Annotated in this window: 51 protein-coding genes (1 of these 51 cut by a window edge); 30 read left to right on the top strand and 21 right to left on the bottom strand. The window is 64.7% G+C overall.

All coding sequences use genetic code 11. The features are described 5' to 3' along the window. Window positions 1-328, bottom strand: partial view of an LLM class flavin-dependent oxidoreductase gene (locus tag EDE08_RS19020; protein WP_131870308.1) — the 5' portion only. The gene continues 908 nt to the left of window position 1, outside the view; 328 of the gene's 1,236 nt are visible here — the first part of the coding sequence; its start codon is at window positions 326-328; its stop codon lies beyond the left edge, outside the window. Window positions 329-468: 140 nt separating this feature from the next. Here EDE08_RS19020 and EDE08_RS19015 point away from each other — a divergent pair, with 140 nt between their 5' ends. Together EDE08_RS19015 and EDE08_RS19010 are read left to right on the top strand one after the other, a co-directional pair. Beyond that, complete coding sequence (locus EDE08_RS19015) at window positions 469-702, top strand: hypothetical protein (protein WP_131870307.1); 234 nt, start codon at window positions 469-471, stop codon at window positions 700-702. Window positions 703-892: 190 nt separating this feature from the next. Then, window positions 893-2,080, top strand: a complete 1,188-nt coding sequence (locus EDE08_RS19010) for an extracellular catalytic domain type 1 short-chain-length polyhydroxyalkanoate depolymerase (protein WP_131870305.1) — start codon at window positions 893-895, stop codon at window positions 2,078-2,080. A gap of 183 nt (window positions 2,081-2,263) precedes the next feature. On the opposite strand, the gene EDE08_RS19005 is transcribed toward EDE08_RS19010, so the two are convergent. Continuing rightward, complete coding sequence (locus EDE08_RS19005; RefSeq protein ID WP_131870304.1) at window positions 2,264-2,944, bottom strand: MBL fold metallo-hydrolase; 681 nt, start codon at window positions 2,942-2,944, stop codon at window positions 2,264-2,266. Between the two features lie 182 nt (window positions 2,945-3,126). On the opposite strand from EDE08_RS19005, the gene EDE08_RS19000 reads away from it, so the two are divergent. Both EDE08_RS19000 and EDE08_RS18995 read left to right on the top strand, forming a co-directional pair. After that, window positions 3,127-4,725 carry an alpha-amylase family glycosyl hydrolase gene (locus EDE08_RS19000; protein ID WP_131870303.1) on the top strand — a complete coding sequence of 533 codons (1,599 nt, stop codon included), beginning with the start codon at window positions 3,127-3,129 and terminating at the stop codon, window positions 4,723-4,725. Window positions 4,726-4,905: 180 nt separating this feature from the next. Then, window positions 4,906-5,397 carry an MmcB family DNA repair protein gene (locus EDE08_RS18995; RefSeq protein WP_131870302.1) on the top strand — a complete coding sequence of 164 codons (492 nt, stop codon included), beginning with the start codon at window positions 4,906-4,908 and terminating at the stop codon, window positions 5,395-5,397. Between the two features lie 72 nt (window positions 5,398-5,469). On the opposite strand, the gene EDE08_RS18990 is transcribed toward EDE08_RS18995, so the two are convergent. The 3 genes from EDE08_RS18990 to EDE08_RS18980 all read right to left on the bottom strand — a co-directional run bounded on the left by EDE08_RS18990 (window position 5,470) and on the right by EDE08_RS18980 (window position 8,735). Then, the gene (locus EDE08_RS18990) at window positions 5,470-6,459 is read right to left on the bottom strand and encodes a c-type cytochrome (RefSeq protein ID WP_131870300.1); all 990 of its coding nucleotides are present in this window, start codon (window positions 6,457-6,459) and stop codon (window positions 5,470-5,472) included. Between the two features lie 299 nt (window positions 6,460-6,758). Beyond that, complete coding sequence (locus EDE08_RS18985; protein ID WP_028176842.1) at window positions 6,759-7,313, bottom strand: ActR/PrrA/RegA family redox response regulator transcription factor; 555 nt, start codon at window positions 7,311-7,313, stop codon at window positions 6,759-6,761. Window positions 7,314-7,415: 102 nt separating this feature from the next. Further along, window positions 7,416-8,735: an ActS/PrrB/RegB family redox-sensitive histidine kinase gene (locus EDE08_RS18980; RefSeq protein WP_131870299.1), complete on the bottom strand. Its 1,320-nt coding sequence runs from the start codon at window positions 8,733-8,735 to the stop codon at window positions 7,416-7,418. Window positions 8,736-8,843: 108 nt separating this feature from the next. On the opposite strand from EDE08_RS18980, the gene EDE08_RS18975 reads away from it, so the two are divergent. From EDE08_RS18975 to EDE08_RS18960, 4 genes are all read left to right on the top strand, one after another. After that, window positions 8,844-9,647 (top strand): ABC transporter ATP-binding protein, encoded by an 804-nt coding sequence (locus EDE08_RS18975; RefSeq protein ID WP_131870298.1) that lies wholly within the window; start codon window positions 8,844-8,846, stop codon window positions 9,645-9,647. Window positions 9,648-9,885: 238 nt separating this feature from the next. Next, window positions 9,886-10,686: an ABC transporter permease gene (locus EDE08_RS18970; protein ID WP_131870297.1), complete on the top strand. Its 801-nt coding sequence runs from the start codon at window positions 9,886-9,888 to the stop codon at window positions 10,684-10,686. Between the two features lie 121 nt (window positions 10,687-10,807). After that, window positions 10,808-12,136 carry a polyhydroxyalkanoate depolymerase gene (locus EDE08_RS18965; RefSeq protein ID WP_131870296.1) on the top strand — a complete coding sequence of 443 codons (1,329 nt, stop codon included), beginning with the start codon at window positions 10,808-10,810 and terminating at the stop codon, window positions 12,134-12,136. A gap of 312 nt (window positions 12,137-12,448) precedes the next feature. Further along, window positions 12,449-13,288 carry a M48 family metallopeptidase gene (locus tag EDE08_RS18960; protein ID WP_131870295.1) on the top strand — a complete coding sequence of 280 codons (840 nt, stop codon included), beginning with the start codon at window positions 12,449-12,451 and terminating at the stop codon, window positions 13,286-13,288. 318 nt (window positions 13,289-13,606) lie between these two features. On the opposite strand, the gene EDE08_RS18955 is transcribed toward EDE08_RS18960, so the two are convergent. Continuing rightward, window positions 13,607-15,817, bottom strand: a complete 2,211-nt coding sequence (locus tag EDE08_RS18955) for a transglycosylase domain-containing protein (protein WP_131870294.1) — start codon at window positions 15,815-15,817, stop codon at window positions 13,607-13,609. Window positions 15,818-15,985: 168 nt separating this feature from the next. Between EDE08_RS18955 and EDE08_RS18950 the strand changes: the two genes are divergently transcribed. Beyond that, entirely contained in the window at window positions 15,986-16,411 is a 426-nt protein-coding gene (locus EDE08_RS18950) for a DUF1330 domain-containing protein (protein ID WP_057198131.1), read from the top strand. Between the two features lie 132 nt (window positions 16,412-16,543). Here EDE08_RS18950 and EDE08_RS18945 read toward each other — a convergent pair whose 3' ends face one another. Continuing rightward, window positions 16,544-17,770, bottom strand: a complete 1,227-nt coding sequence (locus EDE08_RS18945; protein WP_131870293.1) for an ABC transporter substrate-binding protein — start codon at window positions 17,768-17,770, stop codon at window positions 16,544-16,546. A gap of 146 nt (window positions 17,771-17,916) precedes the next feature. Beyond that, a complete protein-coding gene (locus EDE08_RS18940) occupies window positions 17,917-18,273 on the bottom strand; it encodes a DUF1304 domain-containing protein (RefSeq protein WP_028176833.1) in 357 nt (118 codons plus the stop codon). A 99-nt stretch (window positions 18,274-18,372) separates the two neighbouring features. Between EDE08_RS18940 and EDE08_RS18935 the strand changes: the two genes are divergently transcribed. Next, complete coding sequence (locus tag EDE08_RS18935) at window positions 18,373-18,903, top strand: methylated-DNA--[protein]-cysteine S-methyltransferase (RefSeq protein WP_131870292.1); 531 nt, start codon at window positions 18,373-18,375, stop codon at window positions 18,901-18,903. A gap of 165 nt (window positions 18,904-19,068) precedes the next feature. On the opposite strand, the gene EDE08_RS18930 is transcribed toward EDE08_RS18935, so the two are convergent. Next, on the bottom strand, window positions 19,069-21,858 hold the full coding sequence (locus EDE08_RS18930) for a [protein-PII] uridylyltransferase (RefSeq protein ID WP_131870291.1): 2,790 nt from the start codon (window positions 21,856-21,858) through the stop codon (window positions 19,069-19,071). Window positions 21,859-22,105: 247 nt separating this feature from the next. Between EDE08_RS18930 and EDE08_RS18925 the strand changes: the two genes are divergently transcribed. The 3 genes from EDE08_RS18925 (at window position 22,106) to EDE08_RS18915 (ending at window position 25,636) form a co-directional block, all read left to right on the top strand. Further along, entirely contained in the window at window positions 22,106-22,615 is a 510-nt protein-coding gene (locus tag EDE08_RS18925; protein WP_131870290.1) for an OsmC family protein, read from the top strand. A gap of 169 nt (window positions 22,616-22,784) precedes the next feature. After that, window positions 22,785-23,588 (top strand): hypothetical protein, encoded by an 804-nt coding sequence (locus EDE08_RS18920; RefSeq protein ID WP_131870289.1) that lies wholly within the window; start codon window positions 22,785-22,787, stop codon window positions 23,586-23,588. 371 nt (window positions 23,589-23,959) lie between these two features. Next, window positions 23,960-25,636 (top strand): methyl-accepting chemotaxis protein, encoded by a 1,677-nt coding sequence (locus EDE08_RS18915; protein ID WP_131870288.1) that lies wholly within the window; start codon window positions 23,960-23,962, stop codon window positions 25,634-25,636. A 2-nt stretch (window positions 25,637-25,638) separates the two neighbouring features. Here the strand turns inward: EDE08_RS18915 and EDE08_RS18910 are convergent, their stop codons facing one another. The 3 genes from EDE08_RS18910 to mutS all read right to left on the bottom strand — a co-directional run bounded on the left by EDE08_RS18910 (window position 25,639) and on the right by mutS (window position 29,525). Next, window positions 25,639-26,298 (bottom strand): hypothetical protein, encoded by a 660-nt coding sequence (locus EDE08_RS18910; protein ID WP_131870287.1) that lies wholly within the window; start codon window positions 26,296-26,298, stop codon window positions 25,639-25,641. Between the two features lie 69 nt (window positions 26,299-26,367). After that, window positions 26,368-26,733, bottom strand: coding sequence for a hypothetical protein (locus EDE08_RS18905; protein ID WP_131870286.1), 366 nt, complete (start codon window positions 26,731-26,733; stop codon window positions 26,368-26,370). Window positions 26,734-26,786: 53 nt separating this feature from the next. Then, window positions 26,787-29,525 carry a DNA mismatch repair protein MutS gene (gene mutS / locus EDE08_RS18900; protein WP_131870285.1) on the bottom strand — a complete coding sequence of 913 codons (2,739 nt, stop codon included), beginning with the start codon at window positions 29,523-29,525 and terminating at the stop codon, window positions 26,787-26,789. 318 nt (window positions 29,526-29,843) lie between these two features. On the opposite strand from mutS, the gene pcaF reads away from it, so the two are divergent. The 6 genes from pcaF to EDE08_RS18870 all read left to right on the top strand — a co-directional run bounded on the left by pcaF (window position 29,844) and on the right by EDE08_RS18870 (window position 36,613). Beyond that, entirely contained in the window at window positions 29,844-31,052 is a 1,209-nt protein-coding gene (gene pcaF, locus EDE08_RS18895) for a 3-oxoadipyl-CoA thiolase (protein WP_131870284.1), read from the top strand. A 151-nt stretch (window positions 31,053-31,203) separates the two neighbouring features. Beyond that, window positions 31,204-32,097 carry a dioxygenase family protein gene (locus EDE08_RS18890; protein WP_131870283.1) on the top strand — a complete coding sequence of 298 codons (894 nt, stop codon included), beginning with the start codon at window positions 31,204-31,206 and terminating at the stop codon, window positions 32,095-32,097. A gap of 119 nt (window positions 32,098-32,216) precedes the next feature. Continuing rightward, on the top strand, window positions 32,217-32,918 hold the full coding sequence (pcaH, locus tag EDE08_RS18885; RefSeq protein ID WP_131870282.1) for a protocatechuate 3,4-dioxygenase subunit beta: 702 nt from the start codon (window positions 32,217-32,219) through the stop codon (window positions 32,916-32,918). Between the two features lies 1 nt (window position 32,919). Beyond that, window positions 32,920-33,522 (top strand): protocatechuate 3,4-dioxygenase subunit alpha, encoded by a 603-nt coding sequence (pcaG, locus tag EDE08_RS18880; protein ID WP_131870281.1) that lies wholly within the window; start codon window positions 32,920-32,922, stop codon window positions 33,520-33,522. A gap of 261 nt (window positions 33,523-33,783) precedes the next feature. Then, entirely contained in the window at window positions 33,784-35,472 is a 1,689-nt protein-coding gene (locus EDE08_RS18875; protein WP_131870280.1) for a methyl-accepting chemotaxis protein, read from the top strand. 76 nt (window positions 35,473-35,548) lie between these two features. Further along, window positions 35,549-36,613, top strand: a complete 1,065-nt coding sequence (locus EDE08_RS18870) for a phosphotransferase (RefSeq protein WP_131870279.1) — start codon at window positions 35,549-35,551, stop codon at window positions 36,611-36,613. 191 nt (window positions 36,614-36,804) lie between these two features. Here EDE08_RS18870 and EDE08_RS18865 read toward each other — a convergent pair whose 3' ends face one another. From EDE08_RS18865 to EDE08_RS18855, 3 genes are read right to left on the bottom strand one after another with little or no spacing between them, the layout of a single operon-like run. Further along, a complete protein-coding gene (locus tag EDE08_RS18865; RefSeq protein ID WP_131870278.1) occupies window positions 36,805-38,361 on the bottom strand; it encodes an MDR family MFS transporter in 1,557 nt (518 codons plus the stop codon). Window positions 38,362-38,400: 39 nt separating this feature from the next. Continuing rightward, window positions 38,401-39,570, bottom strand: coding sequence for an HlyD family secretion protein (locus EDE08_RS18860; protein WP_131870277.1), 1,170 nt, complete (start codon window positions 39,568-39,570; stop codon window positions 38,401-38,403). Next, a complete protein-coding gene (locus EDE08_RS18855; protein WP_131870276.1) occupies window positions 39,563-40,045 on the bottom strand; it encodes a MarR family winged helix-turn-helix transcriptional regulator in 483 nt (160 codons plus the stop codon). Before EDE08_RS18855 ends, EDE08_RS18860 begins: the two co-directional genes overlap by 8 nt. Before the next feature lie 157 nt (window positions 40,046-40,202). Between EDE08_RS18855 and EDE08_RS18850 the strand changes: the two genes are divergently transcribed. The 5 genes from EDE08_RS18850 (at window position 40,203) to EDE08_RS18830 (ending at window position 45,277) form a co-directional block, all read left to right on the top strand. Then, window positions 40,203-40,697 carry a Fur family transcriptional regulator gene (locus tag EDE08_RS18850; protein ID WP_131870275.1) on the top strand — a complete coding sequence of 165 codons (495 nt, stop codon included), beginning with the start codon at window positions 40,203-40,205 and terminating at the stop codon, window positions 40,695-40,697. 35 nt (window positions 40,698-40,732) lie between these two features. Continuing rightward, window positions 40,733-41,686 (top strand): DMT family transporter, encoded by a 954-nt coding sequence (locus EDE08_RS18845; RefSeq protein ID WP_131870673.1) that lies wholly within the window; start codon window positions 40,733-40,735, stop codon window positions 41,684-41,686. Between the two features lie 12 nt (window positions 41,687-41,698). Next, window positions 41,699-42,982 carry a flavodoxin-dependent (E)-4-hydroxy-3-methylbut-2-enyl-diphosphate synthase gene (gene ispG / locus EDE08_RS18840; protein ID WP_131870274.1) on the top strand — a complete coding sequence of 428 codons (1,284 nt, stop codon included), beginning with the start codon at window positions 41,699-41,701 and terminating at the stop codon, window positions 42,980-42,982. Window positions 42,983-43,246: 264 nt separating this feature from the next. Further along, a complete protein-coding gene (locus EDE08_RS18835) occupies window positions 43,247-44,143 on the top strand; it encodes a TauD/TfdA dioxygenase family protein (protein WP_131870273.1) in 897 nt (298 codons plus the stop codon). Window positions 44,144-44,461: 318 nt separating this feature from the next. Further along, the gene (locus EDE08_RS18830; protein ID WP_165936032.1) at window positions 44,462-45,277 is read left to right on the top strand and encodes an N-acetylmuramoyl-L-alanine amidase; all 816 of its coding nucleotides are present in this window, start codon (window positions 44,462-44,464) and stop codon (window positions 45,275-45,277) included. Between the two features lie 100 nt (window positions 45,278-45,377). On the opposite strand, the gene EDE08_RS18825 is transcribed toward EDE08_RS18830, so the two are convergent. From EDE08_RS18825 to EDE08_RS18815, 3 genes are all read right to left on the bottom strand, one after another. Next, window positions 45,378-46,985, bottom strand: a complete 1,608-nt coding sequence (locus tag EDE08_RS18825) for a Na+/H+ antiporter (RefSeq protein WP_165936031.1) — start codon at window positions 46,983-46,985, stop codon at window positions 45,378-45,380. A gap of 49 nt (window positions 46,986-47,034) precedes the next feature. Next, the gene (bla, locus tag EDE08_RS18820; protein WP_131870272.1) at window positions 47,035-47,892 is read right to left on the bottom strand and encodes a class A beta-lactamase; all 858 of its coding nucleotides are present in this window, start codon (window positions 47,890-47,892) and stop codon (window positions 47,035-47,037) included. A gap of 186 nt (window positions 47,893-48,078) precedes the next feature. Continuing rightward, window positions 48,079-48,453 carry a nuclear transport factor 2 family protein gene (locus tag EDE08_RS18815; RefSeq protein WP_061879813.1) on the bottom strand — a complete coding sequence of 125 codons (375 nt, stop codon included), beginning with the start codon at window positions 48,451-48,453 and terminating at the stop codon, window positions 48,079-48,081. A gap of 95 nt (window positions 48,454-48,548) precedes the next feature. On the opposite strand from EDE08_RS18815, the gene EDE08_RS18810 reads away from it, so the two are divergent. Then, complete coding sequence (locus EDE08_RS18810; protein WP_131870271.1) at window positions 48,549-48,977, top strand: GFA family protein; 429 nt, start codon at window positions 48,549-48,551, stop codon at window positions 48,975-48,977. Between the two features lie 178 nt (window positions 48,978-49,155). Further along, window positions 49,156-50,949 carry a caspase family protein gene (locus tag EDE08_RS18805; RefSeq protein ID WP_131870270.1) on the top strand — a complete coding sequence of 598 codons (1,794 nt, stop codon included), beginning with the start codon at window positions 49,156-49,158 and terminating at the stop codon, window positions 50,947-50,949. A gap of 42 nt (window positions 50,950-50,991) precedes the next feature. On the opposite strand, the gene EDE08_RS18800 is transcribed toward EDE08_RS18805, so the two are convergent. Continuing rightward, entirely contained in the window at window positions 50,992-51,684 is a 693-nt protein-coding gene (locus EDE08_RS18800) for a DUF1345 domain-containing protein (RefSeq protein WP_131870269.1), read from the bottom strand. Window positions 51,685-51,693: 9 nt separating this feature from the next. Continuing rightward, on the bottom strand, window positions 51,694-52,617 hold the full coding sequence (locus tag EDE08_RS18795) for a polyprenyl synthetase family protein (RefSeq protein WP_131870670.1): 924 nt from the start codon (window positions 52,615-52,617) through the stop codon (window positions 51,694-51,696). Window positions 52,618-52,778: 161 nt separating this feature from the next. On the opposite strand from EDE08_RS18795, the gene mtgA reads away from it, so the two are divergent. The 3 genes from mtgA to EDE08_RS18780 all read left to right on the top strand — a co-directional run bounded on the left by mtgA (window position 52,779) and on the right by EDE08_RS18780 (window position 54,597). Then, entirely contained in the window at window positions 52,779-53,453 is a 675-nt protein-coding gene (mtgA, locus tag EDE08_RS18790; protein ID WP_131870268.1) for a monofunctional biosynthetic peptidoglycan transglycosylase, read from the top strand. Between the two features lie 168 nt (window positions 53,454-53,621). Continuing rightward, complete coding sequence (gene rpmF, locus EDE08_RS18785; protein ID WP_007598106.1) at window positions 53,622-53,804, top strand: 50S ribosomal protein L32; 183 nt, start codon at window positions 53,622-53,624, stop codon at window positions 53,802-53,804. A gap of 142 nt (window positions 53,805-53,946) precedes the next feature. Beyond that, complete coding sequence (locus EDE08_RS18780) at window positions 53,947-54,597, top strand: hypothetical protein (RefSeq protein WP_165936030.1); 651 nt, start codon at window positions 53,947-53,949, stop codon at window positions 54,595-54,597. 195 nt (window positions 54,598-54,792) lie between these two features. Here the strand turns inward: EDE08_RS18780 and EDE08_RS18775 are convergent, their stop codons facing one another. After that, entirely contained in the window at window positions 54,793-55,053 is a 261-nt protein-coding gene (locus EDE08_RS18775) for a hypothetical protein (RefSeq protein ID WP_165936029.1), read from the bottom strand. Between the two features lie 221 nt (window positions 55,054-55,274). On the opposite strand from EDE08_RS18775, the gene EDE08_RS18770 reads away from it, so the two are divergent. Further along, entirely contained in the window at window positions 55,275-56,966 is a 1,692-nt protein-coding gene (locus tag EDE08_RS18770; protein ID WP_131870265.1) for a bifunctional diguanylate cyclase/phosphodiesterase, read from the top strand. Window positions 56,967-57,106: the final 140 nt, after the last annotated feature.

The raw sequence follows: 57,106 nt of genomic DNA, 5'->3' as shown, positions 1-57,106 counted from the left end.
GGCCGGAGCCGAAGATGGCGCGGCCGCCGGTCATGTGGTCGAGCTGCACCATGCGCTGGGCGACGTTGTAGGGATGGTGATAGGGCAGCGATACCACGCCGGTGCCGAGCTTGATCCGCTTGGTGCGCTCGCCGGCCGCGGCCAGGAACATCTCGGGCGAGGCGATCATCTCCCAGCCGGACGAATGATGCTCGCCGCACCAGAACTCGTCATAGCCGAGTGCGTCCAGCTGTTCGACGAGGTCGAGATCGCGCCGGAACTGCAGCATCGGATGCTCCCCGATCGGGTGATGCGGGGCAAGGAAGGCTCCGAACTTCAGGCGCGCCATGGCGGTCTCTCCGGCTTTGATTTTCTGCTTGTTGAGATGGCAAGGCTACGTGCCTGATGGCGCGAACGCAATCGCGCGATGTCCCGCGCAGCGGAATGCAGGCATGCGAGGTGAGGCGAGGTGGACATCGCGACACCAGATTGCTGATCGAGGGCTGCGTGCTGCAGATCGCGGGCCTTGCTGCGCTCGCGCTCGTCACGTTTCAAGTCGATGTGCCGACGTCGCTCGCGTCTGCACTCATCATGATCATCTTCGCTGATGGTCGGGGACTTCTGATGGCCGCTCGCGGTGCGGTGTTGTCCACCGTCCAAGCCGTGCAATCAGCGCGCGCAGGATCTGTCGTCTCGCGCAGGCCGCTTGTGACATCATCATGATTTGCGCCGCATTTCCGGCATGCATGCCCGCGCATCTGCACGATGTTGAGGCATTGCGGTTAATACGTGGGGATTTCTGCAGGAATCCGTGGCCTTTCCGCGAGATTGACAGCGCACGGTCTTTTTATTTTGCAATGCAGCAACTATCTGGTTGGACTGGACGTTGAACGTCGCCCACCAGGAAGTTGCCGTGTCGCTAGCCAAAAATATCGATCTGTTAAGACGTCTGCCGAGGCTGGACGGACTGCGCTTTGCCGAGCTCGATCGCAGCGCCGATTCATCCTGCCCCTTGGAGGAGGTCCTTGGCTTCGGCGACAATCCCGGAGCCTTGCGCATGTTCGCGTTCGTGCCGGCGCAATTGCAGAAGCCGCGCGCGCTCGTCGTCGTGCTGCATGGCTGCGGGCAGACGGCAGCCGCTTACGATCTCGGCGCGGGTTGGTCGACACTCGCAAGGCACTATGGCTTCGCGCTGTTGATGCCCGAGCAGCAGCGCGTCAACAACGGTAACACCTGTTTCAATTGGTTCAATCCGGAAGACACCGCGCGCGACAGCGGCGAGGCGCAGTCGATCCGCGAGATGATCGCGCATATGGTCGAGACGCACCGCATCGATTCCAGGCGCGTCTTCATCACCGGCCTGTCGGCCGGCGGCGGCATGACGTCGGTGATGCTCGCGACCTATCCGGAAGTCTTCGCGGCCGGCGCGGTCATTGCCGGACTGCCCTATGGCATCGCCTCGAATCTGCGCGAGGCGCTCGAGGGCATGTTTCACTCCCCGGCGCGTCCTGCGCGCGAGCTCGGCGATCTCGTGCGCAGCGCCTCGGATCATCGCGGGCCCTGGCCGAAGGTCTCGGTGTGGCATGGCAGCGCCGACCGCACCGTCAATCCCGGCAATGCCAACGAGATCGTCAAGCAATGGCTCGACCTGCACGACCTTCCTGATGCGCCGATGGCGGAGACGGTCGTCGACGGCCATCCGCGCCAGGCCTGGTGGAACAAGGACGGCGAGACGCTGGTCGAATCCTACGCCATCACCGACATGGCGCATGGCACGCCGCTCGGGATCGCCGACAACGATCAGCGCTACGGCGTCGAAGGCGCATTCCTGATCGAGGCCGGCATTTCCTCGTCCTACCACATCGCAAAGTTCTTCGGCCTCACCGGCTGGATTCCGGACGCCGCGACGAAAAAGGCGGAGGCCAAGCCTGCCATGAAGCCTGCAACGAAGCCGGCGCTGTCGCCCGCGCCGCATCTCGCCCGCTCGATCCGTGCAGCCATTGCCGAAGAGCAGGCCGAGCCGCAGCGCGAGCAGGCTCGCGGCTTCGATCTCGGCCAGATCATCACGCGCGCGCTCACGGCCGCGGGGTTGATGAAGTAGCTCCATCCCCGCTGTCGTCCCGGACAAGCGTGCTCCAAGCGCGCGCCGATCCGGAACCCATACTCCCAGGATTGAGTGAGGCGCGAAAGCGTAACTCCGAGTCCCCGTAACTCTGCGCTTGCGCTTGTCCGGGACGCGGCGGAGTTTGTGGCGGACTGTCGGTGACGATAGCGGAGTTCGTTGCTACATCTCGCCGGTGATGAACGGATTGGTCATCCGCTCCTGGCCGATGCTCGAGCCGGCGCCATGGCCGCAGATGAAGCCGACATCGTCGCCAAGCGGCAGCAATTTCGTCTTGATCGAGTCGATCAGCGTGGCGTGACTGCCGCCGGGCAGGTCGGTACGTCCGACCGAGCCCGCGAACAGGACGTCGCCGACATGGGCAAAGCGCAGCTCCTTGTTGAAGAACACCACGCTGCCCGGCGAGTGGCCGGGGCAGTGGAAGATGTCGAACTTGAGATCGCCGATCGACACGGTGTCGTCCTCGTTGAGCCAGCGGTCGGGCGCGAAGTTGCGTACGCCGGTCATGCCGAAGCGCGCGCCGCTTTCGACCACATTGTCGAGCAGGAACTTGTCCGCTTCATGCGGTCCCTCGATCGGCACCTTCAGCGCGTCGCGCAAATCAGCCGCGCCGCCGACATGATCGATATGGCCGTGGGTCAGCCAGATCTTTTCCACGGTGACGCCGGTCTGCTTGATCGCGTCCAGGATCTTCGGCACGTCCCCGCCGGGATCGATCACCACCGCTTTTTTGGTGGGCTCGTCCCAGATGATGGTGCAGTTCTGCTCGAACAGCGTCACGGGAACGATGATCGCGCCCGCCTTGGGTGGCGAGGAGTCCTGGGTGTCGGTTTGCTCGGTCATGGCGCCACAATGCCGATTTTTGTCAGTCCGCCAAGCAAAAGATTCGCAAAAGATTCGGACAGGAGCTTCGGGAACAGCCGCGGCCCTCGTCACACGGCTGTCCCAATTGGCCTGCCAGTTTGAACCGTGGCGATGCTGTCGCGTTCTCCCGCGCGAGGCGCAGATTTTGGGTGGTCTTCGGCATGGCTCGTGGCAACGAGAATTGGTGGCGCGACGGCATCTTCTATCAGATCTATCCGCGCTCGTTTCAGGACTCCGATGGCGACGGCGTCGGCGATCTCGCCGGCATCCTCACGCGGCTGCCCTACGTGAAATCGCTCGGCGTCGACGCGATCTGGCTGTCGCCGATCTTTCCTTCGCCAATGGCGGATTTCGGCTACGACATCTCGGATTATGTCGGCATCGAGCCGCTGTTCGGCACGATGGCCGATTTCGATGCGTTGCTCGCCGCCGCCCATGACAACGGCCTGAAGCTGATCCTCGATCTCGTGCCGAACCACACCTCGGACCACCATCCCTGGTTCGTCGAGAGCCGGTCGTCGCGCGACAATCCCAAGCGCGACTGGTACATCTGGCGCGATCCGGCCCCCGATGGCGGCGCGCCGAACAACTGGCTGTCCGAGTTCGGCGGCAGCGCGTGGCAATTCGACGAGACCACGGGTCAATATTACTACCACGCCTTCCTCACCCAGCAGCCGGACCTGAACTGGCGCAATCCGGATGTCCGGGCCGCGATCTACGACGTGATGCGGTTCTGGCTGGACAAGGGCGTCGACGGCTTTCGCGTCGACGTGATCTGGCACCTGATCAAGGACGCCGAATTCCGCGACAACCCGCCCAACCCGCATTATGTCGAGGGCCGGCCGCCGAACGAGAAGATCCTGACGCAGTACTCGACCGATCAGCCGGAAGTGCACGATGTCATCGCCGAGATGCGACGCGTCACCGATTCCTACGGCGCCCGCGTCCTGATCGGCGAGATCTATCTGCCGCTGCACCGTCTCATGGCCTATTACGGCAACGATCTCACCGGCGCGCAGATGCCGTTCAACTTCGCGCTGCTCTCGACCTTCTGGAGCGCGCGCTCGATCGAGACGATCATCGAGGATTACGAGAAGGCGCTGCCGAAGGGCGCCTGGCCGAACTGGGTGCTCGGCAATCATGATCGGCCGCGCGTCGCGAGCCGTGTCGGTTCCGAGCAGGCCCGCGTCGCGGCCATGCTGCTGCTGACGCTGCGCGGCACGCCGACGCTTTATTACGGTGACGAGATCGGCATGCACCAGCTCGCGATCGCGCCGGAGGACGTGCGCGATCCCTTCGAGAAGAACGTGCCCGGCATCGGCGTCGGCCGCGACGGCTGCCGCACGCCGATGCAATGGGATTCGTCGAACTTCGCCAGTTTTTCGCAAGTCCGGCCGTGGCTGCCGCTGCCGGAGGATCACATCCGCGAAAACGTCGCCAATCTCGAAGCCGATCCGGGCTCGATCCTCACCCTCTACAAGCGCCTGATCGCCCTGCGGAGGAGTTGTCCCCCGCTCATGGCGGGCGATTATCATCCGATCTCAGCGCAAGGCGATCTCCTGATCTATCGGCGGGAGATCCAGGGTAAGGCCGTGATCGTGGCGCTCAATCTCGGTCCCGATCCGGTTGCGGTGACCACCAGCGCGATCCGCTTCGGCAGCAACATCCTGCTGTCGACGTTCCTGGATCGCGAAGGCGAGGGGATCGAAGGCGTGCTGGACCTGCGCGGCAACGAGGGCGTGGTGGTGGCGTCGTCGTAAACTGTCGTCCCGGGGCGCGACGAAGTCGCGAGCCCGGGACCCATAACCACAGGAAGGAGTTTTGCGATCACTCGGAGTTGCCCGCTTTGCCCCACACGTCTCCCTGTGGTTATGGATTCCGGGCTCGCGCTGCGCGCGCCCCGGAATGACGGGTGGAGGGGAATCGGCTATCCTCCCGCCATGGACAACACCGCCCGCAACATCGCCCTTGTGCCGCCGCCGGACCGCCGCCAGTCGGAGACCGCGCTCGCCATCGCGCGCGGCACGGCGCGGCTGCTGCGCTCGCTCGGCTTCTCCTGCATCAGCGAATTGCCGCTGCCCTCGGGCCGCCGTGCCGATCTGGTGGCGCTCAATGAGCGCGGCGAGATCTGGATCGTCGAGATCAAATCGTCGGTGGAAGATCTGCGCGCCGACCAGAAATGGCACGAATACCGCGCCCATTGCGATCGGCTGTTCTTCGCCTTCACGCAGGATCTGCCCTGCGAGATCTTTCCTGAAGACACCGGCCTGATCGTCGCCGACGCCTATGGCGCGCATCTGCATTGCGAGGCGCCCGAGCACAAGCTCGCGGCCGCCACGCGCAAGCAGATGACGGTGCGGTTCGCGATGGCGGCGGCTTTGAGGATCAATCGCCTGGTCGATCCGCAGGGGCATGCGGATTTTTGGGAATAGGCGGCCCGGGCGAAGCGCGGTGTGATCCGGTCTCCTCGTGATGCGAGGGCGCCGGTTCTCCTTCGGTCCGGACTACTTTTTGGCATGCGCCTCCCGGATCGGACCGAAAGGTCCGTACATGTGCTGCTGCTGATCGAAGCCGTCGGCGTACGGTCCGTAAGGCGCATCGACCGGCTTTGTCGAAAGGTCCGGATAGTCCTTGTCGAGACCGGCCTTTTTCGGACGCGGTTGAGAGATCATATAGGCCGCCACGTCCCATGCCTGCTCGACCGTGAGCTGCGGATTCAGATAGTCCGTCCCGTGCGGCATGTTGAAGTGGACGAAGTTCGCCGCGGTAATCAACCGCGCCATGCCGGCGCCATCATTGAAACTGTCCGGGCCCCAGAGCGGCGGAACCATGTAGCCGAGATCGACGCTCGGCACGCTGCGGCGTATTCCGGAGCCGTCCACATTGTGACAGGAAAGACAGGCCTTGGCGTAGATCGCCTTGCCGCGAACCGGGTCGGCCGCCCGATCGAGCTCAGGCATCGATCCGGTGCCGAGTCCCGACAATGCCTTGCCGGTCGGCACGCCGGACGACAGGAATTTGATGTAAGCCACGAAGGCTTGCATTTCCGGACTCTCGAGTGGCAGCGCGCGGCCATTCATGCTGCGCGTCATGCACGAGTTCACACGGTCCTCGATCGTGATCTCGGCGCCGAGCCGGGCGCTGTATTGCGGGAAGAGCTCGACCAATCCAAAGATCGGCAAGCCGAACTTCTTGGTGCCGGCTTCGAGATGGCAGTTGCTGCAGGCGAGATTGTTGCCGGCATAGCGCTTGGCTGGATCCGGCACCTCCGGCCCGATATGGGCGTAGGTCGCAGTGATGAGGTCGCGCCCGCGCCGCACGAGCCGGCCATGATCGTCATCAGGCAGCGCGCCGACCTCCGGCACCGTCCAGACCGGAGAGGATACCTGCTGGGCACGCACCGCGGCCGGCGCGGCCACGGCGATGATACCGATGGCCACCGCGCGCATCGTCCAGAAGCCAAGCAACGCAAGAAGCGGCGTAGGATGAACCATCGATCTCTCGACATCAGGTGGATATTGGACGCGCCAGGTGGGCACGATGATCCGCCGTCCGAGGTTAACGTCGGGTTCAACGAACTCGCGAGGCCAACACTTGGGCTTACCGACACGACGCCGGGACGTCAGGCCGGGTCACGTTCAGGGCCGACCGACCTTGGGAATGTTGAGCTATGGGAGTGCGCCCGTCGAGTTGCGAAATTCGCAGCTGACCCGGCAACGCTTCGACCACGTCAAGCATCTCCGCCTCAGCCTCAAGGGCCGGAGATCGGCGTTCTCATGGGTGAACGCCGAGACTACCTCGGCGCGCGCTTGGCCAGAATGCGCTGCAGCGTGCGGCGGTGCATGTTGAGCCGGCGCGCTGTTTCCGAGACGTTGCGGTTGCACATCTCGTAGATGCGCTGGATGTGTTCCCAGCGCACGCGGTCGGCCGACATCGGGTTGGTCGGCAGCTCGGATTTCTCCGCGCTGGTCGACAGCAATGCCGCGACGACGTCGTCGGCATCCGCGGGCTTGGAGAGATAGTCGATCGCGCCCATCTTCACCGCGGTGACGGCGGTGGCGATGTTGCCATAGCCGGTCAGCACGATCGCGCGTGCATCGGGGCGCTTCTTCTTCAGCGCCGAGACCACGTCGAGGCCGTTGCCGTCGCCGAGCCGCAGATCCACCACGGCGAATGCCGGAGCCGACTTGCCGATCTGCGCAAGTCCGTCCGAGACGGTGTCGCAGGATGTAACCGAGAAGCCCCGCGTTTCCATGGCGCGCGACAGCCGCTCCAGAAACGGCTTGTCGTCTTCCACGATGAGAAGCGAGCGGTCGCTCTGTTCGTTCAGTTCGGCAATGGCGTTCAAGGTTTTGTCCTCTCTCCAGCGCATCGACATATGGCCTCGCAATCACGCGGTGCCAAGGCCGCCGATAGTCGATCGGCCCTGTTGTGCGACGCAAGGTCGCGGCTATCCTATTGTTTCTTCGTGCGTCTCGATAGCCTCAAAACGCTGCCTGGGCCATGAGATCTGGACCACTGCGCCGTGTTCCGGAAAGGTCCGATTGGTAAACGAGACCTTGGCGCCGGTGCGTTCCAGCAAGGTACGCGCGATGAACACGCCGAGGCCGAGGCCGCGTCGTCCGCCGCCATCGTCCTGGGTACGGCGGCGCGACAGATAGGGCTCGCCGATCCGGTTGAGGATGTCGGGCGGAATGCCCGGTCCGTCGTCGGAGATCACGAGTTCGATAGTGTCCTTGTTCCACCATGCGTTCACCTCGACGGTGGTGCGGGCGAAATCGACCGCGTTCTCGACGATGTTACCGATGCCGTAAAGGATCGCCGGATTGCGCGAGCCGACCGGCTCGGCCGCCGCGGCCACCGCGATCCGCACCTTGATCTCGACGCCGAAATCGCGGTGCGGCGCCACCACCTCCTCGATCAGCTCCGACATCTTCATGCGGTCGAACGGCGCGCCGGTGGAGGAGAGCTGGGTGATCTTGCTCAGGATGTCGCGGCAGCGCTGGGTCTGCTCGCGCAAGGTCTTCAGGTCGGCGGCAAAGCCTGGGTCCTTCACCGTCTTTTCCAGTTCGCGCGAAATCAGGAAGATCGTCGCGAGCGGCGTGCCGAGCTCGTGCGCGGCGGCGGCGGCGAGTCCGTCGAGCTGGGTCAGATGCTGCTCGCGCGTCAGCACCAGCTCGGTCGCGGCCAGCGCGTCCGCGAGCTTGCGCGCCTCCTCGGTGACCTGGAACGAGTAGAGGCTGGTGACGCCGATCGCGAGCGCGATCGAGAGCCAGACGCCGACGAGATAGACCGGCGGCAGCACCAGCGGATCGTCGGAATCCCACGGCAGCGGAAAGTGGAAGAAGAACAGAAGCGAAGCGCAGGCAACCGCGAGCAGGCCGAGGCCGAAGGTGAAACGGGCCGGCAGCGCGGTGGCCGAGATCAGCACGGGCGCGAGGAACAGGAACGAGAACGGGTTCTGCAGGCCGCCGGTGAAGAACAGCAGGCCGGCCAGCTCCACGATGTTCAGCGCGAGCAGCCCGGCCGCCTGCATCGGCTCCAGCCGCTGCATCGGATTGGCCGCGGTCTGGAGCGCCAGATTGAGTGCGGCCGACAAAGCGATGATGCTGACACAGGGGACGATCTCGACGTTGAACTCCAGCCCCTGTGCCACGATGAAGATCGCGGCCAGCTGGCCCAGCACCGCGAGCCAGCGCAGCCGCAGGATGGTGTCCAACCGGATGTGCCGCTGCGCGTGGCGGAAGTCGGAAGCGGCAATTTCGGTCATATCGGACAATGTAGCGGTGCTTTCTCGATCACAAACGCTGGGCTCGCGGAACCACGCAGGCATTACAAGCCTTGCGCTCTTCGCTGCAATAGCAGAAGAACGGCCAGCATGACCGAGAATGACAAGGCTTCAAGTCGGCCGACTGTCGCGGATCGCAGCTCCTCCGCGGCAATCGCGGTCGATCACCTCGTCAAGGTCTACAAGCAGACCCGCGCCGTCGACGATATCTCCTTCACGCTTCCGCGCGGCAGCATCACCGGCCTTCTGGGCGGCAACGGCGCCGGCAAGACCACGACCATCGCGATGATCATGGGCCTGGTGCTGCCGACCTCCGGCCGCGTGCAGGTGCTCGGTCACGAGATGCCGGACGAGAGTGCATCCGTGCTGGGGCGGATGAATTTCGAAAGCCCCTATGTCGACATGCCGATGCGGCTCACGGTGCGGCAGAATCTCACCGTGTTTGGCAAGCTCTATGCGGTGAAGAATCTTGCTGGCCGCATAGCCGAACTTGCCGAGGCGCTCGACCTCGGCGATTTCATCGACCGCGCCAACGGCAAGCTCTCCGCCGGGCAGAAGACCCGGGTCGCGTTGGCGAAGGCGTTGATCAACCAGCCCGAGCTGCTGCTCCTGGACGAGCCGACCGCCTCGCTCGACCCCGATACCGCCGACTGGGTGCGCGCGCATCTGGAACGCTATCGCCGGGACAACGACGCCACCATTCTGCTGGCCTCGCACAACATGCTCGAGGTCGAACGGCTCTGCGACCGCGTCATCATCATGAAGCGCGGCCGCATCGAGGACGACGGCGCGCCGGAAGCGATCATGGCCCGCTACAACCGCACCACGCTGGAAGAGGTGTTTCTGGACGTCGCGCGCGGCCGGGTGAACGGCGCGCAGGAGGCGGCAAGATGAGTGAGTTTCTGAGTGGCTGCCGTCGCCCGGATGGAGTTTGTCATCCCGGGGCGCGACATAGTCGCGAGCCCGGGATCCATAACCACAGGACTGAATTTGATGAAGACTCGGAGTTAACGGTCTCGCCTCACCACCGCCGCCTGTGGTTATGGATTCTCAGATGCGCAATTGCGCATCATAGCCCGCGCTCCGCGCGCCCCGGAATGACGGGGCTCCATCCGGGCTCCGCGGTGCGCCGATGACCGGCATCTCCGTTCATCGCATCGGCGCGATGATCCTGCGCTACTGGTACCTCTTGCTGTCATCCTGGCCGCGGCTGCTCGAGCTGCTCTATTGGCCGGCGCTGCAGGTCATCACCTGGGGCTTCCTCCAGCTCTACATCGCCGAGAACGCCAGCTTCTTCGCGCGCGCCGGCGGCACGCTGATCGGCGCCGTCATCCTCTGGGACATCCTGTTCCGCGGGCAGCTCGGCTTCTCCATCTCGTTCCTGGAAGAGATGTGGGCGCGCAACCTCGGCAACCTCATGATGAGCCCGCTCAAGCCGATCGAGTTTCTGCTGTCGCTGATGGTCATGAGCCTGATCCGGCTCGCGATCGGTGTCATCCCGATGACGCTGCTGGCGCTGTTTCTGTTTCACTTCAACGTCTATGCCCTCGGCCTGCCGCTGATCGCCTTCTTCTGCAATCTGATCTTCACGAGCTGGTCGGTCGGCATCTTCGTCTCGGGTCTCGTGCTGCGGAACGGTCTCGGCGCCGAGAGCATCGTCTGGACGCTGATGTTCGCGATCCTGCCGCTCGCCTGCGTTTACTATCCTGTCAGCGTGTTGCCGGTCTGGCTGCAATACGTCGCCTGGGCATTGCCGCCGACCTACGCCTTCGAGGGCATGCGCGCGCTCCTGATCGAGCACACCTTCAGGACCGATCTGATGCTGCAGGCATTGGCCATCAACGCCCTGCTTCTGGCTGCATCTTTTTGGGCATTCCTTGCCCTTTTGCGCAGCGCCCGGGAGCATGGCTCACTGCTGTCGGGTGGTGAATAGGGTCACTTTCCCGTGGATTCATGGTGATTTGGCCGCTTCGGCTACGTAGATGTACGGAACCATGCATTGACGCAATATTACGCATTCGGCAGTATGCTGCGATGCGAAGAGGAATATAGCAATGCCCATTGGTGAGTTCGGCGGCGCACCGCCGCTGGCGGCAGAAGGCAGTCCGGTCCTGACGACGCCGATGTACTGGATGTACGAGATGGCTCATGCCTCTCTCAATCCGGCACGTGCGGTCACCGACGCGACCAAGCTGCTGTTTCAGAATCCCCTCAACCCCTGGGCGCGCACCGAGGTCGGCAAGTCGGTCGCCGCGGCCTGCGAATTGTTCGAGCGCACCACGCGCCGCTACGGCAAGCCGGAATGGGGCCTCGACGACACCGAGGTCAACGGCATCCGCGTCCCCGTCGAGATCCGCTCGGTCTGGGAAAAGCCGTTCTGCAGGCTTCTCTATTTCGATCGCAAGTTCACCCGCCCGCTGCGTAGCCCGCAGCCGCGCGTGCTGATCGTGGCCCCGATGTCCGGCCATTATGCGACGCTTCTGCGCGGCACCGTCGAGGCTTTTCTGCCGGCGCATGAGGTCTACATCACCGATTGGGCCGATGCCCGCATGGTCCCCTTGAGTGAGGGCCGCTTCGATCTCGATGACTACATCGACTACGTCATCGAGATGCTGCACGTCCTCGGCGGCAACACCCATGTCATGGCGGTGTGCCAGCCCTCCGTGCCCGTCGTCGCAGCCGTCTCGGTCATGGAGGCGCGCCGCGATCCGTTCGTGCCGACCTCGATGACGCTGATGGGCGGCCCGATCGACACCCGCCGCAATCCGACCGCGGTGAACAACCTCGCCCAGGAGCGCGGTATCGACTGGTTCCGCAACCACGTCATCACCAAGGTGCCGTTCCCGCATCCGGGCATGATGCGCGACGTCTATCCGGGATTCCTACAGCTGAACGGCTTCATCAGCATGAATCTCGATCGGCACATGGATGCGCACAAGCAGCTGTTTGCCAATCTGGTGAAGGGCGACGGCGATCTCGTCGACAAGCATCGCGACTTCTATGACGAATATCTCGCGGTGATGGATCTCTCGGCCGAGTATTACCTGCAGACCGTCGACACCGTGTTCGTGAAGCACTCGCTGCCGAAGGGCGAGATGACTCATCGTGGAACCCGCGTCGAACCGTCCAAGGTCAGGCGCGTCGCGTTGATGACGGTCGAAGGCGAGAACGACGACATCTCCGGCCTCGGTCAGACGGAAGCAACACACGGCTTGTGCAGCTCGATCCCCGATCATCGTCGCGTTCATTACGTCCAGAAGGGCGTCGGACATTACGGCGTGTTCAACGGATCGCGTTTCAAGTCGGAGATCGTGCCGCGGATTCACGACTTCATGGTTTCCGCTGCGAATCCGAGCTCGTTACAGGCTCTCGCGGCCGAATAGAGCGTTTTCAAGCGAAGCAGTGGCCGGTTCGCGTAAAGAAAACGCGTCAGAATAAGGACCCAGAGCCGTTCCGATTTTCATCGGAGCGGCTGTGGTCCCGAATTTCGGCTTTCCCGTCGAAATTTCGGCCCCTGCCGGCGCCTTTCGGCGGGGCAAGTTCCCGCCAGATTCGCGGTATTTAGGTAGCTTTATAGGAGTGAGTCCGTCCTCACCCCTTGGGGGTGTCGCATGCATCCAGCGGGGGCGAAAAAAGCGGGTTCCAACCCCAGTCTGTAGGGTCTCCCCGGCGCCTGACCGCTGTATATTGGGCAAATGATTTGTTTTTGCGCCGAGCGCTTTCCATGGCGGCGGTTATGGCAGAATCCGGGCGAACTCCTGCTCCCCGGACTGACAGACATGGCCACTCGCGCACTCCTTTATCGTCGGCCCCACGAACCGAAGACCCTGGTCATCACCCACGGATCGCAATTTTTTGCGATCCGGCTGCGCCGGCATCGCCGCGCGCGCCGCTACACGCTCAGAATTCATCCGAGCGACCGCGAAGCCATCCTCACCATGCCGCCGCGCGGCACGCTCGCGGAGGCCAAGGATTTCGCGCAGCGTCACGGTGCGTGGATCGCCGCGCGTCTCGGCCGCCTGCCGAAGGCCGCGCCGTTTCAGCCCGGCACGGTCATACCGCTGCGCGGCACGCCCCATCGCATCGTTCATCGCGCCGGCATCCGCGGCACGGTGTGGACCGAGACGCGCGAGTCCGGTGAACGCATTCTCTGCGTCGCCGGCGGCCTCGAGCATGTCGATCGCCGCGTCGGCGACTTCCTCAAGCGCGAGGCCCGCAAGGATCTCCAGCGCTCGGCGGAAGCCTATGCCGCCGAGCTCGGGGTCAGGGTCAAGCGACTCTCGATCCGCGATCAGTCCAGCCGCTGGGGCTCCTGCACCTCGGCCGGCTCGCTGTCGTTCTCCTGGCGCCTGATCCTCGCACCGCCCTTCGTGCTCGACTATCTCGCCGCCCATGAAGTCGCTCATCTCGTCGAGATGAACCACTCGGCGCGGTTCTGGCGCGTGTGCGGAAAAGTCTGCCCGTCGATGGAGCGCGCCAAGAAGTGGCTCGACACCTACGGGAATGATCTGCACCGGTACGGGGTCGAGGATTAGGGGGGGACTGTTAGCATCGTGAGAGGTGTCATCGCCCGCGCAGGCGGGCGATCCAGTATTCCAGAGACCGCAGTGATTCAACTCGAGAGGCCGCGGCGTACTGGATTCCCCGCCTTCGCGGGGAATGACAGCGGAGGGTGAGGCAACATCCACCGCGTCTCGCTCGATTCTCGCCACACTTCGCGACGATTGCGCCGCGCGCCGATTAACTCCGTCGCATCAAACGCTTCGCACCATCCACCGCGCACCGCGCCGGCAACCGCCGCCTACTGTGCATGGGGTTGTTTTCGCACTTTTGTTTGGAGCCCTCGCCAAGGCCTAGCGATTCCCGCCGAACAGGCGATCCATCAGCCAGCCATCGAGCCCGGCCGCGGCCTCGGGGCGCACATTGGTGCGCGTCGGAGGCGACGGGCGATAGCCGCTGGCGTTCGCTTGTGGCGGTGCCGCGGGCGTCGGCGGCGACACCTGCGAGGCCGCCTGCGCGAGGTTCGACAGGCCCCAGGTCGCTTGCGCGTTCGGCAAGTTCGCCACCGGCACGCCCTCATGCGCTGCCTTCATGAAGCGCGTCCAGACTTCCACCGGCAGGCCGCCGCCGGTCGCCTTCTTGGTCGGCGAGTTGTCGTCGTTGCCGAGCCAGACGCCGGTGACGAGATTGGCGGTGTAGCCGATGAACCAGGCGTCGCGATAATCCTGGCTGGTGCCGGTCTTGCCGGCGGCCGGCCAACCGGGAATTTCGGCCTTCTTGGCGGTGCCTGATATCAGCGTCTCCCGCATCATCGCGTTCATCATGCCGACATAGCGGGGCTCGATGACCTGGTTGCGCTCCTCCGGCTGGCGCATGTAGAGCAGCTTGCCGCTGAGCGTCCTGATCCGCGTCACGACATGCGGCGCCACCGCGAGGCCGCCATTGGCGAAGGGCGCATAGGCGCCGACCAGCTCGACCATGGAGACTTCCGACGTGCCGAGCGCGATCGAGGCGTTGGGCTCGAGCTTGGATGAGATGCCGAGCCGGTGCGCGGTGCGCACCACGTTTTTCGGCCCGACTTCGAGGCCGAGGCGGATCGCGACCGTATTGAGCGACATCGCCAGCGCCTGCGTCAGCGTCACCGCGCCGAAATATTCGTGGGTGTAGTTCTCGGGTCTCCAGCCCTTCACCTCGATGGGAGCGTCCTGGCGCACCGTGTCGGGCGTCAGCCCCTGCTCGAGCGCGGTGAGGTACACGAACGGCTTGAACGAGGAGCCCGGCTGGCGCTTGGCGGTCACCGCCCGGTTGTACTGGCTATCGGAATAGTTCCGTCCGCCGACCATGGCGCGCACCGCGCCGTCGGGCGTCATCGCCACCAGTGCGCCCTGGCTGACGTTGAACTTCACGCTCTTGGCCGCGAGCTCGTCGATGATGGCGGCTTCCGCCACGCTCTGCAGTTTCGGATCGATCGTGGTCTCGACCTTGATGCTCTCGTCGATCTGGCCGACCAGATCGTCCAGCACCTCGCCGATCCAGTCCGCGACGTAATTGACCGTGCCGGCGCCGGCCGGCTTCACGTTGTAGGAGGGATGGCCGATCGAGGCCTTGGCCTGCGCGTCGGTGATGAATTTCGCGTCCGCCATCGCCGCGAGCACGATCTGCGCGCGCGCTTCGGCGCCTTCCGGATTGCGGTTCGGCGCAAGACGCGACGGCGACTTGACGAGGCCGGCCAGCATCGCGGCTTCGGCGATCGTGACGTTCTTCGCCGACTTGCCGAAATACTTCTGTGCGGCGGCTTCGACGCCGTAGGCGCCGGAGCCGAAATAGACGCGGTTGAGATAGAGCTCCAGGATCTCGTCCTTGGAGTGCTTGCGCTCCAGCCAGATCGCGAGCTCTGCCTCCTGCAGCTTGCGCTGTATGGTGCGTTCCTGCGTCAGGAACAGGTTTTTGGCGAGCTGCTGCGTCAAGGTCGAACCGCCCTGCGACACGCCGCGATGGAGCACGTTGGTGACGAGGGCGCGCAGGATGCCGACCGGATCGATGCCGAAATGCGAATAGAAGCGGCGGTCCTCGATGGCGATGAACGCCTTGGGCAGGTAGGGCGGCAGGTCCTTCAGCGACACGTTGGCGCCGGCCATCTCGCCGCGCTGCGCCAGCATGCTGCCGTCCATGCCGACGATCTGGATCGTCGGCGGCCGCTTGGGAATCTCCAGCGACTGGATCGGAGGCAGATGGGCGCCGACATAGACCACGACGGCGATCACGGCGATGGCGCCCCACAGGCTCAGCACAGCGCCCCAATAGACGAGGCGGCCGAGGCTGAAGCCGCCGCGCGACTTCGAGCGGCGCTTGGCGCCGCTGCGGCTGGCAGGTGCCTTCCGCTCGCGGGGCGGCTCGTCGCCGGCATCCTCGCTCTTGCGCTTGGCGGATGTCTTCGCAGATTTCTTCGGCTTGTCGTCGCCGCCGGGAACGCGGTCCGCAGCGGTCAAGCGCAGATCGGCGAGCGCCGCGGGCAAGCCGAACAGCGGCTCCTTCCGCGCACCCTTTTTCTTTCCCCACGCCATACGCAATACGCCCGGTCAGTCTGCCCCGCCGCACGCTAGCGGTCGCTGTTTAAGGCCCGGTTACCCTGACGTTAACGCGTGATTAGGAGGTGAGGCATTCGTCCGCCGCAGTTCCGCTCCCCTGCCGCCGGGGCTAGGATCGTCTGCATAAATAAAGAGGGAGCTCGCATGGGCCACATCGATCCGACCAAGGAGATCTTCGCGCAATTCCGGGAGAACGACCGCCCGGGCCCGATCCACATGCTCAATCTGGTGCGCCTGCGGAAAGAGGCGGCCTATCCGGACGGCCGCAAGGCGAGCGGCGCGGAAGCCTATGCGGCCTATGGCCGCGAGAGCGGCCCGGTGTTCGAACGTCTCGGCGGCCGCATCGTCTGGCAGGGCAAATTCGAGCTGATGCTGATCGGTCCGCAGGAGGAGCGCTGGGACCATTGCTTCATCGCCGAATATCCCAGCGTCGCGGCCTTCGTCGAGATGATCCGCGATCCCGTCTATCGCGAGGCGGTGAAGCACCGCCAGGCCGCGGTGGAGGATTCGCGGTTGATCCGGCATGCCGTGCTGCCGGTCGGAAAGAATTTTGGGGAGATACCGAAGTAGATTGTAGGGTGGGTTAGCGCAGCGGCGGCGCGAAGCGCGGTCCGCTGGGCGTAACCCACCTCTTCTCGTTCCCGTGTATCGGCAGAAGTGGTGGGTTACGCCTTCGGCTAACCCACCCTACGAGACCAGCGCCTAGCCCGACGGACCGGTGTCCTCGATGATCGGTCCGAACAGCTCCCAGCGTTCGCCGTTGAACTTCATCATCTGCATCTGCTTGTTGACGCGGTAGTCGTTCGGGCCGGTGCTGATCTTGATACCCGGCAGCGCCAGGCTCGGCGTGTAGCCCTTGATGTTGGCGACCTGCTTCATGACGTTCTCACGCGTCAGGTCGTCGCCGCATTGCTTCAAGACCTGCACCAGCAGCTCGGCCACCGAATAGGCATAGGTGTTGATGGTGTTGAGCTTGTCGCCCTCCGGGAAATACTTGTCCATGAAGGCGAAGAAGGCCTTCACGCCCGGATCGTCCTTCCACTGGGGATCGCCCGGGTCCTTGCCGTAATTGGTCGAGATGATGCCCTTGGAGATGTCGAGGCCGGCCGGCTTCAGCGTTGCCGACACCGGGCTCGCATTGATGTCGAGGATGTGCACAGGCGTCCAGCCGAGATCGGCAAGCTTCTTGATCGCCTGCGCAGCGAATTTCGGCGTCGATGCGTCGAAGAACAGATCAACCCCCATCGACTTCAGCTTGACCACCTGCGAATCGACGGTCGGGTCGGTGACCTCGTAAGAGACCTCGCCGACGATCATGCTGGCAGCCTTGTCGCCGAGGCCGCTCTTGAGCCCCGCCAGGTAGTCGCGGCCCATGTCGTCGTTCTGGTAGAGCACGCCGATCTTGGCGTTCGGATGCTCCTTGAGAATGTACTTGGCGTAGATCCGCCCCTCGGACACGTAATTGGGATTGTAGGCGATGGTCCAGGGATAGTTCTGCGGATCGTTGAAGCGCGCGGCGCCGGTCGAGGCGAGGAGTTGCGGGACCTTCTTGCCGTTGAGATACTTCTGCACGGCTGCATTCGCGGCGGTGCCGATGAGCTGGAAAGTGAACAGCACTTCGTCGCCCTCGACGAGCTTGCGCACCTGCTCGACGGTCTTCGGTGGCGAATAGGCGTCGTCATACTGGATCAGGTTGATCTTGCGGCCGTTGATGCCGCCCTGATCGTTGATCATCTTGAAGTAGGCGGCCTGGGTCTTGCCGATATTGGCGTAGACGGAATAGGCGCCGGAGAACGGCACGGTCTGGCCGATCTTGATCTCGGTGTCGGTCGCGCCGGTGTCGTATTTCTTCTGGGCGAGGGCCTGGCTTGTGGAGACCGCGACGGCGATCGCCGCCGCGCCAGCTATGAAGGCTCTGCGATTGTTCATCTTGGGTTGTTCCTCCTGACGGAATTTTCGGCCGATGGTCTTTCCCCGTTGATTGCAACGGTCGCCATCGCTGCCGAAGATTGTGGAGGAAGGTTCGCCGCGGCGCAAGGATCGCCGCGCTGCGCCGTAGCGTCTCAGGCCGGAAACTAAGCCAAGAACAACGCAACCAGCGCGACCGCCGCCGGCAGCGCCTGCACCATCAGAATCCGCGTGCTGACGGTCGCCGCGCCATAGACGCCGGCTACGATCACGCAAAGCAGGAAGAACGCCTTGATCTGGAGCGCGAAGGCGGGATTGCCGTGCACGAGGCCCCAGAGCAGGCCGGCAGCGAGGAAGCCGTTGTAGAGGCCCTGATTGGCGGCCAACACTTTCGTGATCTCGGCCTTCTCCGGCGTATTCCGAAACACTTTGAGGCCCAGCGGCCTGTCCCAGAGAAACATCTCCAGGATCAGGAAGAAAACGTGCAGTGCCGCGACCAGCGCCACCAGCACATTGGCGATCAGGATCAAGGTCAGCTCCCCAAAAGCGTCAGCTTTCGGGTGGACGTTAGCACGGCCGGCATGGCAAGTGCGATGGGTGTGTTTCGATTGCCTGGTGCCGCGATGCCCGCTCGATCAACCAACCCGTCTGTAAGCTTCGGTCTCGATCGCCTGATGACGCCGATCGGGATCGCGCTGCTCGTGACCGATGTCGACGGCGCGCTACGCGCGCTCGACTGGGAGGATTATGAGCATCGCATGCGCGGGCTGTTGCGCCTGCATTACGGTGCCGTGGATCTGAGAGATCAACCTGCGCCCGCGGATATGCGGACGGCGCTTTCCGGCTATTTCGAAGGCGAGCTCGGCCAGCTCTCGGCCATCGCATGGCGCATCGCCGGCACGCCGTTCCAGCAAAAGGTCTGGACCGCGCTTGCGCAAATCCCGGCGGGTACCACGCTGAGCTACGGCGCGCTCGCCGCAAGGATCGGCATGCCCAAGGCCGTTCGTGCGGTTGGCCATGCCAACGGCTCCAACCCGATCAGCGTGGTGCTGCCCTGTCACCGCCTGATCGGCGCGGATGGTTCGCTGGTGAAGTACGGCGGCGGGCTGGAGCGCAAGCGCTGGCTGCTGCGGCATGAGGGGATGGAGGTCTGAAGGGGGCGCGCCAATCTCTCCTTTCGTCATTCCGGGGCGCGCGCAGCGCGAGCCCGGAATCCATTTATCCGCGCAACCTGTGGCTCGATGGATTCCGGGTTCGATGCTCCGCATCGCCCCGGAATGACGAGTCGGGACAGACTGGTCCCGGAATGACGACAGATATTACGCCGCCGGCTGCACCGCCTTGTCGCCGGCCATGACACGGGTCAGCGCGCTCTTGATCGCGGCCTGCCGCGTCGGCGCGTTGATCTGTGCGCCCAGGAGGTCGGTGACGTAGAACACGTCGCGCGCGCGCTCGCCGAAGGTCGCGACATGGGCCGAGGCGATGTTGAGATTGAGCTTGGAGATGGCCGTGGTCAGCTCGTAGAGCAGGCCGGGCCGGTCGAGGCCCGAGACCTCGATCACGGTGTAACGGTCGGACCACTGGTTGTTGATGGTCACTTCCGGCTCGATCACGAACGGCTTCGCCTTGCTGCGGACGGTGCGCCGCGCCACGGCTTCGGGCAGGCGCAGCTTGCCCTCCAGCACGTCTTCGATCATCTCGCCGATGCGCGTGGCGCGCCGACCCTCGTCCTCGTCGCGGTCGTATTCCCGGGAGATCGAGATCGTGTCGAGCGCGCGGCCGTCGGTCGTGGTGTAGATCTGGGCATCGACGATGTTGGCTCCGGCCGAGGCACAGGCGCCCGCGATGATCGACAGCAGCCAGGGATGGTCGGCGGCAAAGATCGTCAGCTCGGTGACGCCGCGCACCTCGTCGAAGCCGACATTGATCGCCAGCTTGTGGCCGGCCTGCTCGCTGGAGCGGACGAAGCGGGCGTGGCGGATCTTGCGCGGCAGCTCGACCTTGAGCCAGTAGGCGGGATAGTGCCGGGCGATATAGGCGTCGAGCTCGTCCTTCGGCCATTCGGCGAAGGCCATGCGGAATTCGGCGTGCGCGGCCGCAAGACGTTTTCCCCGGTCGACCTCCGAGAACCCGCCTGTGAGCACCGGTTCCGTCTCATAGTATAGAGAGCGCAAGAGCTGCGCCTTCCAGCCGTTCCACACGCCCGGGCCGACGCCGCGGATGTCGGCCGTGGTCAGGATGGTCAAGAGTTTCATCTGCTCGACCGACTGCACCACGGCGGCGAAATTCTCGATGGTCTTGCGATCCGAGAGGTCGCGCGACTGCGCGACCGTGGACATCGTCAGATGCTCCTCGATCAGCCACGCCACGAGCTCGGTGTCGGCAGGACTGAAGCCGAGCCGCGGGCACAGCCGTCGGGCGACCTTCGCACCGGCGATCGAGTGATCCTCGGGCCTGCCCTTGGCGACGTCGTGCAGCAATGTCGCGATGTAGATCACCGCGCGGTGCTCGGGCCGGCTCTTGCGCATGAGATCGCTGGCGAGGGCGAATTCCTCGATGCCGCCGCGCTCGATGTCCTGGAGGAAGCCGATGCAGCGGATCAGGTGCTCGTCGACGGTGTAGTGATGATACATATTGAACTGCATCATCGAGACGATCTTGCCGAAAGCGCGGATGAAGTGGCCGAGCACGCCGGTTTCGTTCATCCGCCGCAGCACGATCTCCGCGTTGTCGGAGGTCAGAATCTGCATGAACAGCCGGTTGGCCTCGGGATTTTCGCGCAAGCCCGCGTTGATCAGGCCGAGCGAGCGCGTGACGTCGCGCATTGCATCCGGGTGGAAAGCGAGGTTGTTCTTCTGCGCGAGGCGGAAGATGCGGATCAGGTTGACCGGATCGTGCTTGAACACGTCCGGTGCGGCGACGTTGATGCGGTTGTTGTCGACGATGAAGTCGTCGCTGTCGGGGACGCGCCGCTTCGCCGCGGTCGGCCGCAGCCGCGCCATCATCCGGCTCAGCACCGGTGCAGGCTTGGCCTGCTGGTCCTCGAGCTTGGCGCAGAGAATGGCGGTGAGGTTGCCGACCTCCTTGGCGACCAGGAAGTAGTGCTTCATGAAGCGCTCGACGTCCTGCATGCCGGGATGCGAGGTGTAGCCGAGGCGTATGGCGATCTCGCGCTGGAGGTCGAAGGACAGGCGCTCCTCGGCGCGGCCAGAGTAGAAATGCAGATTGCAGCGCACCGACCAGAGGAAATCGGCGCAGCGGCGGAAGGTGCGGTATTCCTGCGCGTCGAACACGCCGCGCGCGACCAGCTCGTGGGTATCGCGCACCCGGTAGACGTATTTGGCGATCCAGAACAGAGTATGCAGGTCGCGCAAGGCTCCCTTGCCGTCCTTGACGTTGGGCTCGACCAGATAGCGCGACTGGCCGCCGCGGCGGTGCCGCTCCTCGCGCTCGGCGAGCTTTGCGGTGACGAATTCCGACGCGGTGCCCTGCACGACTTCCTTGTCGAAGCGCTCGACGAGCTCCTCATAGAGCGGCTTGTCGCCGGTGAGGAAGCGCGTCTCCAGGATCGCAGTGCGGATCGTCATGTCGCCGCGCGCCTGCCGGATCGATTCGTCGACCGAGCGGGTGGCGTGACCGACCTTCAGCCCCATGTCCCATAGGCAATAGAGGATCGCCTCGGCGACCTGCTCGCCCCAGGCGGTCTGCTTGTAGGGCAGGATGAAGAGCAGATCGATGTCCGATTCCGGCGCCATCAGGCCGCGGCCATAGCCGCCCGTGGCCACCACCGCCATGCGCTCGGCGCCGCTCGGGATCGGCGAGCGGTAGAGATGGCGGGTCGCTGCCGAATACAGGATGCGGATGATCTCGTCCTGCACGTGGCACAGCCGCTCGGCGCAGCGCCGGCCGTGGCGGTCCTTCAAGAGGATCGCCTGCGCCGCGGCGCGCGCTGCGATAAGCTCCGCCTTGAGCAATTGCGCCATCGCCGTGCGGAACGCGTCCTCGCGTCCCTGATACTGTTCGGCAAGCGCATCGACCGCGGCGGTGATCCGCGCGGTGTCGAAACGATCGTCCGCCCCGGCCTTCTGCTCAGTCGCGATGCTGTCCATGTCCCTCCGGATATAAGAGGTGACAGGCGCTGTCACGAGACATTCGCAAGCCGGCGACCGATGAGCTCGGTCATGCAGATCGGACAGTCTCTGGCGCTGCTCGTGATTCAAGTCTAACATCATGAAAATACGTTTGTTTTTGGCTCGATTCCGGTCGCTCATGGCAGGTCCCATCAATCATGAGCTGACACGAAACCGGCCGTCTTCTATACCGCTCGTGAGGAACGACATGCCGGGAGAGAACAAGATGGACGCTGTCCAACTGCGCCAGATGCAGGCCCCAATCAAGGAGCGCTACAAGGCCGATCCCAAGGCCGCGCTGATCACGCTGAAGGCCAAGGGCTCCACCGACAGCGAAGGCATCGCCTGCAAGGTCGAGACCGGCCGTGCCATCGCGATGGCCGGCCTGCATCCGGGCACTGGCGGTTCCGGCCTCGAGCTTTGCTCCGGCGACATGCTTCTTGAAGCGCTGGTCGCCTGTGCCGGCGTCACGCTGAAGTCGGTCGCGACCGCGATCGAGGTGCCGCTCAAGACCGGCAACGTCTACGCCGAGGGCGATCTCGACTTCCGCGGCACGCTCGGCATCGACAAGGAGACTCCGGTCGGTTTCGCCGAGATCCGCTTGCGCTTCGAGGTCGACACCGACGCGCCGCAGGACAAGCTCGACCTGCTGCTCAAGCTCACCGAGCGCTATTGCGTGGTCTATCAGACCATCAAGAACGGCCCGAAGGTCTCGGTGTCGATGCAGCGGATGTAGGGCGAAGGTCGCTCCTCCACAATTGGTGTCGTCCCGGCGAACGCCGGGACCCAGAATCGCTAGCGCCGATTGTATCGCCGAACTGACCACCAAAACTGCTTAACACAGCGAAGCCTGTGAGTATGGGTCCCGGATCTGCGCTGCGCTTGTCCGGGACGACAAAACAAAAATGTCCCTCGACCTCCACTTCATCCTCTTCCTGCTCCTGCGCATGGCGATCGCGGCGGCGTTCGTGGTGTCGGCGTCGATCATCACCGAACGCGCGGGGCCTGTGATCGGCGCGCTGGTCGCGACCCTGCCGGTATCTGCCGGTCCATCCTACGTCTTCCTCGCGATCGATCATGACGCCGCCTTCATCGCGCAGGGTGCGCTGGCGAGCCTGCCGGTCAATGCGGCGACGATTTTCATGTCTCTCACCTATGTCGTGCTGTCGCAGCGGCACAATCTCGTGGTGAGTTGTGGAAGCGCCGTCGCGGTCTGGATCGTACTTGCATCGATCATCCGCCGGTTCGACTGGTCGCTCGCCGCGGGGCTTGCTGCCAACCTGATCGCGTTCGGCATCTGCATCCCGCTCCTGGCGCGGTATCGCCACGTGAAAATGCCGCTGGTGACGCGCCGCTGGTACGACGTGCCGATGCGGGCTCTGCTGGTTGCGACCCTCGTCGCCATCGTGGTCTCGACGTCAGGATGGGTCGGCCCGCGGATCAGCGGTATCATCGCGCTGTTTCCGGTCGTGTTCACCAGCATGATGGTGATCCTGCACCCGCGAATCGGCGGCCCGCCGACGGCCGCGGTGCTTGCCAACTCCGCCTGGGGATTGCTCGGCTTCGGCATGGCGATCGCCATCATGCACATTGCGGTGGTGCAATTCGGATCGGCGACAGGTCTTTCTCTTGCCCTTGCAACCTGCGTGCTGTGGAACTTGACGCTGTGGCAGCGTGGACGCGTCATGCGGAAGGCGCGGTCTCCGTGAGACTACGGAGCGGAGCGTCATCGCGTCGCGCAAACGCGGGCCCAGAAATGTCCAGCACAGCGCGGCGCACGCACAAGCCATTGATCGAGATGCGTCATTTCAAATCGCAGCCGCGATTGCCGTTGATCTTCGATGCGCACAGAATCGCTCTGGTTCCAGCCGATTTCCGACAGGTCTATTAGAACTTTCTTCGCGCTTTTCATCTACGAATAAACCAGCGTACCCGCGTCCGTTGCCGTGAGCGCGAACTCGTCCGAGCTGCATCCGAGTGCAGGGACGCGCGGGAATTGTCGATTTGAATACGGCTATGCCGCTGCAATTGTTACTTCCCCCACAAGCCGTCCACGCTATTTCGAGATGGAGATTCCTTGATGTTCGGTCGCAAGTCCCACAGTGATGCACAGGCACGGCTCGACGCCATCGGCCGTTCGCAGGCCATGATCGAATTCAATCTCGACGGCTCGATCATCACGGCGAACAAGAACTTTCTCGACGCCCTCGGCTATCGGCTCGACGAAATTCAAGGCAAGCATCACTCCATGTTCGTGCCGCCCGACCAGCGCGAGTCCGCCGAGTACAAGGCGTTCTGGGCTGCATTGAACCGTGGCGAGTATCAGGCGCGCGAGTTCAAGCGGATCGCGAAGGACGGCCGCGAGGTCTGGATCGAAGCATCCTACAATCCGGTGCTCGACGGCAACGGCAAGGCGGTGATGGTCGCCAAGATTGCGACCGACATCACTGCGAAGAAGATCCGGAGCATGACGGATGCGTCGAAGATCGCCGCCATCAGCCGCGCTCAGGCCGTCATCGAATTCAAGCTCGACGGCACCGTCGTCACGGCCAACGAGAATTTCTGCAAGACGCTCGGCTACTCGCTGGCGGAGATCGAGGGCAAGCACCACAGCCTGTTCGTGACCGAGGCCGAACGCAACAGCTCGGCCTATCGCGAATTCTGGGCCGCGCTCAACCGCGGCGACTACCAGGCCGGCGAGTTCAAGCGGATCGCCAAGGGCGGCCGCGAGGTCTGGATTCTCGCCTCCTACAATCCGCTGCTCGACGAAAGCGGCAGGCCGTACGGGGTCGTCAAGTTCGCAACCGACGTGACCGCGGAGAAGCTGAAGAATGCCGATCTTGCCGGCCAGATCGCCGCGATCGACAAGGCCCAGGCCGTGATCGAGTTCAACATGGACGGCACGATCATCACCGCCAACGCCAACTTCCTCGGCGCGCTCGGCTATTCGCTGGCCGAGATCAAGGGCCAGCATCACAGTATGTTCGTCGAGCCCAGCGAGCGCGATGGCGCCGGCTACCGCGAGTTCTGGGCCGCGCTCAATCGCGGCGAATACCAGGCGGCCGAATACAAGCGCATCGGCAAGGGCGGCAAGGAGGTCTACATCCAGGCCTCCTACAACCCGATCCTCGATCTCAACGGCAAGCCGTTCAAGGTCGTGAAATACGCCACCGACACCACGCGGCAAGTGCTGGTCCGCATGGGCAATGAGCGCGTCCGCGGCATGATGGAATCGGTCGCTGCCGGCTCGGAGGAGCTCAACGCCTCGGTGCGGGAAATCTCCGAGGCGATGACCAAATCCCGCGAAACCGCGATGAGCGCGGTTGATCAGGTTTCGTCCGCCGACGCTCAGGCCCAGCGCCTCACCGAAGCCGCGCAGGCGATGAGCGGCATCGTCGAGATGATCAACAACATCACCGGGCAGATCAACCTGCTTGCGCTCAACGCCACGATCGAGTCGGCCCGCGCCGGCGAAGCCGGCCGCGGCTTCGCGGTGGTCGCCTCCGAGGTCAAGAGCCTCGCCAACCAGGCCAAGCAGGCCACCGACAAGATCGGCGAGGAGATCGGCAGCCTCAACAGCATTTCCGGCGACGTCGTCAGCGCGCTCGGTTCGATCAAGCAGGCGATCAACAATGTCAGCGAATACGTCACCTCGACGGCCGCGGCGATCGAGGAGCAGAGCACGGTGACGAACGAGATGTCGACCAGCATGCAGCGCGCGGCGGCAGAAGCGGCGGCGATCGCGTCGCGGGCGTAGGCCTATCCTGCGTTCCGCGGTGGCGGATGTCGGAGCATGAAGTCCGCGCGCGAACGCACCGCCGGGCTGCGGTCGTCCGCGATGAGGGCGACTAGCTCGCTTTCGTGAGTTAACTGAGGGCGCGCTACGATCATTGCATCGGCGACAATCTTCCTCACGAAGGCAGATTTGTCGAGAAGGCCGTTGGCGATGTACGTGGCTGCTGCGTGGTCTCGTAGAAGCTCGCGGGATTCGAACGTCGGGATACGTTTACGCAGGCCGTAGACCCTGTCGACCCAGATCCAGTCATATCCTGTTTGCCATCGCGCTTTGCCCGAAATCAGGCTTTGGTACGCGATTGCTCTGACGGCCGGTTGAATTGCCTGGGCCGCGAGAATCGGCAAGTGTCGATCAATACCTGGATGCTGAAGTGCATTGCGGAGACATGCAGCCATCGGCCCATTTGTCCGCGTCCGCAATCGATCGGCGATGGCCGCGATGACGTCCTCGCGTGCAAGAATTCGATTAAGGGTCTCCGCCTCGTCGCGCCATCGCCCCCAAATCAGACGGCGGCTGAGGAGATAGAGGCCGGTCTCGGCTGCGATTTCGGGGGAGACGCCAGCACCAATGCGCTCGATGCAGTACTTTGCCGCCCAACGGACCTGCCCGACCCAATCGTTCAATCGCCATGCCAGCGCCGAAAGAAAAAATGGTGATCGGGGTGGCGCATTGATGTGCCGGAGAGCCGCTTCTCAGATATGTCCGTTGGGATGAAACAGGAATAGCCAGGCGTAGTCCGGGTTGATTTTCAGAAGGTCCCGTTCCGATGGTGGGTCGTCCTTGATGCGGTCGAATGCGAACACCTTCCAGGACAGAGGCAAGCTGAAGCGCGCACGAGGCACGACGCGAATGGGTGCGTTTCGCGAAAGCCATCGGCCCAATCTGGCGCTGGTAGCGATTTCGCTGCTGGCTCTTACAATTGACTCAGGCGGGAGCTGGGCCAATTCGTCCAGAACCTCCTTCAGTTCCTGTCCCGCATTCGAGCCTTGATGGTCCTTCAACTGAGCCAATCGGTCGGAGAGTGCAGGAGGAAGAATGGTCGTGGAGCGCTTGGCCATGCTTCAGCATGACAGCATTCTCTAGTTGTTGAAAGGGGCCGTGGCCCGCACCATCACTGCTTCGGCAGCCTGGCCCTCAACGCATAGAGCGCGTCCAGCGCTTCGCGCGGCGACATTTCGTCGGGGTGCAGCGCCTTCACCGCCTCCATCAGCAACTCGGCTTCGGTCGGCGGCGCGGCTTCCGCGGCGGCGCGCGAGGGCACGGCGAACAGCGGCAGGTCGTCCACCAAGGCTCGCGCGGTCTGGCCGCGGTCCTGCGCCTCCAACTTGGAGAGCACGGATTTGGCGCGTGTGATCACTGCCGGCGGCAGGCCGGCGAGTTTCGCCACCTGGATGCCGTAGGAGCGGTCGGCCGAGCCCGGCAGCACCTCGTGCAGGAACACGACGTTGCCCTGCCATTCCTTGACCCGCACCGTCGCATTGAACATCCGCGACAGCTTGGCCGCGAGTGCGGTCAGCTCGTGATAATGCGTCGCGAACAGCGTTCGGCAGCGATTGCTCTCGTGCAGATGCTCGATCGCGGCCCAGGCGATCGAGAGGCCGTCGAAGGTCGCGGTGCCGCGGCCGATCTCGTCGAGGATGACGAGCGAGCGCTCGCCGGCCTGGTTCAGGATCGCCGCGGTCTCGACCATCTCCACCATGAAGGTGGAGCGGCCGCGGGCGAGATCGTCGGCGGCGCCGACGCGCGAGAACAGGTGATCGACGATGCCGATCCGCGCGCGCGTGGCCGGCACGAAGCTGCCGATCTGCGCCATCAAGGCAATCAGCGCATTCTGGCGCAGGAAGGTCGATTTACCGGCCATGTTCGGGCCGGTGAGCAGCCAGAGCTGGCCTGACTTCTGCGTCGGCGCAGGCGACAGGTCGCAGGCATTGGCGATGAACGGCTCGCCGTTGCGCTTCAGGGCCTGCTCGACCACGGGATGGCGGCCGGCCTCGATCGCAAAGCTGAGGGAGCCATCAACCTCGGGCCGCACATAGTTCTCATCCACAGCAAGCTTGGCCAGCGACGTCGCGACGTCGAGCAGCGCAAAAGCTTGCGCCGCGGCGCGCAGATCGTCGCTGATCGCGAGCGCTTTTGCACAGAGCCGTTCGAAGATCTCGAGCTCGAGGCCGAGCGCGCGGTCGCCGGCATTGGCGATCTTGGCTTCGATCTCGCCGAGCTCGGAGGTTGTGAAGCGCACCTGCCCGGCCAGCGTCTGGCGATGGATGAAGGTGGCGTTCAGCGGCGGCGACATCAGCTTGTCGCCGTGCTGGGCGGTGACCTCGACGAAATAGCCGAGTACGTTGTTGTGGCGGATCTTCAGAGCCTTGACGGAGGTCGCGTCGGCGTAGCGCGCCTGCATCGAGGCCACCACGAGGCGTGAGGCGTCGCGCAGGTTCCGTGCTTCGTCCAGCGCCGGCTCGTAGCCCTGACGCACGAAGCCGCCGTCGCGCTTGATCAGGGGCAGCTGCTCGTCGAGCGCACGGGCAAATTCGGATGCGAGTTCGCGCGACGGCCTTTGCAGCGCCGCCATCACCGCCGTGATCTCCTGCGGCGGCGCATCCAGTTCGGAGAGCCGCGTCAGCACCTGGTCGGCGGCGATGACGCCGTCGCGGATGCCGGCGAGGTCGCGCGGTCCGCCGCGGCCGACCGAGAGCCGAGCCAATGCGCGCGACATGTCGGGCGCGCCGCGCAATATGCTGCGAATGTCCTCGCGTGCCGCGGAATCGGCAACGAGGGCGCTGACCGCGTCGAGCCGGCGGGCGATCGCCGGGGCATCCGTCAGCGGCGCCGCCAGACGCTGTGCGAGCAGGCGCGAACCCGCCGAGGTGACCGTGCAGTCGATCGCGTCGAGCAGCGAGCCGCGACGCTCGCCGGCCAGTGTCCGCGTCAGCTCGAGATTGGCACGGGTGGCCGGATCGATCGCCATGGTCGCGCCGGAAGCCTCACGCGCGGGCGGCGACAGCGGCGGATGCTTGCCGACCTGGGTGCGGTCGACATAGGTGACTGCCGCGGCCGCGGCGGTGGCCTCCAGGCGCGTGAGCTGGGAGAGCCCGTCCATGGTCGCGACGGCAAAGTAGTCGCACAGCCGCTTCTCGGCGGTCGCGCCGTCGAATACGTCGCGGGTCAGCGGCGTCACCGCCGGCAGCTCGCGCAGGGTCTGTCCGAGCTCGCTGTCGTTATAGAGGGCGTCGGTGACGATCGCCTCGTTCGGGTTGATGCGCGCCAGCGTGGCGGCGAGCTCGCCGCCCGAAACTTCGGTGACCATGAATTCGGCGGTCGAGATGTCGATCCAGGCAAGGCCGAAGCGGTCGCCGCCGGCGGAGGAGCGGGCACGCGCGATCGCCAGCAGGTAATTGTTGGCGCGCGCGTCGAGCAGCGTGTCCTCGGTCAGCGTGCCCGGCGTCACCAGCCGCACCACGCCGCGGCGCACAACGCTCTTGTTGCCGCGCGCCTTGGCCGCGGCGGGATCCTCGGTCTGCTCGCAGACCGCGACCCGGTGGCCGGCCGAGATCAGGCGATGCAGGTAATCCTCGGAGCGCTCGACCGGCACGCCGCACATCGGGATATCCGCGCCCTGATGCTTGCCGCGCTTGGTCAGGACGATGCCGAGCGTTTTCGAGGCGATCTCCGCGTCCTCGAAGAACAGCTCGTAGAAGTCGCCCATCCGGTAGAACAGCAGGAGGCCCTGATGCGCCGCCTTGATCTCGAGGTACTGTTCCATCATCGGCGTGATGCGCGCGGCGGCTTCGGCCTGCGGCGCGGGCGTGTCCTCGGGGGGCGGGACAGGTATCGGCTGTTGCATCGTCATGGGCGGCGCAACCTACAAAATTTCGCCTCCTGCTCCTATCGCTTTGGCCCGGGAGGAGAGGTTTTCCACGTTGTCCGCAGTGCGGAAGCGGTCGCCACATTCTCCGCTGTCATTCCGGGATGCGCCGTCAGGCGCAGACCCGGAATCCATCGGGCCGCACGTCACGCCGATAAATGGATTCCGGGTTCGCGCCAAATGGCGCGCCCCGGAATGACGTCTGACCCGCGAAACCGTCAATTGACCTGCCGCGGGCGCCCTCCTAAAACTCCGCCGACATTGAAGAATTTGGCCGAACCGCGGCATTCAGGGAGAACAACGATGCGTGACGTCTTTATCTGCGATGCCGTGCGGACCCCGATCGGCCGTTTCGGCGGGTCGCTCGCCAAGGTGCGCGCCGACGATCTGGCCGCCGCCCCCATCAAGGCGCTGATGGCAAAGCACCCCAATCTCGATTGGGCGCAGGTGGACGAAGTGTTTTTCGGCTGCGCCAACCAGGCCGGCGAGGACAACCGCAACGTCGCGCGCATGGCGCTGCTGCTCGCGGGCCTGCCGGATTCGGTTCCCGGACAGACCCTGAACCGGCTCTGTGCCTCCGGCCTCGATGCCGTCGGCGCTGCGGGGCGTGCCATCCGTTCCGGCGAGATCGAGCTCGCCATCGCCGGCGGCGTCGAGTCCATGACCCGCGCGCCCTTCGTGATGGGCAAGGCGCAGGAGGCCTTCTCGCGCTCGGCTGAAATCTTCGACACTACCATCGGCTGGCGCTTCATCAATCCGCTGCTCAAGGCGCAGTACGGCGTCGACGCGATGCCCGAGACCGGCGAGAACGTCGCCGAGGAATTCCAGGTTTCGCGCGCCGACCAGGACGCCTTCGCCATCCGCTCGCAGCAGCGCGCCGGCGCGGCGATCGCGGCGGGCTATTTCGCCGAGGAGATCATCCCGATCACCATTCCCGGCGGCAAGGCCGGCCCCATCACGGTCGACAAGGACGAGCATCCGCGTCCCGAGACCACGCTGGAAGGTCTCGCCAAGCTGAGGCCGATCGTGCGCAATCCCGGAACGGTGACGGCCGGCAACGCCTCCGGCGTCAATGATGGTGCCGCCGCCATGATCCTGGCCTCGGAAGCTGCGGTGAAGAAGCATGGCCTGACGCCGCGGGCGCGCATCCTCGGGCTCGCCTCGGCCGGCGTGCCGCCGCGCATCATGGGCATCGGCCCGGTGCCGGCCACCCGCAAGCTGATGGAACGCCTCGGCAAGAAGATCAGCGATTTCGACCTGATCGAGCTGAACGAAGCCTTCGCCTCGCAAGGCATCGCCTGCATGCGCCAGCTCGGCGTGCCTGATGATGCCGATTACGTCAATCCGCATGGCGGCGCCATCGCCCTCGGCCATCCCCTTGGCATGAGCGGCGCGCGCCTCGCGCTCACCGCCGTCCACGGCATGGAGAAGCGCGGTGGCAAGCTGGCGCTCGCCACCATGTGCGTCGGCGTCGGCCAGGGTGTGGCCGTCGCGATCGAGAAGGTGAACTGACGGGACGCGTAGCGTCCCGTCATCCCGGGACAGCCCGAAAGGGCTGAACCTGGGATCTCGAGATTCTCAGGTGCGCAATTGCGCACCAGAGTGCGATGCGTCGCATCGTCCTGGAATGACGGCGTTTGTTGTTGCTTCAAGGGACCGTCCCATGATCATCGAGCGCGAGCAGGACGTCACGGCCACGGCGCTGGCGGTGATGGAGCGGACATCCGATCCACGGCTGCGCGAGATCATGGTCTCCCTCGTCAAGCACCTGCACGCCTTCGTCCGCGATGTCCGCCTGACCGAGAAAGAGTTCCGCGACGCGACCGCCGTCATCGCCGAGCTCGGCAAGCTGACGACCGACACGCATAATGAAGTTGTGCTGATGGCGGGCTCGCTCGGCGTTTCGCCGCTGGTGTGCCTGCTCAACAATGGCGATCAGGGCAATACCGAAACCGATCAGTCGCTGCTTGGGCCGTTCTGGCGGCTGAACTCGCCGCGCGTGGAGAACGGTGGCTCCATCGTCCGTTCCGAGACGCCGGGCGCGCCGCTGTTCGTGAGCGCCCGTGTCGTCGACAGGGACGGCCGTCCCGTCGCCGGCGCCGAGATCGATGTCTGGCATGCCTCGCCGGTCGGCCTCTACGAGAACCAGGACCCCGAGCAGGCCGACATGAACCTGCGTGGCAAGTTCACGACCGACGCGGATGGGCGCTTCTCGTTTCGTTCGGTGATGATGGTCGGTTATCCCATTCCGACCAATGGCGTGGTCGGCCGCCTGCTCGAGGCGCAGAGCCGGCATCCCTACCGGCCCGCGCATCTGCACGCCCTGATCTTCAAGCCCGGGTTCAAGGTGCTGATCTCGCAGGTCTACGATCCCGCCGACCCGCATATCGACAGCGACGTGCAGTTCGGGGTGACGCAGGCGCTGATCGGCAAGTTCCAGCGCCACGACACGCCGCATCCCACCGCACGTGATGTTGCGGCGCCCTGGTACTCGCTCGACCACACCTATCGTCTGGAGGCGGGGGAGGCCGTGCTGCCGCGTCCGCCGATCAAATAGCGCGATCCTGCCGGGCGCGGGACGCCTGCCAAACCGGCTTCCCTAGATTAGTTATATTCTATAATGATCGGCGGAAGCGTTGACTGGCCAGACCGAAATGGCCGGGGAGGAGTTCGCCCATGACATTCATCTATCCCGTCGACAGCAACAAGGCGCATCCGCTGCCGCTGTCGCCCGAGTACAAGAGCTCGATCAAGCGCGCGCCGAACAAGCCCTTGATTCCGATGCGCCACACCCTGTCGGAGCTGACCGGCCCGGTCTACGGCCATGAGACCGTGCGCGAGGGCGACAACGATCTCACCACCCAACACAGTGGCGAGCCGATCGGCGAGCGCATCATCGTCCACGGCCATGTGCGCGACGAGGACGGCCGCGGCGTGCCGAACTCGCTCGTCGAGATCTGGCAGGCCAATTCCTGCGGCCGCTACGTCCATGTCCGCGACCAGCATCCGGCGCCGCTCGATCCGAACTTTACGGGCGCCGGCCGCACCGTGAGCGATGCGTCCGGTTACTACCGTTTCGTCACCATCAAGCCGGGCGCCTATCCCTGGGGCAATCATCACAATGCGTGGCGGCCGGCGCACATCCATTTGTCGGTGTTCGGCCATTCCTTCGTCACCCGCCTCGTGACGCAGATGTACTTCCCGAACGATCCGCTGTTCCCATTCGACCCGATCTTCAACTCGGTGCCGGACGAGAAGGCGCGGGCGCGGATGGTTTCCTCGTTCGATCTCGAGAACACAAAGCCCGAATGGGCGCTGTGCTACCGCTTTGACATCGTGCTGCGCGGCAAGAACGCTACGCCTATGGAGAACCACTAAAGTGCAAGAGTCTGTGAAGCCTGACGGTATCACCCCATCGCAGACCGTCGGTCCGTTCTTCAAATACGGCCTGACGCCGACCGGCGAATACGCCTGGAACGACGCGTTCACCAACTCGACGCTGACCCCCGACGTGTCGGGCGACCGCATCCGTATCGAGGGCCGCGTGTTCGATGGCGACGGCGTTGCCGTGCCGGATTGCATGCTGGAGATCTGGCAGCCGGATGCGCAGGGACGCTTCGCCGACCCGCAGGACAAGCGTGCGCTGCCGAATGCGAGTTTCCGCGGCTTTGCCCGCTGCGGCACCGACAAGGACGGCAACTACGCCTTCGACACCATCAAGCCGGGCGTGGTGCCGGATCCCGACGGCAAGCCGCAGGCGCCGCACATCCTGCTTGCGGTGTTCGGCCGCGGCATGCTGCGGCATCTCTACACCCGCATCTATTTCAGCGACGAGGCCGGCAACGCGGCCGATCCCGTGCTGGCGCTGGTCCCGGCTGACCGCCGCGCCACGCTGACGGCGGTGCGCGAGGCCGGCAAGGCGGTTTACCGGCTCGACCTGCATCTCCAGGGCGACGACGAGACAGTGTTCTTCGAAGTCTGAGCGAAATGTGCCGACGGCGCCAGGTCGTCGGCACCACGTTTCCTATCCAGCGCAACCGCGATCGGCGCTGCCTTGCATCAGGCCTGATCGTCTCCATGCTCGCCTGTGCGTCAGTCCCGCTGACCCAAATCCGAGTGATCGACGCTCAATTCCCGTAGCGTTTCGGAGCCTTTCTTTCGGAGACTTTCCCGCAGGGCAATCCCGCATTTACCATATTGATCTAGGCTCCTCGCGGTTTCAGCGCGCGCCCTGGATTATTTCATGAAGATTCGTCTGTCATTGTCGGCCGCGATCATCGCTTTCGGGATCGTCCTTGCCATCGGCTTTGCTGCGGTTGTTTCCACCAGCCTCTATGCGCTGCGCGAGCTCAAGGTCGGCGGCCCGCTCTATTCCGACATCAAGCTCGGCAACGACCTCATCGCCGACATCCTGCCGCCGCCGGAATACGTCATCGAAGCCTATCTCGAGGCGACCCTGGCCATGCGCGAGCTGGACCAGCTGGCCGCCCATGGCGAACGCCTGGTCCAGCTCCGCAAGGATTACGACGAACGCAAGGCGTTCTGGGTCTCCTCCAGCCTCTCAGCCGACCTCAAGACCGCGCTGGTGTCGAAGTCCGATGCCGAGGTGCAGAAATTCTGGAAGGCGTCCGACCAGCTTCTGCCGGCCCTCAAGGCCAAGGATGCGGCGGCTTCCGAGCGCGCCTACGCGCAGCTCAAGGAGGCCTATACCGCGCATCGCGCCGTCATCGACAGCATCGTCGAGAACGCCAACAAGCAGAATGCCGCCATGGAGAAGCTGGCCGCGGACCGCGACAGCTCCATCCTCTATATCCTCCTCGGCGTCTCCGCCGCCGTCCTGGCCTTCATTGCCGCGGGGCTGCTCGGCGTTGCTTTGGGCGTGGTGCGTCCGATCGTGCGCATGACGGACACGATGCAGAAGCTCGCGACCGGCGATCTCGCCGCCGACATCCCGTTCGCGCACCGCCAGGACGAGGTCGGCTCGATGGCGGGCGCGCTTGTGGTCTTCAAGCAGGCGGCGGTCGAGAATTCCCGTCTGCGCGAGGAGCAGTTGCGGCAGGAGCAGGAGGCAGCGCTTGCCAAGCGCTCCGCCCTGCACCAGATGGCCGAAACCGTCGAGCGCGAGACCGGCCGCTCGGTCGACACCGCGACCGCGGCGACGCAAGGCGTCGAGCGGGCCGCCTCCGGCCTGTCGGAGATCGCGAAGTCGCTCTCGGCGCAGTCGCAGGCGGTCGCGGCGGCCTCGACGCAGGCCCTCGGCAGCTCGCAGGCCGTCTCGGCCGCAGCCGAAGAACTGAGCGCCTCGATCCGCGAGATCGCAAGCCAGGTCGCACGCACCAGCACCGTCACCAAATCGGCGGTCGCCGGCCGCGAGCAGGCGCGTTCGACCATCCAGGCGCTGGCCGGGTCGGTGAAAAAGATCGCCGAGGTCTCCGACCTGATCGGCGGCATCGCGGGCCAGACCAACCTCCTCGCGCTCAACGCCACGATCGAGGCGGCGCGCGCCGGCGAAGCCGGCCGGGGCTTCGCGGTGGTCGCCGCCGAAGTGAAATCCCTGTCCGACCAGACCGCCAAATCCACCGAGGAGATCGGGCGGCTGATTGCGGAGATCCAGGCCTCGACACAGGCCGCGGTTGATTCCGTCGAGGCCATGGGGGGTCACATCGTCGAAATCGACGGCGTGGCGACCTCGGTCGCCGCCGCGATGGAAGAGCAGGATGCCGCGACGCGGGAGATCTCGCGGTCGATTTCCGAATCGGCCGCCGCGGCGAAGGAGGTCTCGGCCAAGATCGGCGATGTCAGCCGCGACGCCGCCTCCGTCAACCAGCGCGCCGCGGACGTCAGGCAGGCGATCGCCGGGATGGCGGCCAATCTCGAACAGCTGCGGTCGGTCGTGGTGCGAACCGTGCGCGACTCGACGGCGGCGGCTTGAGCCCGGCATCAGCTCCGCCGCTGGTGCCCTGAAGTGTGATCGTGCAGTATGGCGCGGGATAGGGGCATCGTGGTTCATGACATCTCCACAATTGCCGGCGGTCGTTGAGCCCGCCCGACTGACGGCCGCGCTGCGTCGGGGCGGCGTGCTGGACGCCGGCGCGGTGCGCGAAGTGAAGATGCTGCATCAGCGCGACACCGCCGTGTCGCATATCATCCGTCTCGGCCTGCGTTATGTCGGCGAATCCGCCGGCGCTCCGCAGTCGCTGATCCTCAAGATGCCCAATTCCGCCTTCGCCGAGCGCCTCGCCAATGGCGGCAGGCGCGAGGTGGACTACTACATGCAGCTCGCACCGAGAATGCCGCCGGGACTCGTGCCGCGCTGCTTCGATGGGCATTTCGATGAGCGGAGCCTAGCCTGGCATCTTCTGCTCGAAGATCTCACCGACAGCCATGCAACCGCGACCCAATGGCCGTTGCCGCCGTCGCGCGGTCAGGCGGTTGCGATCGTCACGACGCTCGCACGTTGGCATGCGGCATGGTGGGACCATCCCGATCTTGGTGACACCGTCGGCACGCTGGCGAGCGCCGAGGACAGCGCGCAGCGTATGGAGACCTTTGCCGGCCATTACGATCGTTTCGCCGATCTGCTCGGTGATCGCCTCAGCGAAGAACGGCGCATTCTCTACCGCCGTCTCATCGATCAGTCGGAACCGCTATCCCAGCGCTACCATTCGCGCCGTCATCTCAGCATCACCCATGGCGACGCTCATATCTGGAATTTCCTGCTGCCGCGCGCGGGCGTTGCCGATACCGTGCGCATCTTCGATTTCGATCTTTGGAGCATCAACGTTCCGACTCACGACCTCTCCTATATGATGGCCATGCATTGGTATCCGGAACGCCGGCAGGCACTCGAACGCCCGCTGCTCAATGTCTACCACAATACGTTGATCGAAAGCGGCATCACCGGCTATTCGCGCGGCGCGCTCGATCGCGACTATCGCTGGGCGGTGCTCTGGCAGATCACGAGGCCGGTCTGGCAGTGGAGCATCGACATCCCGCGGGTAATCTGGTGGAACAATCTGGAGCGGGTGTTTGCGGCGGTGGACGATCTAGGCTGCGAGGAGTTGTTGGGATAGGGCAAGCCGCATATTCAGTGTCGTCCCGGACAAGCGCGCCCAAAGCGCGCGCCGATCCGGGACCCATACTCCCGGAACGGAGTGGTCTTGCAAGAGTGATAACTCCGAATCCCCGTAACAACGTCTTCCTGGGGGTATGGGTCCCGGATCTGCTCTCCGCTTGTCCGGGACGACAAACGGTGGTTGGGGCGTCACTCCATCACCGCATGCTCCGGCCCCGCCGCCTGCTTGCGCAGCGTGGCCTTGGTCGAGCCGATCAGCAACGCGAGCGGCAGGGTAAAGAGCACGAAGATCATCACCAGCTGGTAATCATGGGAGAAGGCGATGATCTGCGCCTGCACGCTGACCATCCTGTCGGCCATGGCGCGGCCGGTGTCGGTGGACAGATTGATGATGCCGCTGACGCCGGGCATCTGCAGTGCGTGGTTGAACGGATTGACGTGCTCGGAGAGGATCGCGTAGGTCCACCGCGTGCCCTGCGTCAATTGCGCGATCACGATGGAAATGCCGACCGAGCTTGCGACGTTGCGCATCAGGGTCAGCATCGCGGTGCCGTCGGTGCGCAGCTCGTTCGACAGCGTCAGGAACGCCACGGTCGAGAGCGGCACGAAGACGAGGCCGAAGCCAAAACCCTGGATGACGCTGACGGTGACGATCTCCGGCACCTGGGTCAGGTCGGTCCAGCCGGTCATCTGGAACAGCGAGCCGGCGGTCAGCGCCAGCCCGGCGATGATCAGCGTGCGCGCCTCGACATAGCGCATCATGCGGCCGACCAGCATCATGGCGAAGAAGGTGCCCAAGCCGCGGCTCGCCAGCAGCAGGCCGGCGGTGATGATGGGATAGCCGATAACGTTCTGCATGTAGGGCGAGGCCAGCGCCATGGTCGAGAACAGTACGAGCCCCATCACGATCATGAACACGCAGCCGGTGACGAAGTTGCGATCCCGGAACAGCGCGAAGCGGATGAACGGCGTCGACGTCGTGAAGGAGTGCGCGAGGAAGAAGTAGAAGGCGGCGGCGGAGACGATGAACTCCGCGACGATCTCGTTGGATTCCAGCCAGCCCAATTGCTCGCCGCGGTCGAGCGCGAGCTGAAGTGCGCCGATCGCGACCGCAAGCGCGGCGAAACCGAACCAGTCGAATCTGAGGCTGAGATTCCTGTCGGTCTCATCCATGAAGACGATGAGGCCGAGTACGGTAATGGCGCCGAAGGGCAGATTGACGAAGAAGACCCAGTGCCAGGAATAGGTCTCTGTCAACCAGGCTCCGAGTGAGGGCCCCATGATCGGGCCCATCATCACGCCCATGCCCCAGATCGCCATCGCCTTGGCGCGCTCCTGGAGCGTGTAGTAGTCGAGCATGACCGATTGCGATAGCGGCACCAGGGCCGCGCCAAACACCCCCTGCAGCAGGCGGAACAGCACCATCTGGTTGATGTCCTGCGCGAGGCCGCACAGCACCGAGGCCATGGTGAAGCCGGCCGCGCAGATGATGAAGATGCGCTTGCGGCCGAAGCGGTTGGCGATCCAGCCCACCGGCGCCGTCATGATCGCTGCGGCGACGATATAGGAGGTCAGCACCCAGTTGATCTGGTCCTGCGAAGCCGACAGGCTGCCCTGCATGTATGGCAGGGCGACGTTGGCGATGGTGGTGTCCAGCGCCTGCATGATGGTCGCGGTCATGGCGCAGATCGTCACCATGTTTCGGCGCAGGCCGGGGACCATCAGGCTGGCATTGGCGTCGGACATCGGATCAGTCCTTGTCGCAGTCTCTAGCTCGGTCTTTTCTTAGTCTTGGTCTTTGTCCTGGCCCGCAGTCGCCGACAGGCCGAACAGGCCGGCCAGCGAGCGCTTGTGTCCGGTGTCGATGGTCGCATAGACGCTCATGCCGGCTTTCAGCTTCCGCACATATTTGTCGGTCTCGTCGAAATAGATCCGGATCGGCACGCGCTGCACCACCTTGACGAAGTTGCCGGTGGCATTCTGCGGCGGCAGGATCGCGAACTGCGCACCGGTACCGGGCGAGAGCGAGCCGATCTTGCCCTTGAAGACGTGGTTCGGGAACGCATCGACCTCGAGCGTGACGGGTTGTCCCTCAGTGACGTAAGTGAGGTCGCTCTCTTTGGGATTTGCGTCGACCCAGGGATGGGCCACGTCGATGATCGAGAACACCGGCGTGCCGACAGCGACGTAGCGGCCGAGCTGGATCTGCTCCACTTGCGTCGCCACGCCGCCCATTGAGGCACGCACCACGGTATGGTTGAGATTGCGCTCGGCGTTGTCGAGCTTGGCCTTGGCCTCCGCATAGGCCGGGAATCTTTCCAGCGGCAGGTCGGGATCGCCGAGCAGTTGGGTCTTCGCCGTCGAGAGCTGCTGCCTGACGTATTGCGCCACGGATCCGGACGTGACCAGCGCGTTCGAGGCGTTGTCGAGGTCGAGCTGCGAGCCGTAATTGTTCTTTACCAGCGCCTGCTTGCGCTCGACGTCGCGCTGCTTCAGATCGACGCCCTGCTGGGCGAGGTTTAGCATGTCGCCATAGATCTTGATGTTGGCGCGCAGGTTTTCATAGGTCGTCTGCGCCTGCGTCAGCTGTGCTCTGGCTTCGTCCACCGCGAGGCGGAACGGCACGGGATCGATCTCGAACAGCACGTCGCCCTGCTTGACGAGCTGGCCCTCCTTCACGACCACCTTCTGGATCTTGCCGGAGATGTCGGGCGTCACCAGCACCTTCTGCGCGCCGACATAGGCGTCGTCGGTGCCGACATAGCGTCCGCCATTGAGATAGAAGGTGAGGCCGCCGATGGCGACGACGACCGGCAGCACGACCAGCAACAGGAAACGGCGATAGCGGCGCAGGCCCGCCACCAGGCGGCGGCGCGGATCGGAGCCGGCCTTCTTGGCCGGCTTGCCGCCGTCGCTCTTCTGCTCGGGCTGGAACTTGAGAATCTGATCAGCCATAGCGCTGCTCCTTACGCGCTTGTTCCGCCCCGCTGGCCTGGATCGCGGTCCGCACGTTTTCCTTGATGGTTTCGAGCTGGGTGAGGAGACGGTGGGCATCCGCCGGATTGATGCCGCCGAGCGCGTTGGCGGTGATCTCGGACCTGAGCCCGGTCATCCGGCCGAGCAGCTGCCGGCCGGCCTTCTTCAAATAGAGGCGCTTGACGCGGCGGTCCGAGGCGTCGCTACGCCGCTCGAGCCAGTCGTTGTCGCAGAGCTTGTCGATCATGCGCGTCAGCGTGATCGGCTGCACCTCGAGCAGTTCGGCGAGCTCCGACTGCTTCATGCCCTCGCTGCGCTCGACCTTGGCCAGCACGGCCCATTGCGCGCGGGTGATGCCGAACCGCGAGGCCTCCTTGTCGGCATAGACGCGCAGCAGGCGGTAGAGCTCGGCGAGCGTGAACAGGAAGTTCTGGTCGACAGACCCGCGGGTCATGAGTTTGGTCTCCAATAAGCAGGAGATATCATAAGCAAGCTTATGATTATTTCATGGCGGATTAGCGGGTGGCTGTCCCGCAGCGCGGGCATGGCTGGCAGCCGTTTGCAGTGTCGTGCTTTGGGTTCCCGGGCCGAAATGCTAAAAGATCGGCCGCATGACCCTCGCAAACCCGGTATTTCCCGCGCCCGATCACGATCACCGCCGCTGCACCGCGGATGCGCTCGCGCATGCCGAGGCCGTCTGCGAGCAGCGCGCGCAGAAATTCACGCCAATCCGCCGACAGGTGCTGGGAGCCTTGCTTTCCAGCCACCGCCCGCTAGGTGCCTATGAGGTGATCGGCGAACTGGCAAAATCGATGGCGCGGCCGGCGCCGATCACGGTCTATCGTGCCCTCGATTTCCTGATGGCCAACGGCCTCGTGCATCGCATCGAGAGCCGCAATGCCTATCTCGCCTGCGCCGCCCATGATCACGATGCGACCTCGGCTGTGGCGTTCCTGATCTGCGAGCGCTGTGGCCTCGTCGGCGAGATCCCTTCGGCGTCCTTTGCCGGGGATCTCAACGCGGCCGCGCGCGCCTCGGGCTTTGCCCCCAAATTGTCTGTGGTGGAGATCACGGGCGTCTGCACCCATTGTCAGAAGACTGCATAGACCAACAACGGCGCAAAGCCGGTATTCGGGAAGAAATGTCCTCAGCTCAAATCGTGCCCTCCGCCGCACGCCCCCTCAGTGCCGGCGCCATTGCCCTGATGCTCATGCTGTGCCTGACTTGGGGGTTCAACCAGATCGCGGTGAAGCTGGTGCTGCTGGACATTCCGCCGATGCTCCAGGCCACCATCCGCTCGATGGGCGCGCTACCGGTGCTGTTCATCATCGGCACCCTGCGTGGCGTCAATTTCTTCGAACGCGACGGCACCTGGAAGCCCGGCCTGATCGCCGGGCTGATGTTCGGCATCGAGTTCGTGTTGATCTTCCAGGGGCTGCGTCTCACGTCTGCTTCGCGTGCGGTGGTGTTCCTTTACACGGCGCCGTTCTTCGTCGCGCTCGGCTCCTATCAGGTGCTTGGCGAGCGTCTCGGCGGCTCGCAATGGCTGGGCCTGGCCATCAGCTTTGCCGGTGTGGCGCTTGCGATCGGCGTGCCGCAGCCCAATGTCGATTCGCATGTTCTGCTCGGCGACCTCATGATCGTCGGCGGCGCCGCGCTGTGGGCCGCGACGACGCTGGTTGCCAAGGGCACGCGGCTGCGCTTCGCCGCGCCCGAGAAGGCGCTGGGCTATCAGGTCGCCACCTCGATCCCGATTCTGGGGATGGCGGCCTGGCTGTTTGGCGAATCGATCACGCACATGCCGGCGCCGCTATCGCTCGGCCTGATGGCGTTCCAGGCGATCTGGGTGGTGGGAACCACGTTCACGCTTTGGTTCGCGCTGGTGAAGACCTACTCGGCCAGCAAATTGTCGGCTTTTACCTTCATCACCCCTTTGTTTGGCGTGGTCGGTAGCTATTTCATCATGCACGACACCCTGAGCCTGGCATTCGGGGCCGCTGCGGTCCTTGTAATTGCTGGGCTTTTTCTGGTTAACCGTCCGAGCCAAGCGGCTGCGGAGCCGCGTGATGCATTGCTGAACGTCACCAAAACCTGATATTTGGACCCCATGAACAAGCTCGAAAATCCCCTCGATTCCGACCTCGCGGGCCCCGCGCCCCGGCACCGGACCACTCAGGTCAAGGTCGGCAATGTCGCCGTTGGCGGCGGTGCGCCGATCGTCGTGCAGTCGATGACCAACACCGACACCGCCGACATCGACGGCACCATCGCCCAAGTCGCAGCGCTCGCGCGCGCCGGCTCCGAAATGGTCCGCATCACCGTGGACCGTGAGGAGGCCGCTGCCGCCGTTCCGCACATCCGTGACGGCCTCGCTAAGCGCGGCATCACGACGCCCCTGATCGGCGACTTCCATTATATCGGCCACAAGCTGCTTGCGGCCTATCCGGCCTGCGCCGAGGCGCTGGCGAAATACCGCATCAATCCCGGCAATGTCGGCTTCAAGGACAAGCGCGACACCCAGTTCGCCGACATCATCGAGATCGCGAACAAGAACAACAAGCCGGTCCGCATCGGTGCCAATTGGGGCTCGCTCGACCAGGAGCTTTTGACCAAGCTGATGGACGAGAATGCCGCGTCGGCCAATCCGCGCGACGTGCGTGCGGTGACGCGCGAGGCCATGGTGCAGTCCGCACTGCTCTCGGCCGCGCGCGCCGAAGAGCTCGGCATGCCCAAGGACCGCATCATCCTCTCCGCCAAGGTCTCTGCGGTGCAGGATCTCATCGCGGTCTACCAGGATCTCGCGTCGCGCTCCGACTACGCCATCCATCTCGGCCTGACCGAGGCCGGCATGGGCTCGAAGGGCATCGTGGCGTCCTCGGCCGCGCTCGGCATCCTCTTGCAGCAGGGCATTGGCGATACCATCCGGATCTCGCTGACTCCGGAGCCCGGCGGCGACCGCACCCGCGAGGTGCAGGTCGGCCAGGAGCTCTTGCAGACCATGGGCTTCCGCACCTTCGTGCCGCTGGTCGCGGCCTGCCCCGGTTGCGGCCGCACCACTTCGACCACGTTCCAGGAGCTGGCGCGCTCGATCCAGGATTTCATCCGTGACGAGATGCCGACCTGGAAGACGAAGTACCCTGGCGTCGAGGAGCTCAACGTCGCGGTGATGGGCTGCATCGTCAACGGCCCCGGCGAGTCCAAGCATGCCAATATCGGCATCTCGCTGCCGGGCACCGGCGAAGCCCCGGCCGCGCCTGTCTTCGTCGACGGCAAGAAGTTCCGCACGCTGCGTGGCCCGACCATCTCCGCCGACTTCAAGGCGCTGGTGATCGACTACATCGACCAGCGCTACGGCCAGGGCGCCAAGGTGCCGGTATCAGCGGCGGAGTAGTTTCACTCCGCCAGCGCTCCACACACGTCCGTCGTCCCGGACAAGCGCGCCTCAAGCGCGCGCCGATCCGGGACCCATAACCACAGGACTGTGCGGTTACGACGGGCTGTCACTCCGAGTCTTCGCCAAACCTGATCCTGTGACTATGGGTCCCGGATCTGCGCTCGCGCTTGTCCGGGACGACGGCTGTGTTTGCGGTGCAGATTGCGTATCTGTCACCGCGCGTTACGATGTCTTCAATCAACAATGATCGGGAGACACGCCATGAGCTCACTCGCCGGCAAGCAGGGCCCGCGCTATCGCCACACGATTGACGACGGCGCGCCGTACGAAACTATCGCGGTCGAGAAGCTCACCCCCATCATCGGCGCGGAGATCTCGGGCGTCGATATCGGCGCGCTCGTCGAGGGCGACACCCGCTCCAACCGGCAGATGGACGAGATCCACCGCGCGCTCGCCGAAAACCTCGTCATCTTCTTCCGCGACCAGCACATCATGCCACAGCAGCATCTCGCCTTCGGCCGCAAGTTCGGCGAATTGCATGTCCATCCGGCTGCGCCGCACGAGGACGACGATCCGGCGCTGATGAAAATCTATGCCGACAAGAATTCGCCGCGCGCCAATGGCGAGGGCTGGCATTCCGACGTGTCCTGCGATCTCGAGCCGCCGATGGGCTCGATCCTTTACATCAGGCAATGCCCGCCACGCGGCGGCGACACGCTGTTCGCCAACATGTACGCGGCCTATGAGGCGCTGTCGGACCGCATGAAGGCCTATCTCGACGGGCTCACCGCGCTGCACGATGGCGAACCGATCTATCGCGGGCTCTACGCCAATTACGGCGTCGCCGACCGCCCGTCCTATCCGCATGCCGAGCATCCCGTCGTGCGCACGCATCCGGTCACGGGCAGGAAGGCGCTCTACGTCAACCGCGGCTTCACCCGCCACATCAACGGCATCCCGCGCGACGAGAGCGATGCGATGCTGGCCTATCTCTACCAGCACGCCGAGAACCCGCTGTTCCAGTGCCGCTTCCGCTGGACCGAGAACGCCATCGCCTTCTGGGACAACCGCTGCACCCAGCACCGCGCGATGTGGGACTACTGGCCGCACACGCGCTCGGGCACGCGCGTGACGGTGACGGGGGAAAGGCCGGTCTAGGCTCGTGCCCCGGACGCAGCGCAGCGCTCCTTCAGCGCTGCACTGCAAAGCCGGGGCCCAGGTAACAGCGATGGGTCCCGGCTCTGCGTCGCGTCATTTTCTGACGCGTCGCGCCCGGGACACGAGTGCTGTCTTGCGTTGACGTCCTCCCGCGCCCGCGCCAATCTTCTCGAAAACAAATCGGGAGGATCAGCCATGTTCCGCGCCGCCGCCAGCATTCCCGACAAGACCAAGCACCTGCCGCCGGCGATGCCGGAACGCTTCGGCGACGTTGCCGGCTTCGTCGGTCGTCCCTGGATCGCAGCAGCGGAGTAGCGCTTGGGGCAACTACGAAGCATCATCGTCGGGCTGGTCGCGTCGATCTTGCTGTCGCCGCTTGCGACTGTTGGCAGCGGCGAGGCCGCTGCTGCGCGAAAGGTTGCGAAGGCCAAGCCGAAGCAGCCGCAATCGTCGGCAAAATGCGAGATGCCGAAATTCCGGATCGTTGTGGATGTCGGGCACACCCCCGATTCCTACGGCGCTTTGAGCGCGCGCAATGATCCGGAGTTCGGCTTCAACTTCCGCCTCGCCAGGCTGATCACGGCGAAGCTCAGGTCCGAAGGCTTTGCCGAAACCCGCCTGCTCGTCACGGACGGCAAGGCACGGCCGAGCCTGTTCAAGCGCGTCAGTGCCGCGAACGAAGGCCGCGCCGATCTGTTCCTGTCGGTGCATCACGATTCGGTGCCGGACAAGCTGCTCGAGACCTGGGAGTTCGACGGCGCAAAGAGCTATTTCAGCGACCGTTTTTCGGGGCACTCGCTGTTCGTGTCGCGGCAGAATTCACACTTCGCCACCAGCCTGATGTTGGCCAGGATGATCGGCAGGCAGTTGAAGGAGCAGGGCCTGCGCTATGCCAGCCAGTATACCCTGCCGGTGATGGGCCGCTACCGGCGCCAACTGCTCGACAAGGACGTCGGCGTCTATCGCTACGACGGGCTCATCGTGCTGTCGCGGACGAGGAGCGCCGCCGTGCTGCTCGAGGCCGGCTCGATCATCAATCGCGACGAAGAAATGGAGCTGAACTCGGCGGTGCGGCACGAAGCTGTCGCGGGCGCCGTGGCAGCTGCAATGAGGGAGTTTTGCGAGAGGCGGTAGCGAGTTCGGCTTCGGTTGGTCATTGCGAGCGCAGCGAAGCAATCCAGATTCTCCGCGGAAGGACTCCTGGTTGCTTCGCTGCGCTCGCAATGACGAGAAGCTACAGCGGCATTCTCCGATACTCCCGGTTTGCCAGACTCGCCTCCTCCAGATCCAAATCACGTTCGATTCGCCTCCGCGTCTCGTCGGTGATCTGGCCCTCGCGCAGGAGCCCGTGGATGAATTTGCGTTCGGCGGCAATCAGCTCGCGGGTCAGCGCGGTACCGGCGGCGGAGACGTCGTGGTGGTTGGGATCGAGCGAGTCGGGGAGCTGGTTGACGCGGATGTCGTGCCGGGCGCGCAGCAGCCGCATCACTTCTTCGGATACTTCCTTCTGCGTGGTCAGCGCATCGAGCGATTCCAGCGCGGCATCGAGCGCTTGGCGGCGGGCGGCGATCTCCGCTTCGTGCGCGGCGGCATGCTCGTGGCGGCCGGCCTCGGCGACGCCGAGCCAGCGCACGACCGGCGGCAGCGTCAGGCCGACGCCGATCAGCGTGACGAAGATGACGCCGAAGGCGACGAACAGGATCAGGTCGCGGTACGGAAAGGCCTCGCCATCAGGCAGCGTGAACGGCAGCGCCAGCGCGGCCGCCAGCGACACGGCGCCACGCACGCCGGTGAAGGCGAGCACGAACGGCCATTGCCATGGCGGCGACGGGTCGCGCTTGCGCAGCGACTTGCTGAGCATCCGCGGCAGGTAGGTCGCGGGGTAGAGCCACGCGAAGCGCGCGATCACGACGATGACCAGGACCACTGCCGTCGCGATGAGAATGTCGTCGAGCGGGAAGGACTTCGACTTCTCGTAGAGCGCGCGCATCTGGAAGCCGGTGAGCAGGAACAGCATGCCCTCGATCAGATAGATCACCAGATCCCAGAAGAAGATGCCTTGGAGGCGCGTTGCCGACGAGATCAGCAGCGGCCCGTTCCAGCTCACGTAGAGGCCGCAGGCGACGGTCGCGATCACGCCGGAGCCGCCGACATGCTCGGGCAGCCAGTAGGAGACGTAGGGTGTGATCAGCGACAACGTCAGCTCGACCTGCGGATCCCCCGACCATTTGCGGAAGCGCAAGGAGAGCCAGCCGACACCGATGCCGAAGGCGATCTCGCTGGCGACGATCAGGAGGAACTCGCCAGCCGCGAGCGGCAGCGAGAAATGTCCGACCATGATCGCGGCGAGCGCAAAGCGGTAGAGAATCAGCGCAGTGGCGTCATTGGCCAGCCCTTCACCCTCGAGGATGACCAGGAGCCGGCGCGGCATGTTGAGCCGGCGCGCGATCGCGAGCGGCGCCACCACGTCGGGCGGCGCAACGATGGCTCCTAGCAGGAAGGCAACGGTCCAGGGCAGGCCGATCATGTAGTGCGTGGCGGCTGCCACCATCGCCGCGGTGAAGATCACCGCGCCGACCGCGAGCAGCACGATCGGGCGTAAATTGTTCCTGAACTCGCGCCAGCTCATGGCGACGCTCGCCGAGTAGATCAGCGGCGGCAGGACCATCAAGAGAACCAGTTCCGGCGGCAGCTCGACCGGCGGCATGCCCGGCACGAAGGCCAGGCCGACGCCGGCCAGCATCAGCAGGATGGCCGGGGCGACGTTGAAGCGGCGCGCGGCCAGCGCCACGCCCGCCAGCACGGCAAGCAGGATGAGAAAGGTCTGAAATTTCGCTTCCATGATGGCCTGTCTTGACCCGGAAGCGCGCGCAAGGTCAATGCGGCGCCGCTCACGCCAGCTGGCCGGCGACCATCCGTCCAATCTGCGCGAACAAAGTCGCGATCTGCGCCGCATTCGGCGTGCCGCCCTGGGTATAGGCCGCGATCAGGATCGGTGCATCCGGCTTCGGCCAGGCGACCGCGATATCGCCCGACGCATCCTTGCCGTTATTGCCTGTCTTGTCGCCGATCTTCCAGCCTGCCGGCAGGCCACCGCGCAGCCGGTTCGCACCGGTCTTGCAATTCACCATCCAGTCGGTCAGTTGGAGGCGCGATTGCGCCGACAAGGCTTCGCCCAGCACCAGCCGCCGCAGATTGCCCGCCATCGCCGCGGGTGTCGTGGTGTCCCGGGGATCGCCGGGCCGTGAGCGGTTGAGCTCTGGCTCGTTGTGGTCGAGCCGCGAGGTGGTATCTCCGAGCGATCGCCAGAATGCAGTCAGCGCGGCGGGCCCGCCGATCCGCGCCAGCAGCAGATTGGCGCAGGTGTTGTCGCTGAGCTCGACGATCGCCTTGCACATCTCGCCGACCGACATCTTGCCGGCCGCGAGATTTTGCCTGGCAACCGGCGCATACTCCAAGAGGTCGGCCTTGCCGTAAGGGATCATGGTCGCAAGCTGCTCCTCGCCGCCATCGACCCGCGCCAGCACGCAGGCCGCAAGCGAGGCCTTGAATGTCGAGCACATGACGAACCGCTCGTCGGCGCGCCAGGTGAATTTTTGGCCGGTCGCGAGATTCTCCGCATAGAGCCCGATGCGCCCGCCAGTGTCGCGCTCGTAGGCTTCGAGTTCGGCCGGCGCCTCCGCGGCGAGCGCGGGAGAGGCGGCGATCCAGCACAGGGAGGCGAGCAGGGAGCGGCGATCGACGAGCATGAAAGACCTTGGCGTGGGTCAGACGGGGAAAGGCTGTAGCGGGCGCTTTATCCGCACCGTCATTGCGAGCGGAGCGAAGCAATCCAGTCGGCCTCCGCGGCGAGATTCAGGATTGCTTCGCTTCGCTCGCAATGACGAATGCAGAACGAGTGCGACAGATTTCGGGCAGCGGAAGATCGGGAGGGCTCACTCCCGCAGGTCGTACCTGTACGATTTCGACACAATCTGCCAGCCGTCGGCGAGCTTCATCGCCACCAGATAGTCGGTGAAATAGCGCGGCGGCAGCTGGCAGCGCACCTTGATGAAGGCGGTCTTGTCGTCGGAACGGTCGATGGTGACGACGAAATCCTCGCGCGGCTTGCCCTCGGCTTTGGCCGAGGCGCGCTTGCGGACGCGATCGAGCCAGTCGGGTACGGTCAGAACCTGGAGTTCGCCCTTCTCGACCCAGCGCAGATCGGCGGAGGGATGGAAGATAGCGCCGAGCTTTTCGGCGTCGCCCTCATAGAGCCCGTCAAAATAGGATTGCACGACGGCTTCGACGCTCGACCGGTCCTGGTTCATGGGTCATTCCTTTGCATGATGGCGCGGGGCGAACTTAGTCGCATACGTCAAAATGCGCTATGGGTCTGTGGGCCGCTTGCGCGAAGGCAATCGTCATGACCGGATCAGACAAATCGAATGCTCGTATCCTCACCGGCGAATGCTATTGCCGCGCTGTGCGCTTTGAAGTGGCGGATGCGTTCTCCTATGCGATGAACTGCCACTGCTCGAACTGCCGTCGCACCACCGGGGCCGCCTTCAAGCCGTTCGCCGGCATCGCGCAAGACAAGCTCCGCATCGTCCGGGGAGAGAACCAGCGGATGATTTTCGGCGACGATACCACCCATGATGCGCATTGTGCCCGCTGCGGCTCGCTGCTCTATTCCAGGGTGCGTGAAGGACAATGGGTTCATGTCGCCATGGGCACCCTGGTCGACGCGCCCTCGATCCGGCCTAGCGCCCATATATTCGTCGGCTCGAAGGCACCGTGGCACGAGATTACGGACAATCTGCCGCAATATCGGGGGCACATCGGGGTTGTCTGACGGAGCGTGGTCCGCGCGGCCATTCGTCGGCGAACCGCGACTGCGATGGCGCGACAAACAAACGGGCCTTCGGCCTGTCGTCGGCATCCCCTTCGTGACCTCCATCACAAGCGCCAGCGGTATGTTGCTAATTGGTCCCAAAGGGCCCGAGCGGCCCGGAACCATCGGAAGTCGTGTCATGCGAAGTTTGCTCAGACTTTGTCCGCTTTTGGTCGTCCTCGGCCTGCTGTTCGGCGCCGGGCCCGCTTTGGCCGGGAAGCGCGTCGCGCTGGTGCTCGCCAATTCGGCCTATCAGCACGCCCCCTCGCTCGCCAATCCCGTCAATGACGGGGTGGTCATGGCGAAGATGCTGAAGGAGGCGGGCTTCGATCTCGTCGAGTCCCGGCACGATCTGCCGGCGCCGGATATGCGGCGCGTGCTGCGCGACTTCGCTGACGCGGCTCGGGATGCCGATATCGCCGTGGTCTACTATGCCGGCCACGGCATCGAGGTCGAGGGCGCGAACTACCTGATTCCCGTTGACGCGAGGCTCGATCGCGACACCGATGTCTACGACGAGGCGCTCACGCTCGACCGTGTCCTGGTCGCGGTCGAGCCTGCAAAGCGGCTTCGCCTGGTCATCCTCGATGCCTGCCGCGACAATCCCTTCGGCAAGAGGATGAAGCGTACGATTGCCGCGCGCGGCATCGGTCGTGGTCTTGCCCAGGTCGAGCCGAGCAGCCCCAACACGTTGATTGCCTATTCGGCCAAGGCCGGGTTCACGGCGCAGGACGGCGACGGTGCCAACAGCCCGTTCACGGTCGCGCTGTCGAAGCATCTGACGACGCCGGGCCTCGACATCCGCCGCGCCTTCGGCTTCGTGCGTGACGACGTGCTCAAATCGACGGGCAACAAGCAGGAGCCGTTCGTCTACGGTTCGCTCGGTGGCGAGGACGTACCGCTGGTGCCGGTCAAGGTGGCCGCCGTCGCGTCTGCGGCGAATCCCCAGGCTGATATCCGCCGCGACTATGAGCTCGCGCTCCAGGTCGGCAACGGGCCGGCGTGGGAAGCGTTCCTCGCTCGGCATCCCGACGGCTTCCATGCGAGCCTCGCCAAGCTCCAGCTCGAGAAGATTGGCGCCGAGCAGGCTCATGCGGCGGCTATCGAGAAGGCGAAGCAGGCCGAGGCCGAGCGCGATCGTCTTGCTGCGCTCGGCGCGCAGAAGGAGGCGCAGGCCAAGGCTGCGGCCGATGCGAAGGCCGCCGAGCAGGCACAGCTTGCCGCCCAGAAAGCCAAGGAGCAGGCGCAGCAGCAGGCCATCGCCGCCGAGCAGCAGCGCGTCAATCTCGCCGCTGCCGCCCCGAGCGCTGCGCCGGCCAGCACCGCAAGCCCCGCCGGCACCAACGTCGCCTCGCTGACCCCGGCGACCGCGCCGGCCGACCTCAACCGCTCGGTGCAGACCGAGCTCGGCCGCGTCGGGTGTTTCTCCGGGCAGGTCGACGGCAACTGGAATACGTCCTCGCAGCGATCGCTGTCGCAGTTCAACCGCTATGCCGGCACCAGGCTCGACGTGACGGTGGCAAGCACCGACGCGCTCGATACGGTCAAGGCCAAGCAGTCTCGCGTTTGTCCTCTGGTGTGCGAGCACGGCTTCAAGGCTGATGGCGACAAATGCACCAGGATCGTCTGCCGCGAGGGTTATGCGGTCAACGATGACAATGAATGCGAGAAGCAGCGTGCGGCCAAGCCTGCGACCGCGAAGCGCGACGACGGCGACGAGCGTCCCGCGCGGCAGCGTCGTCAGTCTGGCGGGGCGGCGGGCGGCCATGGTGCCGCTGCCGGCATTGCTGCTGCTGGCGCCGGCCGCGCGACGAGTGACGGGCAGGTCTACTGCAACAACACCGGTTGTCGTCCGGTCCATCGCGGTTGCCGTCTCGAATATCGCGGTGGCGGCGGCCCCGGCAACGACCCCAACGCCGAGGTGTGTTACTGACCGCTGCTTTCTGGATCGTCCGGCGAGGGCCGGGACGACGGATTATTTCGAGATCGCGCTCGCCGCGATGTTCACCGTCAGCGCCAGCAACGCCGTGTTGTAGAAAAAGGACACGATGCCGTGCGCCGTCGCGGTGCGGCGAATGGTCTTGTCGGTGATGCCGACGTCGGAGACCTGCGCAGTCATGCCGATCACGAAGGAGAAATAGACGAAATCCCAATAGTCGGCATGGTCTTCCTTGTCGCCGCTCGGAAACTGCAGGCCACCTGGCGTACCGTCGCGATAATAATCATGCGCGTAGTGCAGCGCGAAGGTCGTGTGCACCGCAGCCCATGACAGTACGATGGTGATGATCGCGATCGTGAGCTCCAGGCCGCCGCGTTGCGGCGTGCCCAGCTCGGAGAAGATTGCAGCGATGCTGGCGAAGGCACCGGTCGCCGTGACGAGCAGGATCACGAATCGGCCGTCGTCCTGCATCGCAGCGGCGCGACGGATGTGCCGGTGGTCGTTGCAGAGCATCATCGCATAGACCAGCCCGAGATAGACCGCGATCAGCGCGTCCCATCCGAACAGGAGCCGCGTCACCAGCCGATGTGTGCCCGGCAGAAGCAGGCAGACGAGGACGCCGACAGCGAGCGCAATGAACGTCCGCGGCCGTGCATAGAGCAGCCGCATCGGCCGCGACATCTGGCGGAAGCGGACAAGAACGGGATCCTCTTTGCCGCCGGCCGCCATCGGCGCGCGCTAGTTTTTCCGCTCGGCGACGAATCGCGCGGCGGCCTGCAGCACGGCTGCGCGGTCGCCGAAGATCGACACGGCGCTGTCCGCGCGCGCGAGCAAATCGCGCACGCGCTGCTTGGCGCCTTCGATGCCGAGTTGAGTGACGAAGGTGGTCTTGCCGAGGGCTGCATCGGCGCCGGCCGGCTTGCCGAGCGCGGCCGCGTCGCCTTCGACGTCGAGCAGATCGTCGGCGATCTGGAAGGCCTCGCCGAGCGCGCGGCCGTAATCGTCGAGCGCCTGATATTCCTTCTGCGAGGCCTGGCCGAGGATCGCGCCGGCGATGCAGCCGTAGCGCAGCAGCGCGCCGGTCTTCATCTGCTGGATGCGGGCGACGTCGATCGGCTCGTTGCCGCCGAAACGGCCTTCGCCGGCGAGGTCGAGGATCTGGCCGCCAACCATGCCGCCGATGCCGGCGCAACGCGCCAGCGCGCGCGTCAGCAGCAGCCGCACATTGGCGTCGCGATGGACCTCGTCGCGGGTGATGATGTCGAAGGCGAGCGTCAAGAGGCCGTCGCCGGCGAGGATCGCGGTGGCGTCATCGGTCTGCTTGTGCAGGGTGGGGCGGCCGCGGCGCAGGTCCGAATTGTCCATCGCCGGCAGGTCGTCATGGATCAGCGAATAGCAGTGGATGCATTCGAGCGCGGAGCCTACGAGCAGGGCCGCCTCGCGCGGCACGCCGAACACGGCGGCGCTTTCGACCACCAGGAACGGCCGCAGACGCTTGCCGCCATTCAGGCTCGAATAGCGCATTGCGTCCATCAGTCGCTTGGGCCGGGCGATCTCGTCGTGCAGGATGTCGTCCGACAATAGCCGCCCGAGCAGGGCCTCGGTGTCATCAGCGGTCTTGTCCAGACGTTTGGCGAAATCGGACGGGGACGTGCCGGTCATCAAGAAGGGCTCCAGAACTAAAATTCGGCCGGACAATCCTTTATGCGCCCGCGCCAGTCAATCGTTTGGAAGGGCTAAAAAGTGCTGGAAAAGGCCCGGATTATCACAGACTTAATGGCTCAGCCGTGGGCCTCGTTTCATTTTGCGCCGGAAAGGTCGACTTGCGCATCGTCAAAATCCTTCTCCTGGCGCTCGTGGTCGCGGCTCTCGCGCCCTATGTGATCGCGCCGTTCTACCGCACCGGCCATCCGGTTTCGACGCTGATGGCCTGGCGTTCGCTCCGGGGCGCGCCTATGCAGCGGACGTGGATCGATCTGGCTGACATGTCGCCTTATCTGCCACGCGCCGTGGTGGCGGCCGAGGATGCCCATTTCTGCAAGCATCACGGCATCGATTGGGGCGCGTTGCGCGAGGCGATCGACGACGCGCAGGAGGATGGCACGCCGTTCCGGGGCGCCTCCACGATCACCCAGCAGGTGGCGAAAAACCTGTTCCTCTGGCAGGGGCGGGATTTCGTTCGCAAAGCGCTGGAATTCCCGCTGGCGCTCTGGATCGATCTCGTCCTGCCCAAGCCGCGGATCCTGGAGATTTACCTCAACATCGCCGAATTCGGTCCGCAGGGCCAGTTTGGCGTCGAGGCGGGCAGCGCCTATGCCTTTGGCAAATCGGCCGCCAGCCTCTCCCCGCGGGAGGCAGCCCTTCTGGCCTCGATCCTGCCGAATCCGGTCAAACGCAGCGCCCGGACCCCGGGACCGGGCGTCCGGCGGCTGGCAGCCACCTATATGGCGCGGGGGCAGGCGACCTCGCTTGCGACCTGCTGGCGCGAAAATCGCTGATTTTGGCCCATTCCGGGCGCATTTTCCGGCCTAAGAGCCTAGCTTTACGGCCAGCCTTCCTCTATAAGCGCGGCCTTGATCGGCATTCAGCTCGCCTCGTATTGCGGGTGCTGAGCCGTCCCTCCGTGGACGATGCCCTGATGACACCAATCCCTAGAGGATATTGAAATGGCCGTTCCGAGAAGAAAAACCTCGCCGTCGCGCCGCGGCATGCGCCGCTCGGCTGACGCCATCAAGAAGCCGACCTATGTGGAAGACAAGGACTCCGGCGAGCTCCGTCGTCCGCACCATCTCGACCTCAAGACCGGCATGTACAAGGGCCGTCAGGTCCTGAAGAAGAAAGAGTCCTGAAGGCAGGACCTTTCCTCAGGCGGGATGATTGAACCCGCGTGATTTCGGCCAACCCATGAGCTAGACGGTGACGGCGGCGGGGCAAATGCTTCGCCGCTGCATTGCTCTGTCCGGATATCTTGATCGAGAAGGCATCTCGCCGATGGTCGGTTTCCCGCTGCTTCTGATTCCGCTCGCGGTCTACAACATCATCGCCTTCCTGATGCCCAGCGTGTCCTTCTCGGACGTGCTGTTCAATGTGCCGATGATCACGGGCGAGAGCTGGCCGGTCACCCTCGCCGATCTGCTGCTCGCGCTCGGAGTGGTGCTGCTGCTGCTCGAGGTGGTCAAGGGCGCGCGGCCAGGCTCGAAATTCCTGATGGATCATTTGCTGTCGCTGATCGTCTTCGGGGCGGCCGCAGCCGAATTCGTGATGTGGCCCAAATTCGGCAACTCCACCTTTTTCCTGCTGGTGCTGCTGGCGATGGCGGACTTCTTCGCCGGCATTGCCCAACGCACGCGCCGCCGCGTTACCTATGTCGCCGAGACGACCGTGCCGGCGCCACGCAAGTCCAAGCGCAGGGATGAAGCGCCGGCGGATGATACGGAGGCCGCCTCCAGGTTCGAGCCGGTGATTGCGCCGCAGCCGGCGCCGGTGGCGCCGCCGGCACCCTCGGCGCAATCCGTCGCGGAATCGGTGCTGATGGATCACCCTGCGCCCAAGCCCGTGCAGGCGCCTTCGCCGGAAATTCCCTCGCCGCAGCTGCAGCCGGGGAACGGCACGCCGTCGTCGCCGGATACACCGCAGCGCTGATCTTGCCGCGTCGGCGGTGCGCTCCCTCGCCCCGCTTGCGGGGAGAGGGTTGGGGTGAGGGGGAGTCTCCACAGGGTCGGTGAGAGTTGGATTCGCGGAGAGTCCCCCTCACCCGGAATCCGCGCTGCGCGCGCATTCCGGCCTCTCCCCGCAAGCGGGGAGAGGCGAAGACGGTCGTCTCACTTCAAATCAATCTCAAGCCACCTGACGCGTGCGAGCGCTGACGGTTCCGAGCGGGCGCTTGCTGCCGTAGGCCATCAGCGCATCCTCGGAGTAGGCGCGGCGGAGCCGGCTGGTCTGGGGCAGATGCTCGGCGTTGGCGATGAGCTGGGTGACGAAGCTCGAATCGGGGCGGGGCAGCGGCGCCTTGTGAACCCACTGCAACGTCGGCATCAGCGGCACCAGGGCTGTGCCTGCGCCGTTCTCAGCCGCGTCCGATCGATCGGTACTCAACATCGCAATCACCGTTGATCCGGCGAGATTGTCGCGTTTCGGGACGCAGGCGCCGGTGCGAGTCCTGTACTCGCAAGGCCTATGCCGCCCGGGCCGGTTTGGTTCCCCACGTCCGGGAAACGTGGTTTCCAAATTGTTTATCAACTTTGCCTAGGGTCGGGGGCGAATCTGGCTCTATCCTGTGCCGGATCAGGACTTCTCCACTGTCCCAGAACGAGGCGATTTTGACTCCCGCATTGCCGCAAGCCTCTGACATCCTCGCCGCGCTCGGCCAGGCCGTGTTCGCCTGGGACATCGCCAGCGATGCCATCGTCTGGGGTGAGCAGGTCGCCAGCATCTTTCCCGGCATCCCGGCCGAGCGGCTCGCGACCGGCGCCGAATTCGCCAAGCTGATCGAGCCTGCGCAAACGCTGCGGACCGCGGCCCTGGCGCAGACCTCCGCCGTGCACGGCGCCGGCGGTACGCCTTACCGGGTCGAGTACGGCGTGCGCATGAGCGCCTCCGATCCCGTGATCTGGGTCGAGGAGACCGGCCGCTGGTTCGCGGGCCCCGATGGTCGCCCCACACGTGCGATCGGCTCCGTCCGCATCAACAATGAGCGCCACGCCCGCGACGAGGAACTGGCCAAGCTGGCCCGGCTCGATCCCCTGACCGGCGAGCTCAACCGCTCCCATCTGCTGGCGGCATTGGCCGAGGCGATCGAGGAGACGACCCGCTTCCGCTCGACCGCGGCCTTCATGCTGGTCGGCATCGATCATCTCGCCCGCGTCAACGACGCTTTCGGCTTCGACGTCGCCGACGCCGTGATCCTGGATGTCGCCAAGCGCATTCGTTCTCGCCTGCGCGGCGGCGACGTGCTCGGGCGCTTCTCCGGCAACAAGTTCGGCCTGATCCTGAAGAACTGTACCGTCGACGACATGAACGTCGCCGCCGAACGTTTCCTCACCGGCATCCGCGACGAGGTGGTGCCGACGAAATCCGGCCCGGTCTCGGTCACCGCCTCGATCGGCGCGGTCAGCCTGCCGCGCTATGCCCGCAACACCGATGAAGCGGTCAACCGCGCCCATGAAACGCTGGATGCCGCCAAGCGCCGCCGCGCCGGCTCGTTCGCCGCGTGGCGCCCGGACGCCGCGCGCGACGCGCAGCGCCGGGTCAACATCCGCGTCACCGACGAGATCGTCACCGCGCTGAACGAACGCCGTATCAAGCTCGCCTATGAGCCGGTGGTCTCGGCCAGCTCGCGCGAACGCGCCTTCCATGAGTGCCTGGTGCGGATGGACCAGGGCGACGGCCAGGTGCTGCTCGCGCCGGACATCGTGCCGGTTGCCGAGCGGCTCGGCCTGATCCGCCTGGTCGACCATCGCGTGCTCGAGCTCGTGGTTGCCGAGCTCGCCGCTGCGCCCGGCATCTGCCTCAGCCTCAACATCTCGCCTGATACGACGATGGATCCGGACTGGTGGGCCGGGATCGAATCGCTGATGCTGGCGCATCCCGGCGTTGCCGAGCGGCTGATCGTCGAGATCACGGAGACGGTCGCGATCCAGGATGTCGACGACGTCCGCGGCTTCGTCACGCGGCTGAAGAATTTCGGCAGCCGCATCGCCATCGACGATTTTGGTGCCGGCTACACCTCGTTCCGAAACCTGCGCAAGCTCGGCGTCGACATCGTGAAGATCGACGGCGCCTTCGTGCAGAACGTCACCCGCTCGGCCGACGACCGCGCCTTCGTGCAGACGCTGATCGACCTCGCCCGCCGCCTCGACATCAAGACGGTCGCCGAATGGGTGCAGGACGAGGAAGCAGCAAACATGCTGCGCGAGTGGGGCTGCGACTACATCCAGGGCCGCCTGATCGGGCTCGCCTCGGCCGAACGCCCATGGGGCGCGCCGGAGAATGTGCTGCCTGCGGCGATCTGAGATATCGTAGGGTGGGTTAGCTCGCGGCTGCGCGAAGCGCAGTCCGCTAGAGCAGATTCCGATCAAGTTGAACTGTATCCTGCTGCCGTGAAGTAGTTGGCGCATTCGGCAGGGGTGAATGCTCTGTAGGCGTCGGCAAT

Origin of the sequence: Bradyrhizobium sp. R2.2-H (assembly GCF_004346455.1) — a bacterium.
Classification (GTDB): Bacteria; Pseudomonadota; Alphaproteobacteria; order Rhizobiales; family Xanthobacteraceae; genus Bradyrhizobium; species Bradyrhizobium diversitatis.
This window is presented reverse-complemented; position numbering and strand designations above follow the sequence as displayed.

Coding starts and splice junctions, on each gene's coding strand:
- EDE08_RS19005 (WP_131870304.1), bottom strand. CDS start 2,944: ATGACCGAGCAAACCGACACCCAGGACTCCTCGCCACCCAAGGCGGGC.
- EDE08_RS19000 (WP_131870303.1), top strand. CDS start 3,127: ATGGCTCGTGGCAACGAGAATTGGTGGCGCGACGGCATCTTCTATCAG.
- EDE08_RS18995 (WP_131870302.1), top strand. CDS start 4,906: ATGGACAACACCGCCCGCAACATCGCCCTTGTGCCGCCGCCGGACCGC.
- EDE08_RS18990 (WP_131870300.1), bottom strand. CDS start 6,459: ATGGTTCATCCTACGCCGCTTCTTGCGTTGCTTGGCTTCTGGACGATG.
- EDE08_RS18980 (WP_131870299.1), bottom strand. CDS start 8,735: ATGACCGAAATTGCCGCTTCCGACTTCCGCCACGCGCAGCGGCACATC.
- EDE08_RS18975 (WP_131870298.1), top strand. CDS start 8,844: ATGACCGAGAATGACAAGGCTTCAAGTCGGCCGACTGTCGCGGATCGC.
- EDE08_RS18970 (WP_131870297.1), top strand. CDS start 9,886: ATGACCGGCATCTCCGTTCATCGCATCGGCGCGATGATCCTGCGCTAC.
- EDE08_RS18965 (WP_131870296.1), top strand. CDS start 10,808: ATGCCCATTGGTGAGTTCGGCGGCGCACCGCCGCTGGCGGCAGAAGGC.
- EDE08_RS18960 (WP_131870295.1), top strand. CDS start 12,449: ATGATTTGTTTTTGCGCCGAGCGCTTTCCATGGCGGCGGTTATGGCAG.
- EDE08_RS18955 (WP_131870294.1), bottom strand. CDS start 15,817: ATGGCGTGGGGAAAGAAAAAGGGTGCGCGGAAGGAGCCGCTGTTCGGC.
- EDE08_RS18950 (WP_057198131.1), top strand. CDS start 15,986: ATGGGCCACATCGATCCGACCAAGGAGATCTTCGCGCAATTCCGGGAG.
- EDE08_RS18945 (WP_131870293.1), bottom strand. CDS start 17,770: ATGAACAATCGCAGAGCCTTCATAGCTGGCGCGGCGGCGATCGCCGTC.
- EDE08_RS18935 (WP_131870292.1), top strand. CDS start 18,373: ATGCCCGCTCGATCAACCAACCCGTCTGTAAGCTTCGGTCTCGATCGC.
- EDE08_RS18930 (WP_131870291.1), bottom strand. CDS start 21,858: ATGGACAGCATCGCGACTGAGCAGAAGGCCGGGGCGGACGATCGTTTC.
- EDE08_RS18925 (WP_131870290.1), top strand. CDS start 22,106: ATGGACGCTGTCCAACTGCGCCAGATGCAGGCCCCAATCAAGGAGCGC.
- EDE08_RS18920 (WP_131870289.1), top strand. CDS start 22,785: ATGTCCCTCGACCTCCACTTCATCCTCTTCCTGCTCCTGCGCATGGCG.
- EDE08_RS18915 (WP_131870288.1), top strand. CDS start 23,960: ATGTTCGGTCGCAAGTCCCACAGTGATGCACAGGCACGGCTCGACGCC.
- EDE08_RS18905 (WP_131870286.1), bottom strand. CDS start 26,733: ATGGCCAAGCGCTCCACGACCATTCTTCCTCCTGCACTCTCCGACCGA.
- mutS (WP_131870285.1), bottom strand. CDS start 29,525: ATGACGATGCAACAGCCGATACCTGTCCCGCCCCCCGAGGACACGCCC.
- pcaF (WP_131870284.1), top strand. CDS start 29,844: ATGCGTGACGTCTTTATCTGCGATGCCGTGCGGACCCCGATCGGCCGT.
- EDE08_RS18890 (WP_131870283.1), top strand. CDS start 31,204: ATGATCATCGAGCGCGAGCAGGACGTCACGGCCACGGCGCTGGCGGTG.
- pcaH (WP_131870282.1), top strand. CDS start 32,217: ATGACATTCATCTATCCCGTCGACAGCAACAAGGCGCATCCGCTGCCG.
- EDE08_RS18875 (WP_131870280.1), top strand. CDS start 33,784: ATGAAGATTCGTCTGTCATTGTCGGCCGCGATCATCGCTTTCGGGATC.
- EDE08_RS18870 (WP_131870279.1), top strand. CDS start 35,549: ATGACATCTCCACAATTGCCGGCGGTCGTTGAGCCCGCCCGACTGACG.
- EDE08_RS18865 (WP_131870278.1), bottom strand. CDS start 38,361: ATGTCCGACGCCAATGCCAGCCTGATGGTCCCCGGCCTGCGCCGAAAC.
- EDE08_RS18860 (WP_131870277.1), bottom strand. CDS start 39,570: ATGGCTGATCAGATTCTCAAGTTCCAGCCCGAGCAGAAGAGCGACGGC.
- EDE08_RS18855 (WP_131870276.1), bottom strand. CDS start 40,045: ATGACCCGCGGGTCTGTCGACCAGAACTTCCTGTTCACGCTCGCCGAG.
- EDE08_RS18850 (WP_131870275.1), top strand. CDS start 40,203: ATGACCCTCGCAAACCCGGTATTTCCCGCGCCCGATCACGATCACCGC.
- EDE08_RS18845 (WP_131870673.1), top strand. CDS start 40,733: ATGTCCTCAGCTCAAATCGTGCCCTCCGCCGCACGCCCCCTCAGTGCC.
- ispG (WP_131870274.1), top strand. CDS start 41,699: ATGAACAAGCTCGAAAATCCCCTCGATTCCGACCTCGCGGGCCCCGCG.
- EDE08_RS18835 (WP_131870273.1), top strand. CDS start 43,247: ATGAGCTCACTCGCCGGCAAGCAGGGCCCGCGCTATCGCCACACGATT.
- EDE08_RS18825 (WP_165936031.1), bottom strand. CDS start 46,985: ATGGAAGCGAAATTTCAGACCTTTCTCATCCTGCTTGCCGTGCTGGCG.
- bla (WP_131870272.1), bottom strand. CDS start 47,892: ATGCTCGTCGATCGCCGCTCCCTGCTCGCCTCCCTGTGCTGGATCGCC.
- EDE08_RS18815 (WP_061879813.1), bottom strand. CDS start 48,453: ATGAACCAGGACCGGTCGAGCGTCGAAGCCGTCGTGCAATCCTATTTT.
- EDE08_RS18810 (WP_131870271.1), top strand. CDS start 48,549: ATGACCGGATCAGACAAATCGAATGCTCGTATCCTCACCGGCGAATGC.
- EDE08_RS18805 (WP_131870270.1), top strand. CDS start 49,156: ATGCGAAGTTTGCTCAGACTTTGTCCGCTTTTGGTCGTCCTCGGCCTG.
- EDE08_RS18800 (WP_131870269.1), bottom strand. CDS start 51,684: ATGGCGGCCGGCGGCAAAGAGGATCCCGTTCTTGTCCGCTTCCGCCAG.
- EDE08_RS18795 (WP_131870670.1), bottom strand. CDS start 52,617: ATGACCGGCACGTCCCCGTCCGATTTCGCCAAACGTCTGGACAAGACC.
- rpmF (WP_007598106.1), top strand. CDS start 53,622: ATGGCCGTTCCGAGAAGAAAAACCTCGCCGTCGCGCCGCGGCATGCGC.
- EDE08_RS18780 (WP_165936030.1), top strand. CDS start 53,947: ATGGTCGGTTTCCCGCTGCTTCTGATTCCGCTCGCGGTCTACAACATC.
- EDE08_RS18775 (WP_165936029.1), bottom strand. CDS start 55,053: ATGTTGAGTACCGATCGATCGGACGCGGCTGAGAACGGCGCAGGCACA.